Raw genomic sequence first — 57,302 nt, 5'->3', positions numbered from 1 at the left:
AAAGCCTTGGAACTCCGTCGGGGCACGCCAACAATTGAAGCTCATTAGCAGGTATCCGGCGTAAATGTTGGCGTCGGACTCCCCGCAAAGCCTTGGAACTCCGTCGGGGCACGCCAACAATTGAATCTCGTTAGCAGGTATCCGGCGCAAATGTTGGCGTGGGCATGCCCGCAAAGCCTTGGAGCTCCGTCGGGGCACGCCAACAACCGAATCTCATTAGCAGGTATCCGGCGCAAATGTTGGCGTGGGCATGCCCGCAAACCCTTGGTCCTCCGTCAGGGCACGCCAACATGCTCAGTATTTTTCCGGCCCGCCGGCGCCCAAGAATGAAAAAACCTGCATCCGGAAAGCAATCTCAGCTTGACGATGAGATTGCTTTCCGGATGCAGGTTTTAAAATTTACATATTGAAATAGAGCGGCGTATGCCCCATCATAGTTAATAGCAAACAAACCTAAGAAAGGAAACATACAACGCTCTATGTTTGACAGTATAACATTTAATTTCACAATTGGAAACTTCTTTTGCAATTCTTTTTTCACGAATGTGGATTCCGGTACCAGAATATTTGAACTCTACAGTAATCAAACTTCGGAATCTATCACCTGTCCTCATTGCGGTTCAAGAATGCATGTCTACGATAATGCTTCGGTTAACTTGCGTGAAATCCCTTTCAATTCCATGTATTACACTATCTTTAAGGTTCACGTTCACCGCTATAGATGCACTAAGTGTCGTGCCAGCACCACTGAAAATATTCCATTCAAGTATAAGGAAACCAGGATTACAGATAATGCTGCGGAATTTGTAAAGTCTCTCCTGATGCATCGCATGTCTGTCAAAGATGTTTCTCTTATGACTGGTATCAATTGGAATACAATTTCATCAATCCATAAAGAATTTATGAAGGGAGAACTTGAGCAAAGAAGAGAAGAACTTAGACGAAGCAATTACAAGCCTAGATATCTCGCGGTTGACGAGTTTTCGATTCACAAAGGTCATACTTACGCAACATGCGTTATGGATTTGGAACTCGGAGATGTAATATGGGTTGGAAAAGGTAGAGCAATCAAGGATTTCAAGAAATTTTTTGAAGCTTTTCCTTCGGAGTACTTTTCTGATGTAGAAGCAGTTGCTATGGATATGAACGCATCATACAACAGATTAGTGGAAGAAAATATGCCGCATGCCGACATCGTATACGACCGATATCATATGCAGGCACAGTTTGGTAAAGATGTTCTTGGAGTTGTAAGACTGGATGAAGCAAAAGCTCATAACGAACAATCCAAACGAATAAAGGAAAGCATTACCCCAGATAAGACCTTTGAGGAGAAACAGGAGCTTAAGGATGCTGCTAAGGTGGAAAGCGCTCAATATAAGAAGTTAAAAAATGCAAGATGGACTCTTCTGAGCAACAGCGAAAATCTCTCTGCAGTAAAGTCCGGTCATCTAAAGGAAATTCTTAATTCTCACATCAGTCTGGCTACTTGCTATGCAATGAAAGAAGAGATGTGCCGGCTTTATGAATGCGATGATATAGAAGAATCTGAAAGGGGTTGGAAAAACTGGTTCACAGCCGCAAAAGAAAGTGGAATACCGGCTTTAGTTCATTTTGCGGAAATTAAAGAAAAAAGACTGCCGGGACTTATCAATCATGCAAAACATCAGATAAGTACCGGCAAGCTTGAAGGATTCAACAATAAAATCAAAGTTGCTAAAAGAATTGGTTACGGTTACAGGAATGATGATCACTTTTTTACCCTGATTAAATTCCTGTCTATTCCCCGTGCAAAAAATCCATCCCCGAGGAAAAAGTGAAGACCCATTTTAAAGTTCCTTTGTATACCTTTGTATGCGTCTGTACGACGTGAATCTATATAAAAAAGGAAACCCGCAAAGCATTGCAATTGCTTGATTTCCTTGAAATTTCAATGAAAAAGAGACCTTGTTCAGGTCTCTTCGTTATGGCGGAGGACATGGGACTCGAACCCACGGGGCTGTTACACCTTACTTGATTTCCAATCAAGCTCCTTAGCCGCTCGGTCAATCCTCCAAAAGTATTTAGTCATTTCTGACGCTCACTTATATTACCATAGGAATAAGGTTAATGCAAGTATTTTTTGTATTTTTTTCGAATTATTCGGAATTAAGCGTGGAAGCCGGTCCGTAATGGCACCGGCTTCCTGCAAATTCCACAAATTCACTCGCCTTTCATAATATATCAGAACAGTTCAAAGATGGACACCTGTGCCGTATCCGGCACGCCCCGGAACATGCCTACCGCTTTCAAGTCGTCGATATTGCTCTGAGAGAGTTTAGTCTGCTGCCGCACATCGTCCAGAGAGGTGAACGGCGTTCCGTCGTAGGCATCCGCCAGGGACTCCGCCGCCGCTTTGCCCAGTCCGCTGATGGCCATATACGGAACCACCACGTCCCCACCTTCCACGATGAAGTCACACGGTTGGGAAACGCCCAGCTCCGGCATCCGGAACTGAAGTCCCCGAGAGAACATCTCGTACATCACTTCGTAGACGGTGAGATGATCTTTCTGCTTGGTGGTCATCTGGTTCCCCAGCTGCTCCAGGTTCTTCATCTCTCGCTCCACCGCCTGAATTCCGTCTCGGGCTGCCAGAACATCGAAATCATCGATTTTGGAAGAGAGCCATGCGGCATAGAATTCCGCCGGATAGTACACCTTGAACCAGGCCATTCGGATGGACATGAGCACGTAGGCCACCGCATGGGCCCGAGGGAACATGTACTTCAGAGTTTCGCAGGACCAAATATACCAGTCCGGAACCCCATGGCTCTTCATGGTTTCCAGCTCCTCTTCCGTCAGCGGCTTGTTCTTACGAACGTGTTCCATGATCCAGAACGCTTCCTCATTCGGGATTCCCTTCAGAATCAGGTAGTTCATAATATCGTCACGGCAGGAAATCAGCTCATCGATGGTGGCTTTTCCGTCTCGAAGGAGTTCCTGACCGTTATTGGTCCACACGTCGGTTCCGTGAGAGAAACCAGAAATCTTTACCAGCGCGGAGATGGTAGTCGGCTGAATGTCGTCTAGCATCTGCCGCGTGAAGTTAGTTCCGAACTCCGGAATGGCATAGGTTCCGTGAACGAATTTGTAGTCCGGATTCTGGATGTTCAAGGCCTCTGTGGAGGTGAACAGGCTGATGACCTTCTTATCCGCAACGTCGATGGTCATCGGATCCACACCGGTCATATTCTGAAGATGACGAATCATCTGCGGCACATCGTGGCCCAGAATATCCAGCTTCAGCAAGTTCTTATCGATTTTGTGATAATCGAAATGGGTGGTAATGATGTCCACCGGTTTGTTGGCCGGACGCTGCACCGGGCAGAACTCATAGATTTCATGATCGTCCGGCACGACGATGATTCCACCCGGATGCTGCCCGGTGGTTCTTTTTACTCCCGTACAGCCCTTGGTGAGATAATCGATGTCGTACTTGCTCAGCTTCTTCGGCGACTCATCGGCATAATGCTTTACGTAGCCGTAGGCGGTTTTATCCGCAACGGTGGCTACCGTACCCGCCTTGAAAATATTCTTCTCTCCGAAAATCACGCCAACGTATTTGTGGGCTGTAGCCTGATATTCGCCGGCGAAGTTCAAATCGATATCCGGTTCCTTATTACCGCTGAATCCCAAGAATGTCGCGAATGGAATACGGAAGCCGTTCTTCTCGTACGGGGTGCCGCATTTCGGACACACTTTGTCCGGCATATCGAATCCGCAGTCGTACTTTGCTTCATCTTCCTCCGCAAGCCATTCCAGGTTCTTGCACTTCGGACAGATATAATGCGGCTCCAAAGGGTTTACCTCGGTAATCCCCGCCATGGTAGCGGCGAAAGAAGATCCTACGGATCCTCGGCTGCCCACCAGGTAGCCGTCATCGTTGGATTTTTTTACCAGACGCATGGCTGCTACGTACATCACGGCATAACCGTTATTGATGATGGCGTTCAGCTCCGTGTCCAGCCGGGTTTGAATCACTTCCGGAATCGGATCGCCGTACATTGCCTTTGCATTCTCGTAACAGGTATCCCGCAGGAATTCCTCCGCGCCTTCAATCTTCGGCGGACACTTATCCGGCGGCACCGGCTCGAACACCTCGCACATATCCGCAATCCGGTTGGTATTGGTGATAACCACCTCTTCCGCCCGGTCTCCCAGGTAGGAAAATTCCGCCAGCATCTCGTCCGTAGTGCGCAGGTACAGGCTGTTGGCGTTGGTCTCGCTAAAGCCCATGCTGGACATGATGATGTTCCGATATATCGCCGACTCCTTCGTCGGGTAGTGGGAGTCTGTAGTGGCGACGGTCATCTTCCCCAGCTCGTCCGCCAGAGACAGAATCAGCAAGTTATTGTCCGCCAGCTCCTTCCGGGATGCCACCATCCCTTTGTCAATCATGAACTGGTTGTTGTCCAACGGCTGAATCTCCAGATAATCGTAGAAATCCGCAATCTGAAGCAGCTCCTCCCGGGAAGCCCCCCGGTTGATCGCCTGATACAGCTCTCCGGCCTCGCAGGCACTGCCCACGATAATGCCTTCTCTGTGCTGCTGCAGTACGGAACGGGGAAGTCTCGGTTTCTTGTAAAAATAATCTACGTGGGAATAAGAGACCATTTTATACAGATTCCGAAGTCCCGTCAGATTCTTGGCCAGCAGAATGATATGGTATGTCCGGTTTTTTTTGATATCGATGGTTCCATCCGAAAGCATGGCATCCTCATCGGGATACAAATATCCTTCCATGCCGTAAATGATTTTGATATCCTTCCCTTTGCCCCGAAGTTTTGCCGCTCGATTAGCCGCATCCGGGAAGGCCTGCACCACGCCGTGATCCGTAATCGCCACCGCCTTCTGACCCCAGGCCGCCGCCTGATCCACCAGTTCCGCGATTTCGTTGAAGCCGTCGTTGTCGCTCATCTTCGTGTGCACGTGAAGCTCCACCCGCTTTTCCCCCGGGTGCTCATCTTTTCGCTCCGGTTTTGATGACTGGTTGATGGAACGGGCCATGATGCCCACTTCGTTTTCAAAAGTATCGAATTCCACATTTCCGGAAATCTTCAGCCAGTCTCCCAGTGATACGTTTTCCTCCAGCAGTTCAAAATCCTCGGTCTTCATAAAGGCCTTGCAGCAGGTGGCCCGCTCCTTATCGGTGATTTCCATGGTCACCAGAAGTTTGCCGTTCTTTATGGCACGGGAATCCAGGCTGAACAGTTCTCCGCGAATGACCACCTGACCCCGCTCCCCCACCTTGCCGTAGATTTCCTCGATGGGAATGGGGTCTCCGGAGATATAGGTCCCGTACAGAACCCCGCCGGAAACGTTGGGCTTCTTGCTGCCTTTGCTTTTATCCGACGCCTTCTTCACTGCCGGTGCTTCGGAAGCTTGATAGGCGTACCGGAACCGCACGTCCTTCGCCTGTCGCACCTTCTTCAGAATCCGATCCCGCATGCGCTTCTCGTGAATACGAGGTATCACAAAATTGAGTTTGACACCGACTACCAGCGTCAAACTCTCTTTTTCCAGATATACCCTGGGTATTTCAATATTAATATCCTGTTCTTTCATCCCGGAAATGCGTTCCAGCTCTTCCGTTGTCAGAATATCTTGGGGTATTTTGATCATCCACTACTCTTCTTTCTCTATCATTTCAATGAGACGGTCTACCAGTTGGTTTTCCGGAACCTTTCCGATAATCTCCCCGTGGGAGAAGAGCAAGCCCTCGCCCTTTCCACCGGCAATACCGTAATCCGCTTCCCGGGATTCTCCCGGACCGTTCACCACGCAACCCATTACTGCGACCTTTAACGGTCTCAGGCCTTTCTCCTGACGTCTTTTCGCAACCGGAATCAAACGGTTCTCCGTTTCCTCTGCCAAGGAGATCAAATCCACTTCCGTTCGGCCGCAAGTCGGGCAGGAAACGATTTCAATACTCTTTTCCCGAAGCCCTACCGCTTCCAGAATGCGCTGTCCGAATAGAACTTCCTGAACCGGGTCATCCGTAAGGGACACCCGCAGGGTATCTCCGATTCCGCTGAGGAGCAGTCCGCCGATTCCGATGGCGGATTTCAGCTTTCCGTTGGACGGTGTTCCCGACTCGGTGATGCCGATGTGCATCGGTACGTCCGTTTCCTTGGCGGCCAGAGTATAGGCCGCATAAGTCATGGGAACGTTGGAGGATTTGATGGAAAGCACCAGATTATCGAAATCCAGATTTTCCATGTAGCGAACCGTATTCAGCGCGCTCTTCGCCAGCGCTTCCGCCGTTACGCCGCCATATTCCGCCAGAATTTCTTTTTCCAGGGAACCGGAGTTGACGCCGACCCGAATCGGGATGTGCCGCTCTTTGGCCGCCTGAACCACCTTCTGTACGTACTCCGCTTTTCCGATATTGCCCGGATTGATGCGCACCTTGTCCGCACCGGCTTCAATTGCACCGATGGCCAATCGATAGTCGAAATGGATATCCGCCACCAGTGGCACTTCCGTCTTCTTCCGCACTTGTGCAAAAGACTCACAAGCCTCCATATCCGGAATCGCCACTCGCACGATATCGCAGCCCGCTTCTTCCAGTTCCTGAATCTGACGCAGCAGCGCCTTCTCATCCCGGGTATCTACATTTGTCATGGATTGAATGGAAACCGGCGCCCCTCCGCCGATTTGAATTCTTCCGCACTGTACGCTTCTTGTCATACCATCCTCCTATCCGAACAACCGCATAATATCGTTCCAGGTAATAAACACAGCAAAAGTAATCAGCAGGAACATGCCCGCCAAATGCACTTTCCCCTCCATATCGTCGGAAATCATATTTCCCGTAATCTTTCGAATCATCACAAAGATAATTCTTCCGCCGTCCAGCGCCGGGAAAGGCAGCAGATTAACATAGGCCAGATTCAGGCAAATCAGGGCTGCCAGATACAGATACGGCACCGCGCCCGCCGTGGCCGTCTGATTCACCAGTGAAACCATTCCCACCGGACCCGCCAGGTCGTTTCGGGACATCTGCCCGGTAAAGAGCATCTTCAAGCTCTTCAGCATCAGTTTGTTCAAGTTCCAGGTGGCCGCCGCGCCATATCGTCCGCAGGTAAAAATATTATGGCTTTGTCTGCAGGCAATGCCCACCATCATTCGTTTCTCTTTCTTGGAGTATTCCGGCTGAACGGTGCAATCCTGTTTCTTGCCATCCCGGTCCACCGTAATCCGAATTTCTTTCCCGGACTTGTCTCGGTCGATTTCCTGTACCACTTCCATCCAACCGGATGTTTTGACCTCATTCACTGCCACAACACGGTCGCCCGCCCGAAGACCGGCTGCCTCTGCCGGTGAATTCTTCACCACAGAATCCAGCGTGTTGGTGGGAATGCCGGATACGGTTACCGCAATAATCATCACCAGCAGTGCGGTGATGACGTTCATCACGGCGCCTGCCAGGAGCACGGCAATCTTCTGCCACACCTTCTTGTTGTTAAAGGCTCTCGGGTTTCCGCTTTCCTCGTTCTCCCCTTCCATGGCGCAATATCCGCCGATGGGCAGGAGCCGTACGGAATACAAGGTCTCCCCCTTCTGTTTCTGGAAGAGAAGGGGACCCATTCCCATGGAGAACTCGTTCACTTGAACGCCTACCAATTTCGCTACCACAAAATGTCCCAGCTCATGGGGAATAATCATAATGCAGAAAAGTATGATTGTTAGAATTGCTGTCAGCAATAAAGTACCCTCGTTTCTTAACTCATTTATTTCCGTTCTTCACTCTCCGGTGAAGGTTTCGGAAGAGAACTACCCTTGTGCCAGTTCCCTTGCCATTCGCCGGGCTTCCCAATCGATCTCCAGAATTTCCGATACGCTCTTCGGATCCACCGGATTGTGGGCCTCCAGCACCTTCTCAATGGTGCGCTGAATATCCAGGAAACGAATTTCCTTGTTCAGGAACATGGCCACCAATTCCTCATTGGCGCCGTTTAATGCAATCGGGTAACTTCTTCCGTCTTCAATGGCCTGATACGCCAAGCTCAGACAGCGGAACACATCCATCCGAGGCTTCTCGAAATGAAGGTTGGCGCCCTCCGTGAAGAAGTCCAAGCTGTCCCCGGAATACTCCAGCCGCTTCGGGTATCCCAAAGCCAAACTGATCGGAATCCGCATATCCGGAAGTCCCATCTGAGCAATCACCGAAGTATCCGCAAATTCCACCATGGAATGAACGATACTCTCCGGGTGCACGTGCACATCGATTTTGGACGCCGGCACATCGAAGAGCCAGCGAGCCTCGATGACTTCCAGCCCCTTGTTCATCATGGTGGCGGAATCGATGGTAATCTTCCGGCCCATGGTCCACTTTGGATGATTCAGCGCCTGATCCAAAGTCACATCTTCCAGCTCTTCCGGAGAGTACTTCCGGAACGGTCCCCCGGATGCGGTCAGAAGAATTCGCCGAATTTCCCGTCCCTTGTTTCCTTCCAGGCATTGGAAAATGGCGCTGTGCTCGCTGTCTACCGGCAGGAGCTTCACGCCCTTTCTCGCCACGGCATCCATCACCAGAGCGCCTCCGGCCACCAGGGTTTCCTTGTTGGCCAACGCAATATCCTTCCCAAGCCGGATTCCGTGATAGGTCGGTGCCAAACCGCTGATTCCCATCAGGGAATTCACAATCATGTCTCCCTCGACTTCCGTCAGCTGAACCAAACCCTCGTCGCCATGGTACACGGTAAGATTCGGGAATCGTTCCTGCACTCGACGAGCATCCGCTTCGTTTCCCACGCAGATCCCAAGCGGCCGATATTTCTCGATCTGCTGAATCAGTTCATCCACCCGGCTTCTGCAGCTCAAAGCGGTAACGGTAAACAAATCCGGATTCTCATCCACAATGTCCAAGGTCTGCGTACCGATGGAGCCGGTGCTTCCCAGAATAATTATTTTCTTCATCCGATTAACCTTCTATCCTCTTCTTCTCTGTTCCGTTTATACCAGAACAAACAGAATGTAGTAGCACACTGCCGGTGCCACGAAAATCACACTGTCAAAACGGTCCATAATGCCGCCGTGACCCGGAATCAAATGTCCGTAATCCTTAATTCCCATTCCACGCTTGAACATGGATGCGGTCAGGTCGCCCGCTTCGGCCACCATTCCGCCCAGCACGCCGATAATCATGCAGTGCACCATCATGGTTGGGTAAAAGAAGTATCCGAAGATTCCGCAAAGAACCGCACTTCCCACAACTCCGCCGACAGCACCTTCGATGGTCTTCTTCGGGCTGAGGTTCGGTGCCATCTTGTGTTTTCCCAGGAAATATCCGGTGAAGTAGGCCATGATATCCGAACCGAAGGCCGCGATAACCACCAGCCAGGTCATCTTTGGATATGGGGTGTTGTCTATGATGACAATGTGGTAGGAGAACAGCACAATGTACACCAGCGCCGTCAGCGTGGCAACTGCATCGTACGGCTTTCTTTCCGTAATTTTCCATCCGTAGATCATGCTGACCATCATGGAAAGAATTACCCATGCCATCAGGAAGGTGTGGTTCACGCCCAGGAACAGGTGTCCAGCATACAGAATGGTAATCATAACGTACGCAATCGGCTTGGATGGGTGAACTCCCATGTTTTCAAAACCGTTATAGAACTCCGTTACGCCAACGTAGGCAATCAGTGCCGCTGCCGCCAGCAGCGGAATACCGCCGAAATAGATAATCAATAGCAATGGAACCATTACGATTCCGGAAATAATTCTTGTCTTCATTACTTGTCGTCCTTGTCCCTTCCTCCGAATCTTCTTTTGCGATGGGAAAATTGTTCACAGAGGTTCCCAAATTCCTCCGCCGTGAAATCCGGCCACAGGGTATCGGTGAACATCAACTCGCTGTACGCCGATTGCCATACCAGAAAATTGGACGTCCGCTCCTCGCCGCTGGTCCGAATGATCAAATCCGGATCCGGAATATCATCATGGAATCTTCCGGTATAGAGATGCGCACTGATGTCCTCCTCCGTGATTTCCGTCCGGCCCGGTTCCGCCAGCAGCTCGTTCACTGCTTTTACAATCTCTGCCCGGCCGCCGTAATTTACCGCGATGTTGAATACCAGACCTGTATTATCCTTGGTGGCATCCAGCAATTTATCGATTGCGGCCACAGAATCTGCCGGAAGCTCCCGGTATTCGCCGATGATGTTGATCCGCACGTTGTTCTCCACCAGCTCATTCAGTTCCAGCTGCACGTACTTCACGATGAGCCGGAAGATGCCGGAGACCTCTTCCACGCTGCGCTTCCAATTCTCCGTGGAGAACGCGTATACCGTCAGATACTTTATTCCCATATTGGAAGCCGCAATTACGATTTTTTTCATGGACTCCATGCCGGCATTGTGTCCCATCAAACGAGGAACCCCTTTCTTCTTTGCCCAGCGTCCGTTTCCGTCCATTATAACACCTACATGTGTAGGAAGTTTGTTCGGTTCTGTCATAATATACCTCTTAATACAAGCAAACGTGGCTAAAGAGCCACGTTATACTCACTCATTATTACACTGCCATCAGTTCTTCGTTCTTCTTGGCAATGATTTCGTCAACTTTCTTGATTGCCTTGTCGATGGTCTTCTGAACATCGTCCAGAGCATTCTTCATCTCGTCTTCGGTGATGTCTCCGGCTTTCTGCTGCTTCTTCAGATCGTCGTTCACATCACGGCGTACGTTTCGAATGGCAACCTTTGCATCTTCGCCCATCTTCTTAATCTGCTTTACCAGCTCTTTTCTTCTCTCCTCGGTCAGCTGAGGAATTCCCAAGCGGATGCACTTTCCGTCATTGGATGGGTTGATACCCAGGTTCGCTTCGTTGATTGCATGTTCGATGGTTCCCAGTGTGGATGGGTCGAACGGTGAAATCATTAATGTTCTGGCATCCGGTACGGATACGTTTGCCAGACTCTTCAGTGGAGTCGGAACACCATAATAGTCTACATTTACTCTGTCCAGAAGAGCCGGATTTGCTCTGCCGGCACGGACGGTGTTCAGATTTTCTCTCAGCACGTTTTCAGTTTTTTCAAGCTTTTCTTCCAGGGATTTCTTATGAGACATTTTTCTTCCTCCATTTGTGTCTTCTAATGAATCAGCGTTCCCACATTCTCACCGTTAATGACTTTCATCAAGTTTCCTTCTTCGGCCATCGCAAAAACGTACAGCTGAATGTCATTGTCCTTACAGAGAGTGGCAGCGGTGAGGTCCATCACTCTCAGTTCTTTCTCTACAATATCCATATAGGTCAGTTCTTCATAACGTTCCGCATCCGGATTCACGTTCGGATCTTCCGAATATACCGCATCGATGCTCTTTGCCAGTAAAATTACTTCCGCATTCATCTCCGCCGCCCGCAGAGCCGCTGTGGTGTCCGTGGAGAAGAATGGGCTTCCCGTTCCGCCTCCAAAGATTACGACTTTGTTGTCGTCCAGATAATCCAGCGCCTTCCGTCTGGAATATCCCTCTGCCATATCGCGAATTTCGATGGCGGTCATCACCTTCGCATCGCATCCAATGGAAAGCAAAGAATCCTGCAGTGCCAGGGCGTTCATTACCGTTGCCAGCATACCCATATAATCTGCGGTTGCACGGTCGATATTCTTTCCGGTACGACCCCGGAAGAAGTTTCCGCCACCCACAACGATGGCAATCTGCACCCCTTGATCGTGAATTTCCTTAACCTGCGCAGCCGTCTTTGCGGTCATCTCCGGATTCACGCCGAATTTATCCTCTCCGGCCAATGCTTCTCCACTGAGCTTAATTAAAACTCTCTTGTATTTGGTTGCCATATTTCACCTCTCCTACTTCTGTTGAAATAGTATCATATTACCACATCTTTGTAAATCGCATTCTACCGTTTCGGCTCGATGAGAACGGTTTCCGCAGAATCTACGGCCGCCTTTACCAGAGCGTCTACGTCCAGCGCTTCTTCCGATTTCTCAATGTTCTTCAGCTTCGGCTTCGTCACCGGATGCTTCGGCAGGAATACGGTACAGCAATCCTCATACGGCTGAATGGAGATATCGTAGGTTCCGATTTCCTGTGCCTTATCCATGATGTCCACCTTGTCCATAGCGATGAGCGGACGCATTACCGGCATCTTCACTACCGCATCGGTTACTACCAGGGCTTCCGCCGTCTGGCTGGCCACCTGGCCCAGGTCCTCTCCGGTAATCAGCATCATATCGTGCTTCTTGATCGCCATTTGCTCCGCAATTCGCATCATGAAACGACGGACTAAGATGGTGGTTTCATCCTCCGGACAGTTCTTTACGATTTCTTCCTGAATCGGCAGCAAGTTCACCACATACATTTTGATGGATCCCATATATCCCGCCAGCACACTGCACAGGTCTTCTACTTTCTTCTGAGCTCTCTGGCTGGTGTATGGATATGAATGGAAATGAATGGCTTCAATCCGCATTCCTCTCTTTGCCATCATGAATGCCGCAACCGGGCTGTCAATTCCGCCGGACATGAGAATCAGGCCCTTTCCGTTGGTACCCAGCGGCAAACCGCCAAAGCCCTTAATCTTATCCCGATAAATGTATGCTCCTTCGGACCGAACATCCACATAAAGCAGGACTTCCGGTTCATGCACATCCACGTGCAGCACCTTGCAGGTCTTGAGAATCGTCGCGCCCACCTGACGGCCGATTTCCGGAGACTGCACCGGAAACGTCTTGTCCACGCGCTTTGCTTTTACCTTGAAGGATTTAATTCCTTCCTTCTCAATCAATTCCATCATATATGCCGCTGCGGCTTTACCGATGGCATCCATATCCGGTACGCAGCAAGTTGCCGGACTCACGGTGGCCACGCCGAAAACCTTCGATGCCACCCGAACCACTTCTTCCCGAGGCACATCTGCCGGTACTCGAACCAACATCAGACCGCCAATCCAACGGGATTCCACATCGTTGAATACGGAAAGGGCACTGCGTACTCTTTCCAGAAGCACCCGCTCAAAGTACGGGCGGTTCATTCCCTTCAGTGCCACTTCTCCGCACCGAACAATGTATAAATTCTTTTCCATGTCTGTCTCCTATCTGTCTTCTACCGAAAGCTTCCCAGTCTCCGGAATCTCGTTACCGCATTTTTCAGGCGGTCGATGACGAAATCCATTTCTTCCATCGTGTTGAACTCCGAGAAACTGAACCGAATCGCGCATTCAATTTCTTTATGCCCCAAGGACATGGCCTGCAGCACGTGGCTGTCTCCCGTGTGATGGGATGCGCATGCCGAACCGGTAGATACAAAGATGCCGTCCTGCTCCAGCGTATGCAGAAGCACTTCGCCGCGAGTTCCCAGGAAGGAAAAATTAATAACGGACGGGCAACGGGTTCCGTAATGCTGGAGCTCCAATCCCTGTTCTTCGAACCCGTTCAGCTGCACATCCGGAATCTCGTCGATAACCGCTTTCCGAAAGTAATCGTTCACCTGTGCCATCTTCTGTTGTTTTTCGAAGATATTTTCCGTGGCCATCTGAGCCGCCAGTCCAAGCCCGGCGATTCCCGGTGTGTTCTCGGTTCCGGATCGGAATCCGTCTTCCTGTCCGCCGCCTAGAATAAACGGCGGAATGTGAACGCCCTTCCGAATGTAGAGGGCACCCACTCCCTTCGGCCCGTGGAACTTGTGTCCGCTGATGGAAATCAGGTCGAAGGGTGCGTCGTTAAATTCTACTTTTCCAAAGGCTTGTACTCCATCGGTATGGAACAGGATTTCCGTTCCGTGTTCCCGATTATATTCCTGAACGATACGGTAACACGGAAGCACCGGTTCTATGGTACCCACCTCGTTGTTCACCGCCATCATGGATACCAGCACGGTCTCCTCGTCTAATGCCGCTTTCAGAGCCTGCGGTTCCACGTATCCGTTCACATCGGAGGCGAGATAGACGATTTCATATCCATCCTCCTGAAGACGCTTCATGCATTCCAGCACCGCCGGATGCTCTAGCTGTGTGGTAATCACTTTTTTCCCACGGCGACGCATCTTACGGCAGGAGGAGAAAATCGCCATGTTATCGCTTTCCGTTCCGCCGGATGTAAAAACAATTCGGCCGTCTCTCGGGAATGTCCGGCTCAATGCTTCTCTCGCATCAAAGATATAGTTGCCGGCTTCAAAACCCATGGAATGAAGAGAGGAAGGATTCCCGAATTCCTCTCGCTGAAGCCGAATCATTAAATCCGTTACTTCATCATATTGCCTTGTAGTTGCGCTATTATCCAGATATATCATGTTATTCCTTCTATGTCTTCTTCTATGCTGTCTTTGTCATTGCGACTTGCTTTTGCGGTAAAAAAGCTCCCCGAATCGGGGAGCTTTGATTATTTCGCGTAATCGGTTGCTCTTGTCTCCCTGATAACATTAACCTTGATTTGTCCGGGATATTCAAGTTCGCCTTCAATTTTCTTTGCGATTTCACGAGCAAGCATCGGTACTTCGTCGTCCTTCACCTGGTTCGGTTTTACCGCAATCCGGATTTCTCTGCCGGCCTGAATTGCATAGGACTTGTCTACGCCCTTCGTGGTATTGGCAATCTCCTCCAGACTCTCCAAACGCTTGATGTAGGATTCCAGTGTCTCACGACGAGCTCCCGGCCGAGCTGCGGAAAGCGCATCTGCCGCCGCTACCAGCACCGCTTCCATGGTGGTCGGCTCCGCATCACCGTGATGTGCCTGAACGGCGTTGACCACCTTCCAGGATTCTTTATACTTCTTGCAGATGTTCGCACCGATTTCCACGTGCGTTCCTTCCACCTCGTGGTCGATGGATTTGCCGATATCGTGAAGCAGTCCGGCTCTCTTTGCCAGTCTTGGATCGTAACCCAGTTCCGAAGCCATCAGTCCCGCCAGCAGGGAGACTTCGATGGAGTGCTTCAATACATTCTGTCCGTAAGAAGTACGATACTTCAGACGTCCCAGCAGTTTCACCATCTCTGGGTGCAGGTTGTGCACGCCGGTCTCGAAGCAAGCCTGTTCGCCCTCTTCTTTGATGATGTTGTTCACTTCCTTGGTGGCCTTCTGCACCATTTCTTCAATGCGAGCCGGGTGAATACGGCCATCCGTAATCAATTTCTCCAGTGCAATCCGAGCGATTTCCCGGCGAATCGGATCGAATCCGGAAAGAATTACCGCTTCCGGTGTATCGTCGATAATCAAATCCACGCCGGTAAGGGTCTCGATGGCACGAATATTTCTTCCTTCTCGGCCGATAATTCGGCCCTTCATATCGTCACTCGGAAGAGGAACCACCGACACGGTAGTCTCCGCCACCTGATCTGCCGCACAGCGCTGAATCGCCATGGTGACGATTTCTCTTGCCCGCTTGTCCGCCTCGTCCTTCGCTTCCGTTTCCACCTGGGTAATCATGGCAGAAGCATCCTTTCGGATATCCTTCTCCACTTCATCCAGCAGAATCTGTTTCGCTTCTTCCTGGGTGTAGCCGGAAATCTTCTCCAGCTCTTCCATCTGCTTTGCCAGATACTCGTCGATTTTCTGATGTTTCTCGTTCATAGAACGCTCTCTCTTCGAAAGACCGTCCTCTCGACGTTCGATGTTCTCCAGCTTCTTCTCAATGTTCTCTTCTCTCTGAAGAATTCTTCTTTCGGATTTCTCTACTTCCTTCCGGCGATCTCGAATCTCGTTTTCCAAATCCGACTTCAGTCTGTGTGTTTCTTCCTTTGCCTCCAAGATTTTCTCTTTCTTGATATTTTCTGCGGCATTTTCCGCATCCAAAATCAAGTTCTGAGCCTTCTGTTCCGCACTTCCGATTTTGCTTTCGCCCACGTTCTTGCGCAGAAGGTAACCAATCAACAGTCCAACAATCAGAAACACAACAGAACTAACCACTCCAACAACGGTAGCATTCACTGTTATGTCCTCCTTTAAATATAAATGTAAAAATTTGTGTATTTCCGTACGAATCAACTGCCTGTTCCAGTCAGCAGAATTTCATAATCATACAAAATAATTATAATCCGAATTGTAAAAATAGTCAATATATACAACTCTATTTAAAGGAACACCCCCATGTATAGTTATCGTTTCCAAAAGAATTTTTTCGCTTAGAATACTTTTATTTGTGAAGCAGTCGTTCGGCGATATTTCGGAAGTTTCCGAATACATAGGATTCTTTTTTCAGAACGGCAGGAATTCCCGCATCGGAAGACACCCGAAAAATATCGTCCTCGAGAATCATTCCCAGCATTTCGCACTTGAACTGCATATTGATTTCCTGGGGTTCCGATTCCAGCCCCTGCTCGGTCAAAGACGGATATATGCGGTTCAGCACGTATCGCCGCTGCAGCACTCGCTTTCGAATCAGCCGATCCTCCAGCATGTCCGCATTCCGGAGAGACGTCTGCTCCGGGGTCACCACAATCAGCGTTTCCTCTGCCGCCGCCGCACAGGTGGTGACGAAATCATCCGCACCCGGTGCCCCATCGATTACGATGCAATCGAAATTCTCCTTTGCATCGTCAATCAAAGCCTGCCATTTCTCCCGGTCCAAACGATCACGGTCTTCCATAAGGCCGCCCGGGAGAAGATACAGGCTGGTCGGTTTTTCCATCCGAACCACCGCCTGCTCCAACATACAGACGCCATCCATCACATCAAACACATGGTAGATTGCTTCATTTTCCGCATCCAGCATGAGATCCAATGTGCGCATCCCCGGATTCATATCCACCAGCAGTGTGTTTCTCCCCATCATGCCCAGGGTTGCGGCCAGATTCACGGCAAAAACGGATTTGCCGGTCCCTCCTCTTCCCGATGCAATATAGAATACCTGATTCATCGCTTTACTCCATATAACCTTCATTTCTGAGACTGATGTATCGGCCGTCACCGATAATCAGATGATCTAACAGACGAATTCCCACCAACTTGGAAACTTCCATAATGCGTTTCGTGGATTGAATATCATCCTGGCTGGGGGTGGGATCCCCACTGGGGTGATTATGGGCCAAAATAATTCCCGCGGCCCCTTTTCGAATGGCCGGGCGAAAGACTTCTCTCGGATGCACCACCGTGGATGTCAGTTCTCCGATGGAAACGGTGATTCGTGACTCGATTTCGCATTTCGCATTCAACAGCAAGGCCACCAAATGCTCTTGCTTCAACTCTCGCATATCCTCCATCAGAAGGTTGGCCACGGATTCCGGATTCTTCATGGAAATCCTTGACTCATCCGATTCCCTTCCCAGCAAGCGTCGCGCCAACTCCAGGCTGGCCACGATGGAGCAAGCTTTGGTGGATCCGATTCCGTCGATTTCCGTCAGCTCCTGTACATCCGCTTCTCGCAAGCTGCCCAGTTCCTTAGCGGAATAGGCCAGTACATCTTCCGCCAGCTGAACCGCGGACTTGTTGGAATTGCCGGTCCGGATGATCAATGCCAGCAGTTCCGATGTGCTGAGGCTTTCCGCTCCGGCATACATTAGCTTCTCCTTGGGACGCTCCTCCTGAGGAATATCCTTAATTCGCATATGCTCCTCCTTATGTTCGAAGCACATCCGGGTATTTCTGTCTTTCTGTTTCACTTCATTTCTACGTGAGAAATATTATAGCAAAAGAAGTTCCGGTCATCAATCCTCCGGAACTTCTCGTTAAGCGCAAAATTAAACGGTTTTCTGCGTTTTTTAAACTCTTCATTTTTCTAGATATAGTTTCTCTGAAGAATAGTGATATTCTGCAGAGCCAGCACCACCAGCGTAACACCACCCACGCTGAGCAGCATATTGACAATTCCGCTGTCGAATTTTACATGGTTGATAATTGCCAGGGTAATCATAAAGAACTGTAATAATACGCAGAACCTTGCACGGCTGGCATACATGTTAGCATAATCCTTCTCCCGGCCGCTGAGGAAAATTTCCACGGTGGTCATATACTTCACGATATGCATGGAACCCACAATGGCCTGCGCACCGATCATCAGCATGATGGCATACAGAATCTGTGTTTCCTTTGCACCGAAGAGATGTGCAATCGGTGCATAGAACATCATGAGAATGTCAAACACGAAAGTGAGATATACAAAGAAGCGGCATTTCTGCAGTGCTCCCAGACCTTCCCGATTCAGCTGTCTGTTTTTTCTCGCATTGTTGTTTCTGTTTTTCTTGAACTTCTTGCTACTCATTTTTCCCCTCTGCCATCTTCATGATTTCATCCAAGACCTGATTGATTGTCATATCGGATGTATCCAACAGTACCGCATCCTCCGCCTGCTGCAGCGGATTCAGTTTCCGATGGGTGTCCTGATAATCCCGTTCTTTAATATCTTCAAAAATGAAGTCCAGGTCCGCCTCTTTCCCGCTTTCCAGAAGCTGATCGTATCTTCTCTTCGCTCGAACCATCGGATCCGCCGTCAGAAAAATCTTCACCTCCGCATTCGGAAGCACATTGGTGCCGATATCCCTTCCGTCCATCACCACGCTCTTTCCTTCCGCGATTTCCCGCTGCAGCGCAACCAGCTTGCTGCGAACCTCCGGCAGCTTGGAGCAGACAGATGCCGCTTTGGAGATTTCCGGCGTACGAATTTCTCCGCTGATATCCTCGCCGTTCAGAAAAATCTTTCCGTTATCGAAATCAATGACCGTGCGTTCCAGAACATCCTGCACCTCCGCAGAATCTTCTGTGTTCACTTTGTTTTTCGCAAACATCCAGCCGATGGCACGATACATGGCGCCGGTATCGATGTATTCCATGTTCATCTTCTCTGCCACCATCTTGGCAATCGTACTCTTCCCGGCACCTCCCGGTCCGTCTATTGCAATCCGTATCATTTTTTTATTCCCTCTCTATACCTATCTGAATTCTACCTGTCAATCCGCTATTTCTCTTCGTTCCGCTCTTCCGGGCGAACCCGATCTTTCTCCTGAAGGCGATTCACCTCCTGAACAAAGGTGTTCACGTCCGTGAATTTGTGGTACACCGACGCGAAACGTACGTAAGCTACCTGATCCAGGTTCCGAAGTTCATCCATAATCAACGCCCCAATCATCTTGCTCTCGATTTCCTTTTCCATGGTGTTGTTCAGAGCGCGCTCGATTCGTTCCGCAATCTTTTCCACGTCCTCATAGGTAATCTTTGTCTTCTCACACGCCTTCAGGAGTCCGTTAATCAGCTTATTCCGGTCAAAACTCTCCCGTCGGCCGTCGTTTTTCACCACCACCAACAGGGAATTTTCGATCTTCTCAAAGGTGGTAAACCGCTTCTTGCACTTCTCGCACTCCCGGCGCCGGCGAATGGCCAGCCCGTCCTCTACCGGTCTGGAATCGATTACCTTCGTATCCGAATTGTTGCAATATGGGCACTTCATAATGCTACCTCCACATTGATTCTGCTATTCTGCCTTGCTCAATTTCATTACCTGCTTCATGATTTTCTCATAAAGCAAACCTTCATACATGTTGTTCTGCTGCGCATACTCCTTCAGGGAAGTTCCGCTCTGTTCTTCGAAGGAATCCTCGGTCATGCCGTTCTGCTTCAAAAGTTCCTGAAGGTATTCATTGTATTCCTCGTCCGTCACGGTGACATCCAATTCCTTGGCCAGCTGCCGCATTACCAGCTGCTGCTTCACGGAATTCTTTGCATACGCATCCACCTGCTTATTGAAGGACTTCTCATCCATTTTCATGTACTGTTTCAGGAAATCTTCGTACTCCAGATTGTACTGCTTTGCCAAATTCTTATAGGTCTCCTTCATGGATTCCTTTGACGCATCCAGTTCCTTTTCCGGATACTTCTTCACTTCGCTGTCCTTCAGAATCTTCGCAAAAACTTCCGAATACGCATCCTTCTCCGCGGTCGCTTCGTTTTCCTTCTCCAGTTTCGTGCGAATCGACTTTTCGTATTCTGCCGTATTCTTGTATTTCGTATTTTTCTCTACAAAAGCATCGTTGTATTCCGGCGTGTTCGTCTTCACGATGGCCTTCACCTTGATGGTAAATACCACATTCTTTCCCGCCACGTCCTTATTGGAATAATCCTTCGGGAACTTCAGTTTCAGGTCGAACTTATCGCCCACCTTATGACCCACAATTCCTTCACTGAAACCGTCAATCATGCTGTCGTTGGCGATGTCCAAGGTGTACTCTTCGGCAGATCCGCCGTCAAATTTCTTTCCGTTAATCTTACCGGTAAAATCAATTTTCACCTTACTCTCGCTGCCGACCGTGCCGCTTTTCACGTCCTTCGTGGTACTGGCTTTCTTGATTGCCTTCTTCACTTCCGACTGCACATCACTGTCGGATACCTTCTTCACCTTCTTCGTGTATCGGATGCCCTTGTAGTTTCCAAGAGTGACGTATTCCGTTAAATCGTCATATTTGTAGGTGTCCGGTACGGTAATCCGATCCTTCTGGAAGAAGTACCAGAAGCCCAAAATCAATATGGCCGCCAGAACCACAACACCGGTTATAATTTTCTTCTTCTTGCTGAGCATATATTCACCTCATATCATCGTAATTGTATTTTGGCACATATTAAATATTAGCATAATGGGGGGTTGTTTTCAACATCTCATATGTCACCGAAATCCGCACAGCAAAAAGGACACCGCAATGCGGTGTCCGAAAGTCATTATTTTCCGTTCACTTCCGAATCGGCTTTCTGTTGGGCTTCCTTTTTCTTACGAACCTCTTCTGCTCTGGCCAGCGCCCGCTCCCGCTTCAGTCTTGTATTCTTATCCATGGAATACCACCACAGGAATGCACAGAAGGAAACGAAGAAGGCTGCCCCTATCAGAATCCAGAAATGACTGACGAAATATTCCATGACTAGTTAGCTTTCTTTGCAGTCTCGCACAGTACTGCAAAGCCTGCCGGATCGTAGATTGCCATCTCGGACAGCATCTTTCTGTTCATCTCGATTCCGGACTTCTTCAGACCGTTCATGAACTTGCTGTAGCTGATGCCGTTTGCTCTTGCTGCAGCGTTGATTCTTGCAATCCACAGTCTTCTGTATTCTCTCTTCTTGTTCTTTCTTCCTACATAAGCAGAACGGAGCGCTCTCATTACAGCCGGATTTGCTGCCTTAAAGTTTCTGCTCTTCTGGCCATAGAAACCCTTTGCCTGCTTGATAACCTTCTTATGTCTCTTGCGTGCTGTTACACCTTTTTTTACTCTTGCCATGTTCTTCTACCTCCCTGATTACTTCGCCAACGATCTCAGCATACGCTTTGTATCTGCACCTGTCAGAATGGAAGACTTTCTCAGTCCTCTCTTTCTCTTAGCCGTCTTCTTCGTCAGGATGTGGCTCTTGTATGCCTTGTTTCTCTTAAGCTTTCCAGATCCGGTGAGCTTCATTCTCTTGCTTGCGCCTCTGTGAGACTTCATTTTGTTCTTTGCCATTACGCTTTCCTCCTAAATAATACTTACTTGTTGCTCTTTGGTCCAAGGAACATCGTCAGACTTCTGCCTTCGAACTTCGGCTTCTTCTCAACTACACCGAACTCGGAAACTTCCTCTGCGAAACGGTTCATCACGTCAAAACCCTTCGCCGTGTAATCCCGTTCTCTTCCCCGGAAACGAAGACTAACCTTGAGCTTATCTCCGTTTTTCAAGAATTTCTTAGCTGTATTCGCTTTGACCTGTATGTCATGCTCTTCGATGAAAGTGCTGAGACGAACCTCTTTGACCTGAGTCACCTTCTGGTTCTTCTTCGACTGCTTCTCTTTCTTCTGAAGTTCATAACGATACTTACCATAATCCAGAATCTTGCATACCGGCGGTTCCGCATTCGGTGATACGTTTACCAGATCCAGGTTGCTTTCTTCGGCCAATGCCAGGGCTTCCTTAATGCTCAGAACTCCTCGCATCTCCCCTTCTGCATCAATAACGCGAACTTCTTTAGCGCGGATCTCTTCATTGATCTGCCTGCTGTCTTTGTCTCTGTGATCTCTACTAATCGCTCTTACCTCCATACATTAAAAAAAGCGGATACAGAAGTATCCGCAACAAAAAACAAGATAAAAGCTTGCATATAGTTACCTTATGCACCTGCGTGATAAGGTGAGAAGCGGACAACTTCTTCTTCGACCGTAATATAATACCGTACATTCCCTGCCGTGTCAAGTGTTTTTCTGTGTTTTTTCTTCTGCTATAATGAAAACATCTCGACAGAAAGGATACTCTCATTATATTATGAAAATTCAAGAAATACAACCGGTTATTCTGGCCTCTCAATCTCCGAGAAGGCGAGATATCCTTCAGCAGCACGGGGTCTCCATCGTACTCCGGCCCACCCACACCGACGAACATCTTCTGGACGGGATTTCCCCGGAAGATACGGTATGCCTTCTTTCCCGGGAAAAAGCCGAAGCCTGCTATCGGGAAATTTGCCCCGAGGAATTCCGCAAAGGCCTGATTATCGCAGCGGATACCATCGTGTACAAGGATGAAATCCTCGGCAAACCAAAGGATGAAGCGGATGCGTTCCGCATGCTTTCCTCTTACCGAAACACCGTTCACCAGGTGATGACCGGCGTAACGCTCATCGATGTCCAAAGCGGCGCCGTTCATTCCTTCTGCGAAACCACCCATATCCGGTGCAAGGACTATACCGACGAGGATATTTGGACTTACATCCGGGAGTGCCGGCCCTTCGATAAAGCCGGTGCCTACGGAATCCAGGAGGATTTCTCGAAGTACATCGACCGCTGCGACGGCGATTATGAGAACGTAGTAGGGCTTCCATTTTCCCGTCTGGAACGGGAAACCGATGAATTTACAGAAAAAATCCGGTAGCGCACAAGCACTGCCGGATTTTTTTACATCTTGATTACGTATATGGAAATCAGAATCATCACAGCAAATAATGCCACGATAACCTGAATCACATCTCCGATTAAGCGATCCTCATTCTCAAAGGACATGGATTTGATTTTCAGATTGCCGGATTTTTCCGTCCAGAGATACGGATTGCCCAGACCGGTACCGAAGAACTGCACCCCGTGAAGCACATGACGATCGAACCATCCGAACACACGGTACAGCCCCTTGGACAGCGCTTCGATTATTTTTACCAGCGGTCTCCGATAGAACCAGTCGAAATCCATGCTAATTTCATCGTGCGGCTTCATGATGCTGAGCATGAAGAAGAACGGAATGGCGCCGCCGGCGATGATTGCTACATACTCCATAATGTGCGGAATCGAGAACGGATCCACCATGGTTTTGTAGGTAAGCTGCTGATACAGAAGCTCCGGTTTCATGCCGATGACGATGGACATGATGGTACCGATTACCACCGCTGTTGTCATGGAGTTTGTGGCATTCTGCACCTTTACCTGCCGATCGCATTTTCCGAAAAACACGAAATAGTTAATCTTCAGGGTAATGGACAGCAGAGTTCCCACGCCGGCAATGGTAATCATAATCGCCGGGAAACCCTCCCCATATTCGTGAAGACTTTCCATTATCAATGCCTTGCTGGCAAAACCGCTGAGGAACGGGAATCCCGCAATGGCCATGGAAGAAATCAAGAAGCAGAATGCGGTAATCGGCATTTTCTTCCGAAGACCGCCCAGCTCTGTGATTTTGCAGGTTCCGGTGGCTTTCATAATGGATCCGGCACACATCAGCAGCACGCCTTTAAAGAATATATTGGTTACCGCATGAGCGGATGCACCGTCCACGCCGATTTCACTTCCAACGCCCAACGATGCCACCATCATACCCAGCTGACTGACGATATGGTAAGATAAGAGCCGGCGAATATCGTTCTCCAGAAGCGCCATGCAAGCCGCAAAGATAGCCATAAAAGCACCGACGTAAATCAGCATATGGGTTCCGGAGAAGAAAGTAATCAGCGCATAAATCGCCGCCTTGGTGGTATAGGATCCCAGATATACCGTACCCGGAATGGTCGCCTCCGGGTAGGCATCCGCAATCCATCCGTTAAACGGCGGAATAGCCGCATTGACGCCGACGCCGATGAGAATCAGCCAGAACGCCGCTCCGTGCATATTTCCGGACAGATTGGCCAGACCGATTCCGTTATGGAAAATCTGTACCAGAATTCCGGCCAGCAGCATGTTTCCTCCGAAGGCATGCACCAGAACGTATCGGAACGCCGCCCTGGAAGAACGCCGGCAGTGCCGGGCGTATATGATGTATGTAGATGTGAAGGCCGATATCTCCCAGAATACAATGAAGCTAATCAGATCCCCGGCGAGTACGATGCCCATATTACTCCCCGCATAGATGCAGGTGATTCCCGCTTCCCATTTGTTCTGAAGATCCACGGCATAGATGGCATTGATCACGCCGATGGACACGAAGACCATCAGGAATACCATGGACACACCGTTGGTATCGATCAGTTGGAGTGTCAGATTATCGGTGACCTTAAAGGGCAGCGTGCTGTGACTGTCCAACATCCAAAATACACAAAAGGCACACACTGATCCGGCAAGCGTAAGGTATTTCCGGCATTTTTCCGGAAGCGCCAGAATGATGATTCCAAAGAGAATCATCACTAAACCGGGATGAAGATTGTTCCAGCTCATTTTCTTCCTCCCTTTCTGTCTCGCTTGTCATTTTTCTTTTTACTCAGATTCGCTTTTCGAAGCATCTGCAGCTCCTCTTCTTTTTCCGTGGTTTCGTAATAATTGACATCTCTCCGAAGGGGCTTGTTCATCACTACTTTGGAAAGAAAAATCAGCACAATCGATCCCACAAAAGAGATTATACAATAATATAAGAACTCATTCATCTTACACTCCTACAGGGATAATCCAAAAATCGCATTGCCCGCCATGGCTGCCAAGCCGTAGAGATGCAGCCCGAAATTCGGCATTACGCCCAATATCAGAGAACAAGCCGCCGTAATCATGATCGGAATCAACATCGGCAGGTTGGCCTCTTTTTTTACCGGGAACTGACTGTTGTAAAAATCCCGCTTAAACGCCAGCAGTACCACCGGCATCAAATAGGTCAATGCCAACAGCGCGCTGACAATCAGGGTCGCTACAAAAAACGGCTGTCCCATGGAAATGGCGCCCATGATGATGTTCGCCTTACTGGTGAATCCCACAAAGAACGGGAATCCCGCTACTGCCAGTGAAGCCAGAGTGAAGCAAGTCATGGTCACCGGCATCTGTCGGCCGATTCCGATCATCTCGCTGATGTTTTTTCGGTGAGTGGTCACGAAAATCGCACCGGCACACATAAACAATGTAATTTTCATAAAAGCATGGGCAACGATATGATACAGTGCTCCGGTTGCCGCAAACGGTGACAGAATGGCAATTCCCAAGATGATGTAGGAAAGCTGTCCCACCGTAGAGAAGGCCAATCGCGCCTTGAGATTATCCTTGCGGATTGCAATCAGGGACGAAATCAGAATCGTCGCCACCGCCATCCAAGCCAAGATTTCCGAACCGTGGCAGAAGCGTGCCGCTTCCGGTCCGAACACGTACAACACCACCCGAAGTGTGCAGAACGCCCCGGCTTTCACCACGGCTACCGCGTGCAGCAGTGCGCTGACCGGTGTCGGCGCCACCATGGCCGCCGGCAGCCAGCTGTGAAGCGGCATTACACCGGCTTTCACAATGCCCGCACCAATCATCAGAATAAATACCGCCAGCATCCAAGGCATCGGGATATCGCCGGTGTTCACGAATCCGCCCGGAACAAAATCCATCCTTCCGGTAAAGGAATACAGAATGACGATTCCCGCAAAGAACAGCTGTCCGCTGATCAAGGTATACGCTAAATATTTCCGTCCGGAACGAGTTCCTTCCTCATCCCGATAGTGCACTACCAACGGATAGGTCGCTACCGTCAGCACTTCAAAGAAGATGAAGAAAGTCAGCAGGTTCGCGGAGAAACAGAGTCCCATGGTGGCCGTCAGGCACATGGCGAAAGCGGAATAGTATCCGGTCTGGTTCTTCTCCCCGTGCCCCCGCATGTATCCGATGGAATAGCAGGATGTGACAATCCACAGGGTGGAGGCTACACAGGCGAAAATCATCCCCGCGGCATCCACGGAAAATTGAAGCGGAACCCCCTTCACAATTTCCAACAGAGTGAACCCAATCTCTTTTCCCGCCAAAGCAGCCGGAATCATGGAATACACCAATGCTGCCATCGGAAAAGCCGCCGCAAAGGTAATCGCCTCCCGATAATTCGGAAGAATATGTTCTCCCAATACGTAGATTAAACAGGACGCAATCAGCGGCAGGAGGACAATGATGCCGGGTCTGTAATCCAGAGCAGTCAGAATCATAATGCCACTCCTTTCAGCGAAATCAGCAGAATATCAATTACTTTAACGTTAAATACGCCCAGCAGCAGAATCATAAGAATGCAGGTGACAACCGGAATCATGATGGTAATCGGTGCCTCCGTCACGCCCTTCCCCTCCGGATGCAGCGGCTTTCTGTTTTTATCCGCCTGAACGAATACTTTCTCAATCACCTTGAAGAAATAGACAGCATTCAGCAGTGAACTCAGCACCAGCACAAAGATGTACACATACTCATGGGTCTGTGCCGCTCCGCAAGCCAGATACCATTTGCTGAAGAAACCCACCGTCGGCGGAATGCCGATCATGGACAGTGCCCCCACCGTCAACAGTCCGGCAGTGAATGGCATCCTCTTATATATTCTTCCAAAGTCATTTAAATCAAAGGTTCCGTACTTCCAACTGATGGCGCCCGCCGCAAAGAACAGACCGCCTTTCATAAAAGCATGTCCCAGCATGTGCAGAAAAGCGCCGGCCAGGGCCAACGGGCTTCCGATGGCAAAACCCAGACTGATGTATCCGATCTGAGCCACGCTGGAATACGCCAAAACTTTACGGATATCCTTCTGTGCCATGGCACGAACAGATCCGTAAATCATTCCGCACACGGAAATCACACCGATAATGAGAAGGACGTACCGGAAATATTTAAAGTCCTTCCCGTAGATGCAGTACAGATACCGAAACATGGCGTATGCCGGAATCTTTCCCATGGCTCCCGCAATCAGTGGACGCGCACCGGTATGAGCGTGAGTGTACGCCGACGGCTGCCATCCATGAAACGGAAACAGCGCCATCTTGATGCCGAAAGCTGAAATCAGGAACATCATGGCCATCAACATCGCCGAATCGTTGTTTCCCTGCTTCAAGCAGGCGGCCATATCCGACATGTTCAGGGTACCCGTCACGGAATACAGAATTCCCACCCCCAGCAGGTAGAAGGTCGCCGCAACGGTTCCCACCAGTAAGTACCGGAATGCGGACACAATACCTCGGCTTCCGCCCATGGCAATCAGGCAGTAAGCTGTCAGGGAAGTGATTTCCAGAAACACGTACAGGTTGAACACGTCTCCGGTCATGGTCATGCCCACCATCCCCAGCACCAAAAGTGCATGCATGGTATACGCACCCCCCACCTGAAGCGCATCGCCATTTTTGTCAAAATTGAAGGCAAACATGCAGGAAAGGACCCCCAGCATGCACACCATAATAACGATGACGGCGTTGATGGTGTCCACGGAGAACTCGATTCCATATGGAATCTTGTATCCGCCGAATATGTAATGGATCGGTCCGTTCTGAATCACCCGCACCAGTTGAACAACGGACAGAACCAGGGATCCGACCAGAGCACCGAACACCACGTCCCGCCCCAAATGTTTATGAATCTTCGACAGCGCTAATGACAGCAACGCCGAACACAATGGTAATAATACAATATATGCAGGCAGATTCTTCATCGGAACTGTTTCTCTCCTTCTATAATATCTTTCTCTTCAATGCTTCCATACTTTTCCTTAATCCGAGTCAGCAAAGCTAATCCTACACCGGTGGTTCCCAGGCTGACAACGATGGCTGTGAGCATCAGACCGTGGGGCAGCGGATTAATGTACTCTACCGCATGAACGATGTGTTTCATCGCCACCGGAATGGTTCCGGAATTCTTCTGAGCAAAGCAAAGGAAGAAAAAGATTACCGCCACCTGCATGATATTCATGCAGATTAGCTTTTTCATGTAGTTACGGCTGACGATGATTCCGTATAATCCCAGTGTCAGCAACAGCAGCGTGAGAAAATAAATTCCCTTCCCTGCCAGAATTGTCTCAATCTGTGTCATCATCAAAATGCACCCTTTCCATAATCCCGTTGAGAATGGTAATAATCGTCGCCATTACGCAGATAGCCACGCCCACTTCCACCAAAAGCATTCCGGTGGAGTGTTTCTCCAGTGCATGCATCGGAATCGGCAATTTCTCATATTCCAGAAAAACACCGCCGCCCGCCATGCACAGGATTCCGGTCAGCACGTAGATGAAGGTTCCGATTCCGCCCAGTGCGGTGGATTTATCCTTCGGCAGCCGGATGAGGCTGTCCCGTTCCGGGATGACCATCACATCCAGAATGTATGTCATTCCCAGAAGGGCCCCCGCCTGGAAACCGCCGCCCAGACTGATTTCACCATGGAACAGCACGTAGATAGCGTACAGCATAATCATCGGCTCAATCAACGGAATCACTACTTCCTTATTGATGGTGCGGTACACCGGCTTTCCATCCCGGGATTCCTTCTTCCGAACCTTTCGGAACCGAATTCGATTCTTTCGCTCCGGATGGCTGGCCAGAATAAGAACCACCGCCACCCCGGCAATGAACATTACCGTCGTTTCATACATCGTATCAAACGCTCTGTAGTCCACGATGACCGCCGTTACCATGTTCGCCGCATTGGTCTCCGTCGTCGCGTGTTCAATGTAATAATCCGTCGTATGGGTATTCGGCTTGGAGGACGGATCGCCGATTTCCGGCAGGAAATCCAATGTCACAAAAGATGCACCCAGGCAAATCACAATTAATATCAATGGTAGCACTTTCCGCATCACTTGCACCGCCGATCTATATTTCTGAGGGTCATAATGAAATAAATGGTGGAGATGACACCGATTACCGCTTCTGTAAAGGCCACATCCGGCGCCCCCATCACAATGTACAAAAACATGGTGATAAAACTGAATGCACAGTAGGTCACCACTACCACCATCAAGTCCTTATTAAAAATCACGACCAGCGTGATGGCAATCAATGCCAGCAAAAGCACCGCTTCAAGCATCAGCATCGACATCTCGGTCATCTCCCTTCTCTTTCTTAATTCTCTTTCCGTTATATCCCTGATAATCCCGGGCATGCACCGCCTCCAGAATAATCAGGTTGGTTCCCAGCGGATTGGTGATGAGATAGATTACATATACCAGGAAAACCTTCAGGGACAACAGCGTCAATCCCGTTTTCACCATGATTCCAACGGTCAGAAGGAGTGCCCCCAGGGTATCTCCGATTCCGGCCGCGTGAAGCCGCGAGAAGAAATCCGGGAACCGAACCACACCGATTGCCGCCGTCCAAAGGAATATCGCACCGACCAGAATCAGCGCGGCCGAAATAATTGTCCGTATATCCATTATCTTCTTCCTCCGATAAACTTCGCCAGAATCACCGTCGTCACAAATCCCAGAATGGAATAGCTCAGCGCGATGTCGATGTACATATCGATTCGCCCATCAATTAAGCCCCGCACCAGAATCAGAAATACGATATTCGTGTTCATCACGAACATGGCATTTAACTTGTCATAGACTCCGTTCTTCCGAATCATAAAGAACAGCATCAGAAGCACCACCCCTGTAATTGCCAGCAGAATCGCCGTATAAAAAATCGTCATATGCGCTTCAATCCTTTCTTTGCGGTAACAGTAGTTTCGATCAGGCGAGCCGTCTTCCGGTTCTCCTCTGCTTCCTCCACATCCAATACGCGAAAATCAATCGTCTCACCGAACAGCCGTGCCACCTTTCCCTGCATGGTTCCATCCAGAAGACCTGCCTTCGCTCCTTCCGTCAATGCGTGCACGGAATACGTTCCATCCTCCTGAATGTCCACGGTAACGGTTCCCGGTGTCAGGGTAATGGAATTGGCCAGCAGTGCCCTTGCTGCCGGATTGTCATAATTCGCCTGAAACCACACAATCTGCGGATGCAGCGATTTCTTTCCCCGATACACATTCCAGGTAACACTAAAGGAACTCTTGACGATTTCCTTCAAGAGCCAAAGAAAATAAATAAGCAATCGGATGGGATTGATGTGAATGAGAAAATAATATCGATCCGAATGAACGCCTTTCATATAGAAAGATCTAAAACATAAAAGAGAAATGATGCCTGCGGTCATCACGCCGTAGATAATAAACTTCAATTCAAAGATGCCGGACAAAATGAGCCAGCCGGCTAAAAGGATTACAAACAACTCAACCCAATTACAGAGCGAGGGGTTCTGCCGCTTTTCTTTTTCAACATTGTTCTTCATAGCTTCTCCTAAAATATACCTTTTACAATTATACATAATCTTTTGTGTTTTTACCAGTACAATTCTTGTAAATTTACGGTAACATTACACTTCGTAGTATTGACACATTATAAACATGCGTTTACAAATTCTTTTAAAGCATGCTATAATAAAACATAAAAAAGAGCTTTTTAAGGGGTATCATGAATATTATGAAGAAAATTAAAGAAGGACCAACCGTCACCATGTTCGTACCGTATGACTGCAACAACAGCTGTCCATTCTGTGTGAACAAGGAAGAATATCGAAATTCCTCCAGCTTTGATTTGGATCGCTGCTATCGTTCCTTGGATTTGCTGGACCGGATTTTCCCGCACAACGACGTTGTTTTTACCGGCGGAGAACCTCTGGCAGAGCTGGAAGCGTTGGAAGATATCATCGCCCATGTCGGTGAGACCCATAACCTTTACATCAACACCACCCTGCCGACCAGCGAGAATCAGGATATCCACCGCATTGCGGAAGTCCTGAACCGCCATCAGGATATGATTTCCTGCGTGAACGTATCCCGCCACCTGAAGCATTACGTTAAGGAATGCTCTGACGAGATTTTCGATCTTCTGAAGGTTCGTCACCGCATCAACTGCGTTATTTTTGAAGATGCGAAGGAACCGTCTACGAAGGAGAAACTGATTAACTTCCTGGACCGCTTTAACGGTCACGAAGTTCAGATTCGGGCCAACTACTCCAATCTGACGCTGGAGAACGTTTTTGAGACGGAGGGAGATGACCTGTTCGATCTTCTCTGCGATATTGCGGAATATCAGTATCCGCTGGAGAAAGAACTCTTCCGAACCGGCTTTGTCTTCCATTACAAGGACAGCCTGGTAACCTATCACAAGACCCTGCCGTTCAGCAAGATTGACGGTAAAGTGGGCGACATCATCATCCGCCAGAGCGGACTGATTTATGACGACTGGAACAACTACGGCAGCCCGATGGATATTAACGAACTGACACTGATTTAATGCCAGGAGGTACTGATGAAAAAGTGTGAGGAAAGACAGGAAAAAATCCTGCAGTACATGAAGGATACCATACGGGAGCGCTGTTTTCCTCCAACTGTTCGGGAAATCTGTGCCGCATTGGATATCAAATCCACCTCTACGGTTTTTAAAGATCTGAAAGTACTGGAGGAAAAAGGCTTGATTCGAAAGGATCCCAGCAAACCCAGGGCTTTGGTTGTGGTGGATCGGAATCCGCCGGAACCGCATAACGACATCCCGACATCCATTGACGACACCAATACGACCCTGATTCCGATTATCGGGCGGGTTGCTGCCGGCACTCCGATTCTGTCGGAGCAGAATATCGATGAATACGTTCCCTTCCCTGCACGATTCCTGGGAAAAGGCAACAATTTCATCCTTTCCGTTCACGGCAACAGCATGATTAACAGCGGAATCAATGACGGGGATTATATCATCGTCAAGGAAGAACACGAAGCTCGAAACGGGGATATCGTGGTGGCTATGATTGAAGGGGAATTCGAGGCAGAAGCCACGGTAAAAAGATTCTATCGAGAAGACGGGCACATCCGGCTCCAGCCGGAGAACGACGAGATGGAACCCATCATTGTGCCGGACTGCACCATCATCGGAAAGGTGGAAGGCGTATTCCGTTACCTGAGCTAAACCGGAATGCACGCATTGCCGGAAATTGCAGAAATATTAAAAATGGACTTTTGAAACATCAAAAGTCCATTTTTTTATTCTTTTTTAACCATTCTTTATTCGTAATCGTTGGTCAATTTGAACCGATCCAGAACGTAGAACGTCAGTCCCAGAGCCATTCCAACCAGAGCGGCCAGGCTCATGCCCTGCAGCGTGGCGGAACCGATTTTGATATACGCGCCGGAAAGTCCGGTGACGAAAATGACCGAGGTCATAGCAAGATTCCGAGCTTTGGAATAATCCACTTTGGCATCCACCATCAACCGAATGCCGGACGCACCGATCATTCCGTACAGCAGGAAGCTGACGCCGCCCATTACCGGTGCCGGAATGGTTTCAATCAAACCGGAAGCCTTTCCGATAAACGAAAGGAAAATGGAGAATACCGCCGCACCGCCGATGACCCATACGCTGTATACCTTTGTGATGGCCATGACGCCGATATTCTCACCGTAAGTGGTGGTCGGCACAGAACCGCAGAAACCGGAAAGCGTGGTGGATAAACCGTCCGCAAAGAGAGAACGGTGCAGTCCCGGATCCTTCAAAAGGTCTTTGTCGATGATTTCCGAGGTTACCACCTGATGGCCGATGTGTTCCGAAATCACCACCAGCGATGCGGGGATGATAACCAGGATCGCCTGCAGACTGAATTTCGGTGCGGTGAAATTCGGCATAGCTATCCAGGACTGGGTTTGAAGCGGAGTGAAATCCACAATACCCAAAAGCAGCGCCACGATATAGCCGATGATGATGGCAATCAAAATAGCGATTGCCGATGCGAATCCTCGATACAGCACCTGGCCGATAACGGCAAAAGCCAGCGTCACCAGGAATACGATGACCAGATGAGGATCGATGCGATCGTATCCTTCGGATTTGACAATTCCGCCGTTGGACGCCGCATTGCTCGCCAGTTCCAGTCCGATCAGCGCCACTACCGGTCCCATCGCCGCCGGCGGCAGGATGACATCAATCCAATCCACACCCACATACTTGATGAGAATGGCTACTGCCATGAAAATAATGCCGGTGACGATGAATCCGCCCAATGCGTATTCGTATCCCATCTTATTGATAACAATCAGTGCCGGGGAGATGAAGGCAAAACTGGATCCCAGATATGCCGGCGCCTTCCCCTTAGTAATCAGAATAAACAGCAAAGTACCGATGCCGTTCATGAGAAGCGCAATGGCCGGACTGATTCCCAGGATATACGGAACCAGAACCGATGCACTGAACATGGCAAAGGTGTGCTGAATACTTAACGGAATTCCCATCCGAAGCGGGACCTTCTCGTTCACTTGAATAATTCTTCTGTCGCTCATCGTTTCTCCAATCAAACAATCTATAACAATATATTTCCGCTACTTATTATACATGTACCGGAACGAATTTCCTACAATAAAATCCGGTCATCCAATATATAATTGCATTGGGTAATTGTGATGATATTTTCACCTTGAGACGGTCCTGAAACCATTGAAGAATAAGGAAAAACACGGTATAATAACGGTGTGTTTTTGTGTGCAGAAGCTGCGAACTCCGCGGTAGAATAGAGGTAGATTATGAAAGAAAAGAAGGAAAAGGAATCCGCCAAATCCGTCATCATCAATTCGGTGGATCGAAGCATTGACATCTTGGAATATCTCTTTCGTCAGGGAAACGACACATCCATTTCCCAGATCAGCAAAGATTTAGACATATATAAAAGTACCGTATTTCGCACTTTGGCTACATTGGAGAATCGAGGATACGTGGTTCAAAATAAGAATTCCGATCAGTATTCCATCGGACCGAAGCTGTATGCCTACAGCACCCTTCCCCACAACGATATCATCACCGAGAGCGTGCGGCCGCTGCTGCAGGAAATCAGCGATGCCTATGGAGAATGCGTTACATACGGAATTCTGGAGCAGGAATGGGACGGAATGTACGCGAACGTTCCCCTTATCACCATTGAATCCACCCACAATCTAGGACTTTCACGGAAAATCTCCAATCAAACAGAGTGCTATTGTGCGTCTCTCGGGAAGTGCCTTCTGGCATTCTCCGAAAATGTGAACCTGGATGTATATAAGAATGCGGAATTCACCCCGTTTACGGAACATACCATCACCAACTACGAGGATTTGATGAAAGAATTGGAGCTGGTTCGGTACCAGGGATATGCGGTGGATGCGGAAGAACGAGAAATCGGACTGTACTGCCTGGGGGTTCCGGTGCTGAACGGTCACGGAAATGCCGTTGCGGCCATCAGTATTTCCGGTCCGAAATCCAGAGTCAAGGGAGAGCATTTCGAAGAAAAAATTACTTTGATGAAGGAAGTCAGTGCCCGGATTACCCGGGAGGTTTATCTGTAATTCAGCGACGCTGCGGGAAGCCGCGGCGCCGTTTTCTTTTGTACAAAAAGCACGATAATAGGGTAGGAATCTCGAGGACTCCTACCCTATTACCGTTAAAACACTATTTCAAAACACTCCAGTGAAGCATTCCGTTAAGCATTCTTTCCGGCAGCCAGCATTTTCTTGTTGCCTTCGTTAAACTTGCCCTTTCCATGGGATTCAAAGTACTTGCACATGGACGCTTCGAACTCGTCATAAGTGAACAGGCCGGATTCGGAAGCCAGTTTACCCAGAAGAACCAGGTTGGCATTTCCGCCTCTTCCCTGCTCCGTTGCGATATCCGTTGCCGGAATCTCAACGACACGAACGTCTTCACGACGCTTTACGTCCTGATCCAGAGCGTTCTTATTGATGTACATTACGCCATCCTTCGGCATTGCTGCTTCGTATCTTTCTACAGAAGCCTCTACCACCGGACCGTCGTTCTTCATCAGGAATACGATATCCGGATGATCCGCATATGGAGAAGCAATCTTCTCATCACTGATAATTACGTTGCATTCGGAATATCCGCCACGCATTTCATTTCCGTATTTGCAGGTCCAAGTGCACTGCAGGTTCTTGTCTACAGCTGCTTCCATAAGGAGTTTACCAACTGTCAGGACACCCTGTCCGCCCAGTCCTACGCAGATAATACGTCTAACCATCTTTTGTTCCCCCTTCTTATCTGTCAATTACTTCGCCAAGTTCATATACCTTAGAAACCACTTCATCGATGTGCTTCATGGAATCTACCGGTGACATGTGCCAGTTTGTCGGGCATGGTACCAGTACTTCTACCAAGGAGAAACCTTTTCCGGCCTGCTGTTTCTCAATTGCTTTCCGTACCGCCTTTTTGGTACGGTTGATGTTTGCCGGGCTGGTCACGGATGTACGAGCCAGATAAGCGATATCCATGCCCTTCATCAGTTTGAATACATCGGTATTCTCACCGTTATCAACGAAGTTTCTTCCTGCCGGTGTGGATGCCGTCTTCTGACCAATCATTGTGGTCGGAGCCAGCTGTCCGCCGGTCATGCCGAATACGGTGTTGTTCATTACGAACATGGTCACGTTCTCGTTTCTCAGCGCTGCGGATGTAGTCTCTCCCAGACCGATCGCATACGCACCGCCATCTCCGGCGATGGTGAGGATGTTTTTGTCCGGACGAACTCTCTTCATTGCGGTGAGTGCCGCACCCATCTTTCCGTGTGGCGGAACGATGGCATCCACGTTCATCCAGAACTGGAACTGGTGGTTACAACCGATATCGGAGCAAATGATGGTGTCGCTTACGATGTCCATCTCCTCCAGAACTTCTGCAAGAATTCTGTTGAAGATTCCGTGGCCGCATCCGCCGCAGAAACGGCTCTCATCATAAAATAACTCAGGTGCTTTCTTTGTAGCCATTAGTATACCTCCTCTTCGTCCTTGCCTTCGAAGACTTCTTTCGCAAACGCCATAACCTCGTCTACGGTATGGATTCTCGGTTCGTCTACTGTCATGGCATATGTATTGAACTTTCCTTTAGTATGAATAATTACGTCCTCACGCATCTGTCCCATCATGTTCACTTCGACCGTTACGATACCCTTGCAGGTTTCCGGAATTGCGTCGAATGCCTTGCTTGGGAACGGCCACAGAGTAATCGGACGAATCAGACCCAGCTTGAAGCCTTCTTCTCTCGCTCTGGTAACTGCTTCCTGTGCCACTCTGGAGGAAATACCGTATGCAACCAGTACAACGTCGGCATCCTCAACCTGGAAGCTTTCCCATCTCTGCTCTTCTTCCGAGATCTTTCTCATCTTTGCCAGGTATTTGTGGTTCCATTCCTGAACCGGCTCGAAGTAGGTTACGTCGGTTGCAACCTTGTGGTCTTCGCCCGGTTTAACACCACTGATGGTCCAATCCAGGTCGTCCAGACCGTATTCCTTCATTTCCGGAAGAACCACCGGCTCCATCATCTGTCCGATAGTTCCGTCAGACAGCAGACATACCGGGTGACGATACTTCTCTGCCAACTCAAATGCCTCATAAGCCATATCACAAGATTCCTGAACGGAGTTCGGTGCCAGTACGATCAGGTGGTAGTCACCGTTTCCACCGCACTTTACTGCCTGCCAATAGTTATCCTGACCTGCAGAAATAAAACCATCACCAATTCCAAAACGCTGAACGCATGCTACTACGCATGGGATTTCAGCGGATACCCAGTAAGCGATTCCTTCCTGATACAGGGAGAATCCCGGACCGGATGTGGAAGTGAACGCACGGGAGCCCAGGCAGCGAGCGGCGAAGGTCATATTAACACTTTCGATTTCGGAAGCACCCTGAATGAATACTCCGCCTACTTCCTTCTGTCTCCAAGACATCCACTGCAGAATTTCAGACTGTGGAGTAATCGGATATCCCGCATAAAAACGACAACCACCACGGATGGCACCTTCTGCCATCGCCTCGTTGCCCTTCATGATTCTTTTTTCCATAATGTCGTATCCTCCTTACAACCTATAAAATTTCGAAAACCAGATCCGGGCACATGGTGTAGCAACATCCACACTGTACGCACTTCTCCGAATCCACCTGCGGTACCAGATAACCCTTTGCGTTCACCTCCGATGATACGCTCAAAGCGCCAGGCTTGCAGTTGGCAATGCAAAGATAGCAACCTTTGCAATGTTCAACGTTCAACTTGATTTTCTCCATGATCAGAACCGTCCTTTCCAACAATTTTCGCGTTCTTAAAGAAATATCTTTTTTAATCTGTTCCACTCTATAGAACGATGTTCTATAATTTACCATATTATAGCATCTCCACCAAGTTCGCGTCAACCGGTAGCACGATTTTTCCTATTTTTCTTTTATCCTCTATTTCATCGCCCCCATGAATCCGCCTACTGAAAAAGGACAGATGCCCTGCGCCATTAAAGCAAGAACACCTGTCCTCATTTATGATGTGCCGATCAGTCCACAATGTCTTCCGGAGACACCTGACTTCTCTTCCGAATGGTAAAGCCCGTAAAAGCAAATACGATGGCCACCAGCGGGTTTACGAGATTCAGGAAGCTGTACGGCAGGTAGTCCAGTGTCGGCACGTTCAAATACGTACTCATGGCCACCGCGCAGGTCGTCCACGGAATCAGCGGGGACGTCATCGTTCCGAAATCCTCCAGCGTTCGGGACAGGTTCTGTGGGGCCAAATCTCTTTCTTCATATTCGTCCTTATACATTCTTCCGGTCAGCAGAATGGACAGGTACTGCTCTCCGCATACCAGGTTCACGAACACTGCCGTAATTCCCGTTGCGGTAATCAGTCCTCCGGTTCCCTTCGCCACCTTCAGGATGTGGTTCGCGATGCATGCCAGCATACCGGAGCTGTGCATGATGCCTCCGAAGGTCAGGGAACACAGAATCAGCGAAACGGTCCACATCATGTTCTGCAGTCCGCCCTTGGACAAAAGCTCGTCCAACGCCTTGTTTCCGGTCTCACAGGAGTATCCGTAGCTCAGTACGGTACCGATTTCCTCTATGCCCTGTCCCTGCACCAAAAGGGCGCAGATTACGCCCAGCAGCATGCTGGCTACCAGTCCCGGAATAGCCGGAATTTTGAAACAAATCATGAGAATCAGCAGCAGCAGCGGAAGCACCAGCAGCGGTGAAATCACGAACTGTTCTTTGAGGGATACCAGCACGGCGGAAATATCCGACTCCGAAGAAACTTCTCCGGAGAATCGGGTATTCAGAACCGTGTAGCCGATAATTGCAAGAGCATAGCTGGTTCCCGCGGTGTATACCATGTGCCGGATGTGGGCAAACAGCGTGGTTCCCGATACCGCCGGAGCCAGGTTCGTAGTATCCGAGAACGGAGACATCTTATCCCCAAAGTACGCTGCGGATACCACCGCACCGGCCGTCACCGCCGGCGGAATTCCCATTCCGGAACCGATGCCCACCATGGCAACGCCCAAGGTTCCCGCGGTGGTCCAGGCGCTTCCCGTTGCCACCGCCACGATGGAACATACCAGCAGGCAGGTGACCAAGAAAAACTTCGGCGACAGAATTTTCAGTCCGTAGTAAATCAATGACGGTACGATGCCCCCGGCAATCCAGGATCCGATAATCATTCCGATAAAACACGCAATCAGAATTGCCTGCATGGCGTTCTGAATGGAATCGATAATGCCCTTCTCGATGGTATCCCATTTATTCTTCAGGATTACCACGGCGATAAATGCGGCGATGATGGACGCAAAAATCAGCGGAATCTGTACATCCAAATGGAATATTCTCAACGACCCATAGAGCAATACAAATATCGCAACGATTGGAATCAATGATATTCCCAAATTTGGCGTATGTGGATTTCCGTCTGCAGTCCGATTCTTCTTTTCCATTGTTCTCTCCTCCTCCTAATTACACCGTGGGAGAGTCCTCCATTCTCGCCACGCGAAAATAGAATGCTGTTCTATTTTGTGACCAAATTATAGCATAGCAATGGCAAGTTCCAAACACATGTTATTAATTTCACTTTTCCAATCCGAGGTGGATTTTGCTGTACCCCTTGCAAATTATGGGTTTAATTTATTTCAAATTTTGATTTAAAAGTTTTTATAGCATCGGATTTTGTACCATTTTCATAAAAACAAAAGAAAAATGCGATCTTCCGCAGAAGACCGCACTTTTCCGTGTCGTTATAGGGCTTGCTTAATTCATCATTTAACGCTTATTTCCCGTTATATTCCACATCCTTGCCCTCTGCAAGACGCGCCTGATTCCGCTTGTGCAGACGGATAATCAGAATTGCATCCAGCAATCCAAGGATTACAACTACCAGCTGGAATGTAAACATTTTGGTGTACGCATCAATTGCCGGCAGAGTATCCAGCCAGTGGCTGAACAAGGTGAACTGGAAGATGTCCGGAGAGAATCCCAGAATCGCCGCTACACCGGTGGTGGTTGCGGTAACCGATGCAGGAATTCCGCATTCCTCAATAACCGCATAGTATCCTCTGCCGCCGTAGCAAACGAAGGAAAGTCCAATTACCACGAATATAACGAATGGAACGGAGGAATTCTCGTTTGCACCGAACAGCATGTACAGCAATCCGATAATTGCCAATACATACACGATAATCAGATTCTTGGACTGAGATTTCAATCTGGTTGCAATCTCTCCGCCTACCGGTGCTCCAAGCATCTGGCAGCCGTACTGTCTGAAGATTGCCGCCCATCCGGCGATAACAACCGGAATACCCAGTACGTCTGAGAAGTACGGGGTGAAATATGTCAGTGTCGTCATGAAGGAATACACTGCAAAGATACAGAATGCGAACATCCAGGTTTCCTTATGAGCAAATACCGACAGTACTTCCTTTACCGCATTGTGGTTCTCCTTATCCTTCTTGCTGGCAGCCGCTTCTGCTCTGCTTGCCTCCAGCATTTCCTTGGTCGGATTCGGAATAACAAAGTACAGTGCCACGAAAATGACAACGGACATTGCGATGTTGGCAATAACGGTTGCCTTAATTCCCATGTCCCCTTCTCCTGCATACTGGAATGCCACCATCATCAGAGAAGACTCGATGACATTGAAGATGCCGATGCAGGTTTCGTTAAAACCGTATGCTCTTCCCTGTTCATTTTCCGGCCACATCATACGAATAATCTTAATCTGTGTCGGGAAGTTGAACATCAGAGACGCCACAGCGAAACCAATCCACATTGCAATGCACCACACGTAGGAATGCGGATTCAGTAGGAAGCCTACCGCAAATACCACGTTCAGCACGATGGAAATCAAGTAAATCGTCTTATAGTTGAAGCGGTCTGCGAACCATCCCCCAATCGGTGCCAGGAATACGTTTCCCAGTCCGTAAATGGAAAGCAGAAAACTCATCTTTGTTCCGGAAATATCCAAGAATTCGCGGAACGGTTCGTACCAGGTGTACTGAAGATACGGCACCAGGTAAACGATAGCCCAGCCGGCACCCAGCGCCAGCATAGCGATAGTAAGACGCAGCTTACTCATCTTAATGTAATTAGTATTCTCCATAGTTTTTCTCCCTTCTATGTCGCGCAATCGCTTTTATCCGATGTGCTTCCGGAATACATCCCCCAGAATCCGGATACCGTCGCGAATCTGATCGTCCTTCACCATTGTGAAGTTCATACGGATGGTGTTCTTCACTCCATCGAAGGAGAAGAAAGACTCACCCGGAATGTATGCAATTCCCGCAGCCAATGCATCATCCAGAATCGCATCGCTGTCCAGACCTTCCGGCAGTTCCAACCACAGGAACATTCCGCCTTCCGGATCGGTGTACTTAATTTCTGCCGGGAAGTATTTCTGAATCATCTCTACCATCAGCTCGCAGCGTTCTTTGTATACTACCTGAATCTCCTCAATGTGCTTTTCCAGATCGAACATCTTCAGATAATAGTATGTCAGCATCTGTGTCAGTTCCGGGCTCTGTAGGTCGTTGGTTTCTTTCAGAGATTCAAATGCGGTAGCCACTTCCTTGGAAGCGCATGTCCAAGCAACTCTCATGCCCGGGCTCAGAATCTTGGAGAAAGATCCCAGATAGATGACCTGACCCTTTTTGTCCAGTGCACGCAGGTGCGGCAGCGGCTCGCCCTTGAATCTCAGGTCGCCGTAAGGGTTGTCTTCTACAACAGCAACATCGTACTTTGCAACCACTTCCATGAAGCGTTCTCTTCTCTCCAGCGTCCAAGCCTTGCCGGTTGGGTTCTGGAAGTTCGGAATCACGTAGATCATTTTTGTTTTTGGATTTTCTTCCAGAGCTCTCTCCAGGTCTTCGATTACGATACCATCATCATCGGTATCAACACCGACAAATTCTGCACCATATGGACGGAATGCGTTGATGGCACCCAGGTAGCTCGGGTTCTCTGTGATTACCACATCTCCTTCGTCCAGGAAGGTCATTGCTGCCAGCCCCAGACCCTGCTGAGATCCGGACAGAATGCAGATGTTTTCCTTTGTGCATTCTACGTGCTCTCTGTTGTTCATACGATCTGTCAGGTAGTCCAGCAGAGGGCCGTAACCCTTTGTCAGGCCGTATGCGAAGGCAGTAGCACCTTCTTTTTCCAGCATGGTGTCTGCGGCTTTTCTCAGATCTTCCAGCGGGTACAGTGCCGGATCCGGCAGACCTGCTGCGAAAGAGATCATATCCGACTTTCCGGCAATTCTCTTCTGCACTGCGCGGATACCGGACGGTTTAATGCGGCTCATTCTCTTCGAAAAACTCATGTCTTCATCCTCCTACTACAACTTATAATGGTTAATTTAATTATGGGTAATTATAAATGGTCTATTTTTTGGTTAATCTATTATGGGTATTATGGTTTATCTAATTCACGGTTATTTCTACTTGTACTCTCTTGCCGGCTCTTCTCCGCTCATTACACGAAGTGCGCCCAGTGCCAGAGCAATCATCTCATACTCACCCGCAACGACTTCCATCGGTGCAACGTTCTGGGTCATACGCTGAAGTTCCGATGTCACCTTCTTGGAGTGAGCAATTCCTCCGGTAACGATGATCCGGTCCACCGGTTCGTCAAATGCCGGAATGTAGGAGCAGATTTCCTTTGCAGTCTCATAGATGAATGCATCATATACCAGAGCTGCCTTTCCGTCTCCTTCTTCAATGCGCTTCTCAATCTCTCTGGAATCTTTCGTTCCCAGGAAATCATACATGCCGGCGAATTTGCTGATTTTGTCTACCATTTCGGATTCCGTGTACTTACCGGAATAACAGAGCTGAACCAGCGGATAGGTCGGCAGAGAACCGCAGCGCTCCGGGGAGAACGGACCGTTGGTGCGGCCGCCGGAACCATCCACCATCTTTCCCTTCTTGTGGGCACAGATGGAAATTCCGGATCCCAGGTGGGCAACGATGAAGTTGCAGTCCTCGTACTTCTTTCCAATCTTACCGGCAATGGATCTGGCAACTGCCTTATGGTTCAGTGCATGGAACCAAGCCGGACGCTCCAGTTCCGCAAGACCGGTGATTCTTGCCTTATCCATCATTTCATCCACTGCCACTGGGTCGACAATGAATGAAGGTACGCCGATTTCGTCGCCGATGGACTTCGCGATTACCGCACCGAGGTTCGATGCATGCTCACCGCATACCGCATTTCTGAAGTCTTCAATCATGCGATCGTTTACCGCATAGGTACCACCCTCTACCGGCCGGCAGAGACCGCCTCTTCCGGCAACACAACCAAAGTCTGAAATCGAATATCCGGCTTCTTCCACGGTCTTTACAATCAGGTTCTTCCGGTACTCAAATTCGTCAAAAACATGTGTGTACGGTTTCAGCTCCTCGGCAGTGTGGTCGATTGACGCTTTGAAGAGTTCTTGATCATCTTCAAATACTGCAATCTTGGTGCTGGTGCCACCCGGATTAATAATCAGTATTTTCATTCGCATCCTCCTTGTGAATGACGTATGGTTTTACGAACTTTATGTTCTATTGAATGGAACAGTATTCTGTTTTCGCAATAATTATAATATTTCCACCCCTTGATGTCAATTCAGAAGAATGTCTATTATTTCACCATCATAAAAAAAGAATAAATTCTTCTTCGATAACGTTCAAAAATGTTAATTGCGTCTCAACAAATGCCGAATTATTGCGGTTTTGCTCCATCTCGGCTATAATGATGTTAATACACAGAAAAAAGGAGGCTCCCATGCCATCGCATTACGCCCATTATTATTTTGGAAAAGAAGTCATTCGGGTAATGCCGGGTGATGCGAAAGATATCATCAATTCCAATGCAACCAGCATCGACGCCTACATGATAGGCCTTCACGGTCCGGATTTTCTGGCATTCTATCGCCCTTGGCACAGCAATCGCTTGAGCCGGGAAGGCCGTCAGATTCACCACTCTGCCGGGAGGGATTTCTTTGAACGCGCGACCGGAATCCTCCGAAAGAACCCATCACCCGAAACGTACAGTTACGTGTTGGGATGCGTCACTCATTTTATTCTGGACGCCGCATGCCACCCTCTGATATCGGAATTCATGAAAGAAACCGGCCAGACCCATGCGAAGATTGAACGGGACTTCGACAGCTATATCCTTGGAATCTGCCGCAAATCCCCTCGAAAGGTGAACCTGGACCGAGTTTTCCCCCACTCTAAGAAAATCGACGAGCTGATATCCGGATTCTACGAGAGCACGAACCGCCGAAATACTCAGGAAGCCCTTGAGACCATGAATCGGGTACTGACCCTGTTCAGCCACCCCAATACCGCTACAAGAAATGCCACCTATCGGATTCTTTCTGCCGTTCCCAGCAGGGCCATTCAGAGCCGCCGAGATATGATCTACCGAGACGGAGACGAAAGACGGACCTCCGTCAGCAGTGTGAAGCTCTTCGACGCCCTGAACAAATCCGTTATGCCGGCCTCCGCAGAAATGGATTCCTTTATGAATCACGTCCTGCTGGATACACCGCTGGACGAAACATTTGATTTGAATTATTTAGGGGTACTTCCTGAATAAAATGCTCCACGCAAAAAGCACTGCCTCTGCGGCAGTGCTTTTCATATTGTTTTCTGTTTTCAAATCCTAAGCAATCATCTTCACGCCGAAAGTCAGCCAGGATACGATCAATCCGGCAATTACAACTCCCAGAACCACCGCCGGGAAGGCCTTCTTGAAATCCAGCTCCATCATGGCCGCCACCAAACAGCCCGTCCAGGCACCGGTTCCCGGCAACGGTATCGCCACCAACAGCATCAATCCGAAAAACTCGTATTTCTCCACGGTTTCCTTCTTGGATTCCGCCTTCGCTTCCATCTTGCACACAAAAGCGTTCAAGCCCTCACTCTTGGTTCGCAGCCACGCGAACACTCTCTTGGTAAAAATAATCAACGCCGGAACCGGAATCAGGTTTCCGATAATCGAAAGAATCAACGCTTGACTCACGCTGAGACCTTCCACTACGCCATATGGAATAGCCCCTCGAAGCTCTATGACCGGCACCATCGCCATTAATAATGTTGTAAGTGCAACTCTCAAAATTATCCTCCTTATACAATAACAAGAGAAATCTTATCACAGGAAAATGACCGTTTCAAGTTGTTTTGATGAAAAAAGGGAACCGCTTTCGCAGTTCCCTTTCCCTTAATTCTTTTATGAAAATCCAATTCGCTTCACCGGATTCTAGAAGTCCTTGTTCACCTTTCTCTCCACATACTTGGTGTGCAGAATATGGTGTGCCTTCTCGCTTCCCGGTTCACCGAAGTAGGATTTGTACAGTTCGATGATTTCCGGATTCTCGTGAGATTTACGCAGCGGCTTGTTCTTGTCCAGCTCGTACAGTCCCTTTGCACGAAGTGCGCGAACGTCTACGAAGTTTCTGACAGAGGAATCCACGATTGGCTGTCCGCCACCGTTGACGCATCCGCCCGGACATGCCATGATTTCCACGAATGTGTAATTCTTCTCGCCGGAACGGATTGCATCCAGAACCTTCTTCGCATTGGCCAGACCGCTGGCTACTGCCACGTTCACTTCCAGGCCGCCAACGTTGTAGGATGCTTCCTTCACACCTTCTACGCCACGAACATCGGTAAATTCTACGCATTCCAGCTCTTCGCCGGTAATGGTCTCCACTGCCGTTCTCAGTGCCGCTTCCATAACGCCACCGGTTGCACCGAAGATGACTCCCGCACCGGTGTAGTCGCCCAGAGGGCTGTCGTACGGCATTTCCGGCAGGTTGACAAAGTCGATGCCGGCTTCGTTAATCAGGCTGCCCAGTTCTCTGGTGGTCAGGGAGTAATCCACATCCTGTACGCCTGCCGCATCCTGATCCGGTCTGTCGCACTCGAATTTCTTAGCGGTACATGGCATTACGGATACCGATACAATCTTGTCTACCGGAATTCCCATGGTTTCCGCGTAGTATGTTTTTACTACCGCACCGAACATCTGCTGCGGAGATTTGCAGCTGGATACGTTCGGGAGCAGGTCCGGATAGTAGTGTTCGCAATACTTAATCCAACCCGGCGAGCAGGAGGTAATCAGAGGCAGTGCTCCGCCGTTCTGAACACGATCAATCAGTTCGTGAGCCTCTTCCAGGATAGTCAGATCTGCCGAGAAGTTGGTATCGAATACGCGATCGAATCCCAGACGGTGCAGTGCAGCGGACATCTGTCCTTCTACAACGGTTCCGATCGGAAGTCCAAAGCATTCGCCCAGACCCACACGAACGGACGGTGCTGCCTGAACGACAACGAACTTATCCGGATCTTCCAGTGCAGCCTTAACCTCAGCGGTAGAATCCTTCTCATAGAGGGCACCTACCGGGCAAGCTGCCACGCACTGTCCGCAGTTTACGCAACTGGTCTCTGCAAGCGGAAGGTCAAAGGTACTTCCGATGTATGTATCGAATCCACGGTTGTTTGCGCCGATTACGCCGATTCCCTGAAGGTTTTCGCAGGCTCCCACGCATCTTCTGCAAAGAATACATTTGTTATTGTCTCTGACGATGGATTTGGAGCTGGCATCTACGCTAAAAGAATTCTTCTTTCCGGCATAGTAATCCGTGTCTGTCACGCCGTAGCGCTTGCACAGCTTCTGCAGCTCGCAGTTGTTGTTTCTTACGCATGCCAGACAGTCCATGTTGTGATCGGAAACGATCAGCTGCAGGGTCTTTCTTCTGGATTCTCTCAGTCTTTCGGTATTAGTGTGTGCCACCATTCCGTCACTTACCGGGAATGCACAAGCGGTTACCAGACCTCTGGCACCCTCCACTTCACACAGGCACATTCTGCAGGCGCCAATTTCGTTGACGTCTCTCAGAAAGCACAGAGTCGGAATGTCAATTCCGGCTGCATGTGCAGCATCCAGAAGAGTGGAGCCTTCCGGAACTGTGACTTCAATATTATCGATTGTTAATTTGATATCTCCCATTTCTGTAACCTCCACTACTTGAATACCACTGCGCCGAAACGGCAGTTATCCATACATGCTCCACACTTGATGCACTTCTCCGGATCGATGTGATGCGGTTCTTTCACGGAACCGGTAATCGCATCCGCCGGGCAGTTTCTTGCGCACAGTGTGCATCCTTTACACTTCTCCGGATCGATTTCGTATGTGCACAGAGCCTTACATACGCCGGCCGGACACTTCTTGTCCTGAATATGCGCTACATACTCGTCCCGGAAGAATCTCAAAGTGGACAGAACCGGGTTCGGTGCAGTCTGACCCAGACCGCACAGAGAGTTCGCCTGGATGTACTTTGCCAGCTCTTCCAGCTTGTTCAGATCTTCCATCTCACCTTTGCCTTCGGTAATCCGTGTCAGAATTTCCAGCATACGTCTTGTACCGATACGGCATGGAGTACATTTTCCGCAGGATTCACTTACGGTGAATTCCAGGAAGAATTTCGCAATATCCACCATGCAGTTATCTTCGTCCATTACGATCATTCCGCCGGAACCCATCATGCATCCGATGCTCTTCAGGGTTTCGTAATCGATTGGAATGTCATAATACTTTTCCGGGATACATCCGCCGGAAGGACCGCCGGTCTGTGCGGCCTTGAACTTCTTGCCCTTTGGCACGCCGCCGCCGATTTCTTCAATAACTTCTCTCAGTGTAGTTCCCATCGGAACTTCTACCAGACCGGTGTTGTTTACCTTACCGCCCAGAGCGAATACCTTGGTGCCCGTTGAGCCTTCGGTACCCATGGACCGGAACCAATCCACACCCTTTACGATGATTTCCGGAATATTTGCATATGTCTCTACGTTGTTCAAAACAGTTGGCGACTGGAACAGACCCTTTACTGCCGGGAACGGCGGACGGGTATGAGGCTCTCCACGGTTTCCTTCGATGGAGGTCATCAGTGCGGTTTCTTCACCGCAAACGAATGCGCCGGCACCCAGTCTCAGGTCGATATCGAAATTGAAATCCGTACCGAAAAGGTTCTTGCCCAGCAGTCCGTATTCTCTTGCCTGACGAATTGCAATGCGGAGACGATCTACGGCGATTGGATACTCTGCACGAACGTAGATGTAACCCTGATCTGCGCCGATTGCGTATCCGGCAATGGCCATTGCTTCCAGCACGCTGTGCGGGTCACCTTCCAGAATGGAACGGTCCATGAACGCACCCGGGTCTCCTTCGTCGGCGTTACAGCATACGTACTTCTGAACCTGTCCTCTGTTGCCGCAAGCAAATTTCCACTTCTTTCCGGTTGGGAATCCGGCACCGCCACGGCCTCTCAGTCCGCTGTCCAGTACTACCTGAATGACATCGTCCGGAGACATCTGAGTCAGAGAACGTCCCAGCGCTTCATATCCGCCTCTTCCGATATATTCATCGATATTCTCCGGATCGATTATTCCGCAGTTCCGAAGTGCGATACGGGTCTGTCTGTTGTAGAACTTGAAATCTTCATCATTCGTACCGTCGGCATTTTCTTCCCGAAGCAGGTACTTAGATGCAACATTTCCGCCTTCCACGTGTTCCCGGAAAATGACTTCTGCCTTGTCCGGATTCACTTCTTCATAGAATACGGCACCCGGGTGGATTACTACGATCGGGCCCTTTGCGCAGAGACCCTGACATCCGGTCTGAATTACCTTGTATTCCTTTTCCTTGCCGGCTACCTTAATCAGTTTCTCAAAACGATCCATAACTTCCTGGCTGTGGCCGGAATGACATCCGGTACCGCCGCAAACCATAATAAATTTCTCAGGACCGTCACCTTCTACATGTTCCGGAGCTGTTTCTCCCACTCCGCATCTTGGACCGATCTGACTCTGCATCCGGTCACGAATGACTTTGAGTTCTTCTAATGATTTCATTATCTTCCTCCATTGCAGTCTTCAATTACTGGTTTATGCATACTTCTTCAAGATATCGGCAACCTGATCCGGAGTAATCTTTCCGTATACATCGCCACCTACAATCATAACCGGAGCCAGTCCGCAGGCTCCCACACAACGGCAGGTATCCAGAGAGAACTTTCCATCCGATGTGCATTCACCGTCATCGATTCCCAGTTCTTTCTTAACCTCTTCCAGAACCTCGCCGGCACCCTTAACGTAGCATGCGGTTCCAAGACAGACAGATACTTCGTACTGTCCCTTTGGAGACATGGAGAACTGTGCGTAGAATGTAGCCACGCCGTAAATCTTCTCCATTGGGATTCCGGTCTCATCTGAAATAATTTTCTGCACTTGATATGGTAAATATCCGTAAATCTCCTGTGCTGCCTGCATGATTGGCATCAGAGAACCTTTTTCACCTTTGTGCTCTGCAATTCTTCTGCGGAGTTCAGTTTCCTGTTCCGCTGTGCCTTTGAAAGGAACATTTGAAACTTTCATCAGAATTATACCTCCTTGTTTTGACATACAAATACACCTTGTATAATTTATTATACGATTATATAATGAGTTTGCAAGAATTGTTATAACTCTAACTAAATTTATTTCATTTAGTCATACATGAACAGAAATTTAGTTAAATATAATTAAATAAATTAAATTGTCAGTTAAAAATATTTTATCAATAGTGCTATAAACGCAAGGAGGAAGCTATGGTTTTAAAAGAAGTGGTAAACCTGCTGGATGCCGAAGTATTAACGGGAAACAGCGATCCGGAGCTGGAATTGAACAGTGCATTTTCGTCGGATATGATGAGTCATATGTTAGCCTATTCTAATGACAAGTCTATCTTAATCACAGCTTTATATAATCCACAAGTTCTACGTACAGCAGACTTAATGGGCATTTCCTGTGTAATTTTTATCGGACGAAGCGAGCCGGATCCGGCCTTGATTAAGCTGGCAGAATCCTTAGGTGTAACCGTCGTACAGTCCCCTTATTCCATGTACGTCACCTGTGGCATTCTTTTCTCCAACGGATTGCAAGGCGCATTCCAGAACGAACAGGAGAGATAATAAAATGATTTATCCAAAGTTTCTCCGCCACGGCGACACCATCGGCATCTGTGCACCCAGTGCCGGCGTAGGTCACAAAATTGAATCCTTTGAACAATCGCTTTCCGTACTCAAAGGAGAAGGCTACCATATTCGCGAAACCGCAGGAGTGCGCACCGATTCCGAGCGTTCCGCCTCCGGTGCCGTGCGCGGCAAAGAATTACAGGAATTAGTCGAGGATAAAAACGTTTCCGCCATTCTCTCCGCTTCCGGCGGGGACTACGCACCGGAAATGCTTCCTTTCGTGGATTGGGAACGAATCCGAGAAAATCCGAAATGGATCATCGGTGCCAGTGACCCCACCAATCTTCTTTTTCCCGTCACCACCAATTTGGATATTGCCACTATGTACGGATTCAATGCGGGTACCTTTGACTGGCAGCCCCTGCACCCGTTTCAGGAACGGATGCTTCGGGTTCTGAAAGGAGACATTGGAATACAGGAGTCCTTTCAATACTATGATGACAAAAGGGATTTCAGCGACAATCCGATTCTGGAAGGTGAAGTGTACTGGGACAGCCGAATGGACGGCGAGAAGGCGCCGGTATCTTTCGAAGGAAGGTTAATCGGAGGATGCATCGACTGCATCGGAAAGCTGATCGGTACGCCTTACGACGGCACCCATCAATTCTTGGACCGCTACGCATCGGAGGGCATTATATGGTACTTCGATCCTTTTGCTATGAATGCGGAAACCCTGTACCTCACCATGCTTCAAATGAAGGCCTGCGGCTATTTCCGAGGTGCAACCGGAATTCTCTTTGGCCGGGTGATGTTCGACGGCGGTTCATCGGACGAGGATTATCTGGATCTGCTCACTCGATGCTTCGACGTTCCAATCATCCTGAACTGCGATATCGGTCACGTGAAGCCGTGTATGACGCTGATAAACGGTTCGTTCGCAACGGTTCAATGCGGAGATGGAATCGGTACAATAGAAATGAGACTGGAATAATCCAGTCTCATTTTGTTTTGCATCTATTTCTTGGATTGTTACTCCAAATGTTTTTTGAAGTTGCCCACAACCCGTTCGCCATCGTTCAGCATGATGAAGGCGTGGGGATCTTTTTCCAGCACCAGAGTTTGCAGGTGATAGACTTCGTACTTTGTGATGGCAACCACCATAATGTGCACATTTTCCTCGGTAAAGGATCCGGTTCCTTCCCATTTGGTAACACCGCGTCCCATATCCGTGGTAATGAGCTTATCGATTCCATCTATTTTCGTAAAAATCAGCACCTCAGTATTGATGTTCTGAGTATGCATCCGATCCATGAAACTGGAGCGAATAGTGGTATAGATAAAGGAATAGATGGCAATCTGAATATTGAACACCAACAGACAAATTCCGTATACCGCCACGTTGAACAGCACGTTGATTTTTCCCACACTGGTATTCGGGTGGGTCTTGGACATGCATACACCGATGATATCCGAACCGCCGGTAGAGCTTCCGCCTCTTAGAATCATTCCGGAACCCACGCCGCCAATGACGCCTGCCACTACACACGCAGACAGGTAATCGTTAAACAGCGGCTTAGCCGGTACCGGAACCAGTGTCAGACAGAGGGACGACATTCCGATGGAAATCAGAGATTTAATCGAGAACTTAATTCCCACCGCCCGATACGCGTAGTAGAACAGCGGAACGTTCATAAGAAAGTAGATAATACCGGTGAGGTCCATTCCCGGAGGTCCGGAGAAATGCAGGACCTTAACGAAAAACAGACGAAGCAGCTGTGCCATTCCCAGGAATCCGCCGTTATACAGGCTCATCGGGGTAATCAGCACGTTGATGCTCACCGCATAGATAATATTTCCTAATATGATGTAACAGATATTTGCGAAGGCAGAAAACTTGTCTTCAAATTGATCTAACCAATTCATAACATCAGCATAGGGTGAAACAGTATTTCTGTTTCACCCTACCCTTAACTCTCCTTTTTTTAACTCTTAGTTTTATTTGTTACGGATGGCAGCCTGTGCCGCAGCCAAACGAGCAATCGGCACCCGGAATGGCGAGCAGGATACGTAATTCAATCCCAGTCTGTGGCAGAAATCGATGGTCTTCGGGTTTCCGCCATGCTCACCGCAAATTCCCAGCTTGATGTTCGGACGGGTCTTCCGGCCTTCTTCTGCAGCCATCTTTACCAGCTTTCCAACGCCGCGCTGATCCAGAACCTGGAACGGATCTTCTTCCAGAACACCCTTCTCCACGTACTCGCGAATAATCTTTCCGGTATCGTCTCTGGAGAAGCCGAATCCCATCTGAGTCATGTCGTTGGTACCGAAGGAGAAGAATTCTGCATCTTCTGCGATTTCATCGGCAACTAGAGCGGCTCTCGGAATCTCAATCATGGTTCCCACCATGTAGTTCAGTCTCTCACCGGCCTGCTCGAAGCATCTTTCTGCAGTCTCGTCGATGGTCTTCTTTACATTCTTCAACTCGTTCGGAATGCCTACCAGAGGTACCATGATTTCCGGTTTGATATCGATGCCGGTTTCCTTCTTCACTTCCAGTGCAGCGGTAATGATTGCCTCTGTCTGCATCTCAGCAATTTCCGGATAGGTTACTGCCAGACGGCAGCCTCTGTGTCCCAGCATCGGGTTAAACTCGTGCAGTTCGATGGTCTTGGTCTTAATTTTCTCCAGCGGAATGCCAAACTGCTCAGACAGTTCCTTCATATCCTCTTCGTTCTTTGGGAGGAATTCGTGCAGCGGCGGATCCAGGAGACGGATGGTGACCGGCTTTCCTGCCATGGTTTCATACAGGCCTTTGAAGTCGCCCTTCTGATACGGAAGGAGACCTGCCAGTGCCTCTCTTCTCTCTTCCTCGGTATCTGCCAAAATCATACGGCGAATCTTTGGAATTCTCTCTTCTTCAAAGAACATGTGCTCGGTTCTGCAAAGGCCGATTCCCTCTGCACCGAACTGAACCGCCTGCTTTGCATCTCTCGGATTGTCCGCATTGGTACGAACGCCGATGGTGCGGATTTCATCCGCCCACTTCATGATGGTTCCGAAGTTGCCGGACAGTTCCGGTGCCTTGGTTGCGATTTCTGCCGCATATACGCTGCCGTCGGTACCGTTGATGGAAATCATATCGCCTTCGTGGTACTTCACGCCGTGGATTTCCATGTACTTCTCTTCTTCGTATACCGTGATGTCGTGGCATCCGGCTACGCAGCACTTACCCATACCACGGGCAACTACTGCTGCGTGGGAAGTCATGCCGCCTCTTGCGGTGAGGATACCTTCCGCTGCAACCATACCAGCCAAGTCTTCCGGAGAAGTCTCTTCACGAACCAGAACAACCTTCTTGCCGGCTTCCTTTGCAACGGCTGCATCATCGGCACTGAATACGATCTCGCCGCATGCCGCACCCGGAGATGCCGGAAGACCTTTTCCAATCGGGGTGTGCTTCTTCAGTTCCTCTGCATCAAATGCCGGGTGGAGAAGCTGGTCAATCTGCTCCGGTGCAATTCTCATGATTGCGGTCTCTTTATCGATTTTCTCTTCGTTCACCATATCTACGGCAACCTTTACCGCAGCTTCTGCCGTTCTCTTACCGTTTCTGGTCTGCAGCATGAAGAGCTTGCCCTCTTCAACCGTGAACTCCATATCCTGCATATCCTTATAGTGGTCTTCCAGGATTCTGGCAATGTCCTCGAATTTTCCGTATACATCCGGGAAAGATTCCTTCATCTGATCGATTGGCTGCGGTGTACGGATACCCGCTACAACGTCTTCACCCTGTGCGTTTACCAAGAACTCACCGAAGATCTTGTTTTCACCGTTCACCGGGCTTCTTGTAAAGGCAACACCGGTGCCGGAATTCTCACCGGTATTTCCGAATACCATGGACTGGACGTTTACTGCCGTTCCCAGGGATGCGGAAATGTTATTCAGCTTTCTGTACAGAATTGCTCTTTCGTTGTTCCAGGAACGGAATACCGCCTGAATCGCCTCCATCAGCTGATCCTTCGGATTCTGTGGGAACTCTCTGCCCAGTTCTGCTTTTACCAGTTCCTTGTATCCTTCAATGATGACTTTCAAATCCTCTGTCTTCAAATCAACGTCATACTCAGCGCCCACTTCCTTCTTGCGGCCGTCAAAGATCTGATCGAATTTGGACTTCGGGATTTCCATTACAACGTCACCGAACATCTGAATGAAACGTCTGTAGCTGTCGTAAGCAAAACGCTCGTTGCCGGTCTTGGCAGCCAGGCCCTTTACGGAATCGTCATTCAGTCCCAGGTTCAGAATCGTGTCCATCATTCCCGGCATGGAAACCGGTGCGCCGGAACGAACGGAAACTAGAAGCGGATTCTCGATGTCTCCGAACTTCTTTCCCATTACCTGCTCCAGTTCATCCAGGTGTTCATACACTTCCCGAACGATTTCATCGTCCAGCATGCCGCCCTTGTTCAGATAATCCTTGCAGGCATCGGTAGAAATAGTAAATCCGAAAGGTACCGGCAGACCGATTTTTGTCATCTCTGCCAGATTGGCACCTTTACCTCCCAGAAGGTCTCTCATGTCCTTGGAGCCTTCATTGAATGAATACACAAACTTGCCCATAAGCTTTCTCCTTGTTTAAAAATTTCGCCTAGAATTCTAGCTTGCTATTAATATATTCACGTACGTCGGACAATGGCAGACGAATCTGTTCCATCGTGTCTCTGTCCCGTATGGTGACACAGTGATCTTCTGCCGTGTCAAAATCAACACAGACGCAGAACGGAGTACCGATCTCATCCTGACGGCGGTATCTCTTACCGATGGAGCCGGAGGTATCATAATCGGTGCTAAAATATTTGCTCAATTCTTCGTAAATCGGCTCTGCCTGCTCCTTGAGCTTGTTGGACAGAGGCAGAACGGCAACCTTATACGGTGCCAGTGCCGGATGAAGTCTCAGGACGATACGGGTATCTTCCTTGCCCTTCGCATCCGTCAGGGTTTCTTCGTCATATGCATCAATCAGGAATGCCAGTGCCACACGATCGGCACCCAGAGACGGCTCGATGCAGTACGGCACGTATTTCTCATGGGTTTCCGGATCCATATAGCTCATATCCTGTCCGGAGTGGTTCTGGTGCTGCATCAAATCGAAATCCGTACGATCTGCAATTCCCCACAGCTCACCCCAGCCGAATGGGAACAGGTATTCCAGATCGGAAGTGGCGTTGCTGTAGTGAGACAGTTCTTCCTTCTCGTGATCGCGAATGCGGATGTTCTCCATGTTCATACCCAAGTTCTTCAGGAAATCCTGTGCATACTGCTTCCAGTACTCGAACCATTCCATATCCGTTCCCGGCTTGCAGAAGAATTCCAGCTCCATCTGCTCAAATTCACGGGTACGGAAGGTAAAGTTGCCCGGAGTAATCTCATTCCGGAAGGATTTACCAATCTGCGCAATACCGAATGGCACTTTCTTTCTGGCGCTGCGCTGAACATTCTTAAAGTTTACGAAGATGCCCTGTGCCGTTTCCGGACGCAGGAAGATTTCCGATTTGGAATCTTCGGTAACGCCCTGGAAGGTCTTGAACATCAGGTTAAACTTCCGAATCGGCGTGAAATCCGTCTTTCCGCATTCCGGACAAGGTACCCGGTTCTCCTGAATGAAGGATTCCAGCTGCTCATTGCTCCAGCCGTCACAAGCGAAGGTTTCGCCCTTTGCCCGCATGTACTCTTCCACCAGCTGGTCCGCTCTGTGTCTGGATTTGCAGTTCTTGCAGTCAATCAGCGGGTCCGAGAATCCACCCACGTGTCCGCTGGCTACCCATGTTTCCGGGTTCATCAGAATCGCCGCATCCAGTCCCACGTTGTACTTGGATTCCTGCACGAACTTCTTCCACCATGCCTGCTTCACGTTGTTCTTGAACAACACGCCCAGAGGACCGTAATCCCATGTGTTTGCCAGGCCGCCGTAAATATCGGAACCCGGGAAAATAAATCCTCTGTTGCTGCATAGAGCTTTGATTTTTTCCATTGTTGCTTTGTTGTTATCTGCCATTCTTTCTCTACTCCAAACTTTTAAATTATTTTTTAGTTTTCCGGATGGATGCCGCTTTCCTGCGCCACTTCCTCCAGAATCTTTGTCAGATCTTCTTTGGTCTCTTCACCAATCGGTGCTTCCGCTTCTGCCGGAGCCGCTTCTTCTACGGATGCTGCGTCCTCTGTCGCATCGTCTGCATCCACTACCACCGGCTCGTCGTCGACATCCAAATCAAACTCTTCAAAGAAATCGTCGTCCTCATCCTCTGTCTTCTTCCGGAAGATGTCCGATCCCTTCCGCTTCAGCTCTTCTAATCCTTCCCGAACGCGGTCGGAATCGATGCCCTCCGCCGTCTTCTCCCGGAAGTCTTCCAGCACATCCTGGCCCCGATCCCGAAGCTCGTTGTACATATCCACTCCCTTTTCTTTCAGGTCTTCGTAGAATTCGCTGTCCTTGATCTTATCCACCTTCTCCATACCCTTGTCGTAGTAAATCTGACCCTGGGCTCTGGCCTTCCGGTACTGGCTCTTCACCTTGCCGTTAATGTCGGTAATCTGTCCCTGATCATTTACAAACTCAATCTTGCAATTAAATCCGGCGGCACTGATAACACCGAAAATAACGCCCCAAGGAGCCACCACGGCACCCAGCAATCCTGCTGTCAGCGGCAGATTCAAGAGAATGGTATCGCCTTTTCGAACGATAATCCGAGACATATTTCCCTTGGCAATGGTCTTCTTCAGCTGACGCTTCAGAATGCCCTCTTTTCTCTCTTCATCCTCTTCATGAGCATTGATATAATCCATGGACTCCTCAATATTGATGATGGCATCCACCACGCTTCCGTTGGCTTCTTCCAACGCTTCCTTTGCTTCCCGATAGCTGACACCGGTACGATCCTTGACTAATTCGATTTTTTCCAATGTAATTTCCATATCTTCCTCCTTGCCGGGACTTCGCTTATGCGTCGAAATCCCCTTTCAAAAGATCAGTATTCAGGTAGTATTCCAAATATTCTGACAGAATTTTTTTCAATTCCCGCTGAATTTCCGGCTTCAACTGAATTCTGGAAAAAGTGGCAAGAGAATGTCTTACCATGTATTTCAATACCTCCACTATATCAAAATGAGGCTTGAAAATCAATGTATCCCCGTCGCTTTTCTCTCTCTCCATACAATCTCCACACAGGATTCCGCCCCCGGAAATCGAGAAATACGCCGGCATTTCGAAGTCCTCTCGCTTCTTTCCGCAATCCACGCACTGATTCAGCTCCGGCATAACCCCCTGCATTCCAAGATTTTTTACCAAATACGCATAGAGCATGGTCTCATAATTTCCCTTTGCTTGGGTAATGGCCTCCATGAACTCGATGGTCAATTCGAAGGTTCGCGGCTGCGGCTTTCCCTCCTCCAGCGTCTCGTTCAAGTATTCAATCACTCGGGATGCCACCAGGAATCGATCGATATCTTCGCCGATGGAATAGAAGCTGCGCTTAATTCCCGCTCCGTTGATGTTGTAATAGTCCCGATTTTTGAAGATTTCGTATTCCGAGTAGGTAAAAGGACGCAGCGCCAAGGCCGAACGATTCCGGCCTCGCTCCGACAGTCCGGTGCCCGCGGAAATCTTTCCATAATCCTTCGTGAACACCACAATCATCCGCCGGTTGTTGGCGATTTTATTCTGTTTCAGTACGATTCCTTCTGTTGTAATCAGCATTCTTTACTCGTCTTTATAACCAAAATTGCGAATGGTACGATCCGAATCCCGCCAATTCTCTTTCACCTTCACCCAAAGGGACAGGAACACCTTGGTACCCAACAGGGCTTCGATTTCCATCCGGGC

Annotated in this window: 58 protein-coding genes, 1 tRNA gene and 1 other annotated feature (1 of these 60 cut by a window edge); of the genes, 8 read left to right on the top strand and 51 right to left on the bottom strand. The window is 49.1% G+C overall.

What is annotated here, in order from left to right:
- Positions 1-479: 479 nt before the first annotated feature.
- Positions 480-1,820 carry an ISL3 family transposase gene (locus FYJ65_RS01130; protein WP_154553505.1) on the top strand — a complete coding sequence of 447 codons (1,341 nt, stop codon included), beginning with the start codon at positions 480-482 and terminating at the stop codon, positions 1,818-1,820.
- Between the two features lie 147 nt (positions 1,821-1,967).
- Here FYJ65_RS01130 and FYJ65_RS01125 read toward each other — a convergent pair.
- The 22 genes from FYJ65_RS01125 to infC form a co-directional block, all read right to left on the bottom strand.
- Positions 1,968-2,055: transfer RNA gene (locus FYJ65_RS01125), tRNA-Ser, on the bottom strand.
- A 168-nt stretch (positions 2,056-2,223) separates the two neighbouring features.
- Positions 2,224-5,661 (bottom strand): PolC-type DNA polymerase III, encoded by a 3,438-nt coding sequence (locus tag FYJ65_RS01120; RefSeq protein ID WP_154553504.1) that lies wholly within the window; start codon positions 5,659-5,661, stop codon positions 2,224-2,226.
- A 3-nt stretch (positions 5,662-5,664) separates the two neighbouring features.
- Entirely contained in the window at positions 5,665-6,729 is a 1,065-nt protein-coding gene (gene ispG / locus FYJ65_RS01115; protein ID WP_154553503.1) for a flavodoxin-dependent (E)-4-hydroxy-3-methylbut-2-enyl-diphosphate synthase, read from the bottom strand.
- 9 nt (positions 6,730-6,738) lie between these two features.
- Entirely contained in the window at positions 6,739-7,746 is a 1,008-nt protein-coding gene (gene rseP / locus FYJ65_RS01110; RefSeq protein ID WP_268890071.1) for an RIP metalloprotease RseP, read from the bottom strand.
- Between the two features lie 69 nt (positions 7,747-7,815).
- Positions 7,816-8,961: a 1-deoxy-D-xylulose-5-phosphate reductoisomerase gene (locus FYJ65_RS01105; RefSeq protein WP_154553501.1), complete on the bottom strand. Its 1,146-nt coding sequence runs from the start codon at positions 8,959-8,961 to the stop codon at positions 7,816-7,818.
- 36 nt (positions 8,962-8,997) lie between these two features.
- A complete protein-coding gene (locus tag FYJ65_RS01100) occupies positions 8,998-9,780 on the bottom strand; it encodes a phosphatidate cytidylyltransferase (RefSeq protein ID WP_154553500.1) in 783 nt (260 codons plus the stop codon).
- Positions 9,780-10,502, bottom strand: a complete 723-nt coding sequence (locus FYJ65_RS01095) for an isoprenyl transferase (RefSeq protein WP_154553499.1) — start codon at positions 10,500-10,502, stop codon at positions 9,780-9,782. The genes FYJ65_RS01100 and FYJ65_RS01095 overlap by 1 nt, the downstream gene beginning before the upstream one ends.
- Positions 10,503-10,560: 58 nt before the next feature.
- On the bottom strand, positions 10,561-11,112 hold the full coding sequence (gene frr, locus FYJ65_RS01090; protein WP_154553498.1) for a ribosome recycling factor: 552 nt from the start codon (positions 11,110-11,112) through the stop codon (positions 10,561-10,563).
- Positions 11,113-11,135: 23 nt separating this feature from the next.
- On the bottom strand, positions 11,136-11,840 hold the full coding sequence (gene pyrH, locus FYJ65_RS01085) for a UMP kinase (protein WP_154553497.1): 705 nt from the start codon (positions 11,838-11,840) through the stop codon (positions 11,136-11,138).
- A gap of 62 nt (positions 11,841-11,902) precedes the next feature.
- Positions 11,903-13,087 carry a tRNA uracil 4-sulfurtransferase ThiI gene (gene thiI, locus FYJ65_RS01080; protein ID WP_154553496.1) on the bottom strand — a complete coding sequence of 395 codons (1,185 nt, stop codon included), beginning with the start codon at positions 13,085-13,087 and terminating at the stop codon, positions 11,903-11,905.
- A 20-nt stretch (positions 13,088-13,107) separates the two neighbouring features.
- Positions 13,108-14,292, bottom strand: coding sequence for a cysteine desulfurase family protein (locus tag FYJ65_RS01075; RefSeq protein ID WP_154553495.1), 1,185 nt, complete (start codon positions 14,290-14,292; stop codon positions 13,108-13,110).
- 89 nt (positions 14,293-14,381) lie between these two features.
- Positions 14,382-15,926 (bottom strand): ribonuclease Y, encoded by a 1,545-nt coding sequence (rny, locus tag FYJ65_RS01070; protein WP_328603025.1) that lies wholly within the window; start codon positions 15,924-15,926, stop codon positions 14,382-14,384.
- Between the two features lie 205 nt (positions 15,927-16,131).
- A complete protein-coding gene (locus FYJ65_RS01065; protein ID WP_206157246.1) occupies positions 16,132-16,854 on the bottom strand; it encodes an AAA family ATPase in 723 nt (240 codons plus the stop codon).
- 4 nt (positions 16,855-16,858) lie between these two features.
- Positions 16,859-17,542, bottom strand: coding sequence for a RadC family protein (radC, locus tag FYJ65_RS01060; RefSeq protein WP_154553492.1), 684 nt, complete (start codon positions 17,540-17,542; stop codon positions 16,859-16,861).
- 170 nt (positions 17,543-17,712) lie between these two features.
- Positions 17,713-18,195, bottom strand: a complete 483-nt coding sequence (locus FYJ65_RS01055; protein ID WP_154553491.1) for a hypothetical protein — start codon at positions 18,193-18,195, stop codon at positions 17,713-17,715.
- Positions 18,188-18,841, bottom strand: coding sequence for a (d)CMP kinase (gene cmk, locus FYJ65_RS01050; protein ID WP_154553490.1), 654 nt, complete (start codon positions 18,839-18,841; stop codon positions 18,188-18,190). The genes FYJ65_RS01055 and cmk overlap by 8 nt, the downstream gene beginning before the upstream one ends.
- A gap of 47 nt (positions 18,842-18,888) precedes the next feature.
- Positions 18,889-19,377, bottom strand: coding sequence for a transcriptional regulator NrdR (gene nrdR, locus FYJ65_RS01045; RefSeq protein ID WP_154553489.1), 489 nt, complete (start codon positions 19,375-19,377; stop codon positions 18,889-18,891).
- Between the two features lie 24 nt (positions 19,378-19,401).
- Positions 19,402-20,502, bottom strand: coding sequence for a trigger factor (gene tig, locus FYJ65_RS01040; protein ID WP_154553488.1), 1,101 nt, complete (start codon positions 20,500-20,502; stop codon positions 19,402-19,404).
- A gap of 137 nt (positions 20,503-20,639) precedes the next feature.
- Complete coding sequence (locus tag FYJ65_RS01035; protein ID WP_154553487.1) at positions 20,640-20,834, bottom strand: hypothetical protein; 195 nt, start codon at positions 20,832-20,834, stop codon at positions 20,640-20,642.
- A gap of 2 nt (positions 20,835-20,836) precedes the next feature.
- Positions 20,837-21,190, bottom strand: a complete 354-nt coding sequence (gene rplT, locus FYJ65_RS01030) for a 50S ribosomal protein L20 (RefSeq protein ID WP_154553486.1) — start codon at positions 21,188-21,190, stop codon at positions 20,837-20,839.
- Between the two features lie 18 nt (positions 21,191-21,208).
- Positions 21,209-21,409 (bottom strand): 50S ribosomal protein L35, encoded by a 201-nt coding sequence (rpmI, locus tag FYJ65_RS01025; RefSeq protein ID WP_154553485.1) that lies wholly within the window; start codon positions 21,407-21,409, stop codon positions 21,209-21,211.
- 23 nt (positions 21,410-21,432) lie between these two features.
- Positions 21,433-21,981 carry a translation initiation factor IF-3 gene (gene infC / locus FYJ65_RS01020; RefSeq protein WP_154553484.1) on the bottom strand — a complete coding sequence of 183 codons (549 nt, stop codon included), beginning with the start codon at positions 21,979-21,981 and terminating at the stop codon, positions 21,433-21,435.
- Positions 21,980-22,099: a sequence feature (ribosomal protein L20 leader region), on the bottom strand. Its footprint overlaps the gene before it by 2 nt.
- 102 nt (positions 22,100-22,201) lie before the next feature.
- Between infC and FYJ65_RS01015 the strand changes: the two genes are divergently transcribed.
- The gene (locus FYJ65_RS01015; protein ID WP_206157242.1) at positions 22,202-22,804 is read left to right on the top strand and encodes a Maf family protein; all 603 of its coding nucleotides are present in this window, start codon (positions 22,202-22,204) and stop codon (positions 22,802-22,804) included.
- A gap of 23 nt (positions 22,805-22,827) precedes the next feature.
- Here FYJ65_RS01015 and FYJ65_RS01010 read toward each other — a convergent pair whose 3' ends face one another.
- From FYJ65_RS01010 to FYJ65_RS00965, 10 genes are read right to left on the bottom strand one after another with little or no spacing between them, the layout of a single operon-like run.
- Positions 22,828-24,567 carry a proton-conducting transporter transmembrane domain-containing protein gene (locus FYJ65_RS01010; RefSeq protein WP_154553482.1) on the bottom strand — a complete coding sequence of 580 codons (1,740 nt, stop codon included), beginning with the start codon at positions 24,565-24,567 and terminating at the stop codon, positions 22,828-22,830.
- A complete protein-coding gene (locus FYJ65_RS01005; RefSeq protein ID WP_154553481.1) occupies positions 24,564-24,773 on the bottom strand; it encodes a hypothetical protein in 210 nt (69 codons plus the stop codon). The genes FYJ65_RS01010 and FYJ65_RS01005 overlap by 4 nt, the downstream gene beginning before the upstream one ends.
- Positions 24,774-24,782: 9 nt before the next feature.
- Positions 24,783-26,288 (bottom strand): monovalent cation/H+ antiporter subunit D family protein, encoded by a 1,506-nt coding sequence (locus FYJ65_RS01000; RefSeq protein WP_154553480.1) that lies wholly within the window; start codon positions 26,286-26,288, stop codon positions 24,783-24,785.
- Entirely contained in the window at positions 26,285-27,766 is a 1,482-nt protein-coding gene (locus tag FYJ65_RS00995; RefSeq protein WP_154553479.1) for a complex I subunit 5 family protein, read from the bottom strand. Before FYJ65_RS00995 ends, FYJ65_RS01000 begins: the two co-directional genes overlap by 4 nt.
- Positions 27,763-28,146: a sodium:proton antiporter gene (locus FYJ65_RS00990; RefSeq protein WP_154553478.1), complete on the bottom strand. Its 384-nt coding sequence runs from the start codon at positions 28,144-28,146 to the stop codon at positions 27,763-27,765. The genes FYJ65_RS00995 and FYJ65_RS00990 overlap by 4 nt, the downstream gene beginning before the upstream one ends.
- Entirely contained in the window at positions 28,130-28,885 is a 756-nt protein-coding gene (gene mbhE / locus FYJ65_RS00985; RefSeq protein ID WP_206157240.1) for a hydrogen gas-evolving membrane-bound hydrogenase subunit E, read from the bottom strand. The genes FYJ65_RS00990 and mbhE overlap by 17 nt, the downstream gene beginning before the upstream one ends.
- Positions 28,886-28,902: 17 nt before the next feature.
- Positions 28,903-29,154 carry a Na(+)/H(+) antiporter subunit B gene (locus FYJ65_RS00980; protein ID WP_235898145.1) on the bottom strand — a complete coding sequence of 84 codons (252 nt, stop codon included), beginning with the start codon at positions 29,152-29,154 and terminating at the stop codon, positions 28,903-28,905.
- The gene (gene mnhG, locus FYJ65_RS00975; protein WP_154553476.1) at positions 29,126-29,479 is read right to left on the bottom strand and encodes a monovalent cation/H(+) antiporter subunit G; all 354 of its coding nucleotides are present in this window, start codon (positions 29,477-29,479) and stop codon (positions 29,126-29,128) included. The genes FYJ65_RS00980 and mnhG overlap by 29 nt, the downstream gene beginning before the upstream one ends.
- Positions 29,479-29,739: an MrpF/PhaF family protein gene (locus FYJ65_RS00970; protein ID WP_154553475.1), complete on the bottom strand. Its 261-nt coding sequence runs from the start codon at positions 29,737-29,739 to the stop codon at positions 29,479-29,481. The genes mnhG and FYJ65_RS00970 overlap by 1 nt, the downstream gene beginning before the upstream one ends.
- Positions 29,736-30,377, bottom strand: coding sequence for a Na+/H+ antiporter subunit E (locus tag FYJ65_RS00965; RefSeq protein ID WP_206157238.1), 642 nt, complete (start codon positions 30,375-30,377; stop codon positions 29,736-29,738). Before FYJ65_RS00965 ends, FYJ65_RS00970 begins: the two co-directional genes overlap by 4 nt.
- A 191-nt stretch (positions 30,378-30,568) precedes the next feature.
- Here FYJ65_RS00965 and FYJ65_RS00960 point away from each other — a divergent pair, with 191 nt between their 5' ends.
- Complete coding sequence (locus FYJ65_RS00960) at positions 30,569-31,384, top strand: radical SAM protein (protein WP_206157236.1); 816 nt, start codon at positions 30,569-30,571, stop codon at positions 31,382-31,384.
- A gap of 15 nt (positions 31,385-31,399) precedes the next feature.
- Positions 31,400-32,050, top strand: coding sequence for a transcriptional repressor LexA (gene lexA / locus FYJ65_RS00955; protein ID WP_154553472.1), 651 nt, complete (start codon positions 31,400-31,402; stop codon positions 32,048-32,050).
- A 95-nt stretch (positions 32,051-32,145) separates the two neighbouring features.
- Here the strand turns inward: lexA and uraA are convergent, their stop codons facing one another.
- Positions 32,146-33,414 (bottom strand): uracil permease, encoded by a 1,269-nt coding sequence (uraA, locus tag FYJ65_RS00950; RefSeq protein WP_154553471.1) that lies wholly within the window; start codon positions 33,412-33,414, stop codon positions 32,146-32,148.
- A gap of 240 nt (positions 33,415-33,654) precedes the next feature.
- Here uraA and FYJ65_RS00945 point away from each other — a divergent pair, with 240 nt between their 5' ends.
- Positions 33,655-34,449: an IclR family transcriptional regulator gene (locus FYJ65_RS00945; RefSeq protein ID WP_154553470.1), complete on the top strand. Its 795-nt coding sequence runs from the start codon at positions 33,655-33,657 to the stop codon at positions 34,447-34,449.
- A 134-nt stretch (positions 34,450-34,583) separates the two neighbouring features.
- Here the strand turns inward: FYJ65_RS00945 and FYJ65_RS00940 are convergent, their stop codons facing one another.
- The 8 genes from FYJ65_RS00940 to buk all read right to left on the bottom strand — a co-directional run bounded on the left by FYJ65_RS00940 (position 34,584) and on the right by buk (position 42,919).
- Positions 34,584-35,138, bottom strand: coding sequence for a 2-oxoacid:acceptor oxidoreductase family protein (locus FYJ65_RS00940; RefSeq protein WP_154553469.1), 555 nt, complete (start codon positions 35,136-35,138; stop codon positions 34,584-34,586).
- Positions 35,139-35,154: 16 nt separating this feature from the next.
- Positions 35,155-35,880 (bottom strand): thiamine pyrophosphate-dependent enzyme, encoded by a 726-nt coding sequence (locus tag FYJ65_RS00935; protein ID WP_154553468.1) that lies wholly within the window; start codon positions 35,878-35,880, stop codon positions 35,155-35,157.
- Entirely contained in the window at positions 35,880-36,956 is a 1,077-nt protein-coding gene (gene vorB, locus FYJ65_RS00930; protein ID WP_154553467.1) for a 3-methyl-2-oxobutanoate dehydrogenase subunit VorB, read from the bottom strand. The genes FYJ65_RS00935 and vorB overlap by 1 nt, the downstream gene beginning before the upstream one ends.
- 22 nt (positions 36,957-36,978) lie before the next feature.
- Positions 36,979-37,176 carry a 4Fe-4S dicluster domain-containing protein gene (locus tag FYJ65_RS00925; protein WP_154553466.1) on the bottom strand — a complete coding sequence of 66 codons (198 nt, stop codon included), beginning with the start codon at positions 37,174-37,176 and terminating at the stop codon, positions 36,979-36,981.
- Positions 37,177-37,433: 257 nt separating this feature from the next.
- Positions 37,434-38,864, bottom strand: a complete 1,431-nt coding sequence (nhaC, locus tag FYJ65_RS00920) for a Na+/H+ antiporter NhaC (protein WP_154553465.1) — start codon at positions 38,862-38,864, stop codon at positions 37,434-37,436.
- 329 nt (positions 38,865-39,193) lie between these two features.
- Positions 39,194-40,522: an MFS transporter gene (locus FYJ65_RS00915; RefSeq protein WP_154553464.1), complete on the bottom strand. Its 1,329-nt coding sequence runs from the start codon at positions 40,520-40,522 to the stop codon at positions 39,194-39,196.
- Positions 40,523-40,555: 33 nt separating this feature from the next.
- Positions 40,556-41,740: an aminotransferase-like domain-containing protein gene (locus tag FYJ65_RS00910; RefSeq protein WP_154553463.1), complete on the bottom strand. Its 1,185-nt coding sequence runs from the start codon at positions 41,738-41,740 to the stop codon at positions 40,556-40,558.
- A 117-nt stretch (positions 41,741-41,857) separates the two neighbouring features.
- Positions 41,858-42,919, bottom strand: coding sequence for a butyrate kinase (buk, locus tag FYJ65_RS00905; RefSeq protein WP_154553462.1), 1,062 nt, complete (start codon positions 42,917-42,919; stop codon positions 41,858-41,860).
- A gap of 269 nt (positions 42,920-43,188) precedes the next feature.
- Between buk and FYJ65_RS00900 the strand changes: the two genes are divergently transcribed.
- Positions 43,189-44,007: a zinc dependent phospholipase C family protein gene (locus tag FYJ65_RS00900; RefSeq protein ID WP_206157234.1), complete on the top strand. Its 819-nt coding sequence runs from the start codon at positions 43,189-43,191 to the stop codon at positions 44,005-44,007.
- Positions 44,008-44,073: 66 nt separating this feature from the next.
- Here the strand turns inward: FYJ65_RS00900 and FYJ65_RS00895 are convergent, their stop codons facing one another.
- The 4 genes from FYJ65_RS00895 to FYJ65_RS00880 form a co-directional block, all read right to left on the bottom strand.
- Positions 44,074-44,526, bottom strand: coding sequence for a COG2426 family protein (locus FYJ65_RS00895; protein WP_235898144.1), 453 nt, complete (start codon positions 44,524-44,526; stop codon positions 44,074-44,076).
- A gap of 144 nt (positions 44,527-44,670) precedes the next feature.
- Positions 44,671-46,422, bottom strand: a complete 1,752-nt coding sequence (locus tag FYJ65_RS00890) for an NADH-dependent [FeFe] hydrogenase, group A6 (protein ID WP_154553460.1) — start codon at positions 46,420-46,422, stop codon at positions 44,671-44,673.
- 14 nt (positions 46,423-46,436) lie between these two features.
- Positions 46,437-48,326 (bottom strand): NADH-quinone oxidoreductase subunit NuoF, encoded by a 1,890-nt coding sequence (nuoF, locus tag FYJ65_RS00885; protein ID WP_154553459.1) that lies wholly within the window; start codon positions 48,324-48,326, stop codon positions 46,437-46,439.
- Between the two features lie 33 nt (positions 48,327-48,359).
- Positions 48,360-48,848 (bottom strand): NADH-quinone oxidoreductase subunit NuoE family protein, encoded by a 489-nt coding sequence (locus FYJ65_RS00880; protein ID WP_154553458.1) that lies wholly within the window; start codon positions 48,846-48,848, stop codon positions 48,360-48,362.
- 212 nt (positions 48,849-49,060) lie between these two features.
- Here FYJ65_RS00880 and FYJ65_RS00875 point away from each other — a divergent pair, with 212 nt between their 5' ends.
- Positions 49,061-49,423 carry a DRTGG domain-containing protein gene (locus FYJ65_RS00875; RefSeq protein WP_154553457.1) on the top strand — a complete coding sequence of 121 codons (363 nt, stop codon included), beginning with the start codon at positions 49,061-49,063 and terminating at the stop codon, positions 49,421-49,423.
- Positions 49,424-49,427: 4 nt separating this feature from the next.
- Positions 49,428-50,417, top strand: coding sequence for a S66 family peptidase (locus FYJ65_RS00870; RefSeq protein WP_154553456.1), 990 nt, complete (start codon positions 49,428-49,430; stop codon positions 50,415-50,417).
- Positions 50,418-50,455: 38 nt separating this feature from the next.
- Here FYJ65_RS00870 and FYJ65_RS00865 read toward each other — a convergent pair whose 3' ends face one another.
- From FYJ65_RS00865 to era, 6 genes are all read right to left on the bottom strand, one after another.
- Complete coding sequence (locus FYJ65_RS00865; protein ID WP_154553455.1) at positions 50,456-51,349, bottom strand: YitT family protein; 894 nt, start codon at positions 51,347-51,349, stop codon at positions 50,456-50,458.
- A gap of 72 nt (positions 51,350-51,421) precedes the next feature.
- Positions 51,422-54,043, bottom strand: a complete 2,622-nt coding sequence (gene ppdK / locus FYJ65_RS00860; protein WP_154553454.1) for a pyruvate, phosphate dikinase — start codon at positions 54,041-54,043, stop codon at positions 51,422-51,424.
- Positions 54,044-54,071: 28 nt separating this feature from the next.
- Complete coding sequence (locus FYJ65_RS00855; protein WP_331469427.1) at positions 54,072-55,454, bottom strand: glycine--tRNA ligase; 1,383 nt, start codon at positions 55,452-55,454, stop codon at positions 54,072-54,074.
- A gap of 56 nt (positions 55,455-55,510) precedes the next feature.
- Positions 55,511-56,395, bottom strand: a complete 885-nt coding sequence (locus FYJ65_RS00850; RefSeq protein ID WP_154553452.1) for a DUF4342 domain-containing protein — start codon at positions 56,393-56,395, stop codon at positions 55,511-55,513.
- Positions 56,396-56,420: 25 nt separating this feature from the next.
- Entirely contained in the window at positions 56,421-57,176 is a 756-nt protein-coding gene (gene recO / locus FYJ65_RS00845; RefSeq protein WP_154553451.1) for a DNA repair protein RecO, read from the bottom strand.
- A gap of 3 nt (positions 57,177-57,179) precedes the next feature.
- A protein-coding gene (gene era, locus FYJ65_RS00840; RefSeq protein ID WP_154553450.1) for a GTPase Era crosses the window boundary here: on the bottom strand, positions 57,180-57,302 show its end. The gene runs 777 nt beyond the window's last position; only the last 123 of its 900 coding nucleotides appear in the window; the start codon falls outside the window, past its right edge; the stop codon is at positions 57,180-57,182.

Source organism: Mogibacterium kristiansenii (genome assembly GCF_009695905.1).
In the GTDB taxonomy this organism is placed as follows: Bacteria; Bacillota; Clostridia; order Peptostreptococcales; family Anaerovoracaceae; genus Mogibacterium_A; species Mogibacterium_A kristiansenii.
The sequence above is the reverse complement of the archived record's forward strand: the minus strand, read 5'-3'. Positions and strand labels throughout refer to the sequence as shown.

What these genes read in the sequence shown, in the direction of transcription:
- FYJ65_RS01000 (WP_154553480.1), bottom strand. Translation starts at nt 26,288, where the DNA reads ATGATTCTGACTGCTCTGGATTACAGACCCGGCATCATTGTCCTCCTG.
- FYJ65_RS00850 (WP_154553452.1), bottom strand. Translation starts at nt 56,395, where the DNA reads ATGGAAATTACATTGGAAAAAATCGAATTAGTCAAGGATCGTACCGGT.
- FYJ65_RS00965 (WP_206157238.1), bottom strand. Translation starts at nt 30,377, where the DNA reads ATGAAGAACAATGTTGAAAAAGAAAAGCGGCAGAACCCCTCGCTCTGT.
- FYJ65_RS01130 (WP_154553505.1), top strand. Translation starts at nt 480, where the DNA reads ATGTTTGACAGTATAACATTTAATTTCACAATTGGAAACTTCTTTTGC.
- lexA (WP_154553472.1), top strand. Translation starts at nt 31,400, where the DNA reads ATGAAAAAGTGTGAGGAAAGACAGGAAAAAATCCTGCAGTACATGAAG.
- nhaC (WP_154553465.1), bottom strand. Translation starts at nt 38,864, where the DNA reads ATGGAAAAGAAGAATCGGACTGCAGACGGAAATCCACATACGCCAAAT.
- vorB (WP_154553467.1), bottom strand. Translation starts at nt 36,956, where the DNA reads ATGGAAAAAAGAATCATGAAGGGCAACGAGGCGATGGCAGAAGGTGCC.
- FYJ65_RS01105 (WP_154553501.1), bottom strand. Translation starts at nt 8,961, where the DNA reads ATGAAGAAAATAATTATTCTGGGAAGCACCGGCTCCATCGGTACGCAG.
- FYJ65_RS00945 (WP_154553470.1), top strand. Translation starts at nt 33,655, where the DNA reads ATGAAAGAAAAGAAGGAAAAGGAATCCGCCAAATCCGTCATCATCAAT.
- pyrH (WP_154553497.1), bottom strand. Translation starts at nt 11,840, where the DNA reads ATGGCAACCAAATACAAGAGAGTTTTAATTAAGCTCAGTGGAGAAGCA.
- FYJ65_RS01015 (WP_206157242.1), top strand. Translation starts at nt 22,202, where the DNA reads ATGAAAATTCAAGAAATACAACCGGTTATTCTGGCCTCTCAATCTCCG.
- FYJ65_RS00960 (WP_206157236.1), top strand. Translation starts at nt 30,569, where the DNA reads ATGAAGAAAATTAAAGAAGGACCAACCGTCACCATGTTCGTACCGTAT.
- FYJ65_RS00870 (WP_154553456.1), top strand. Translation starts at nt 49,428, where the DNA reads ATGATTTATCCAAAGTTTCTCCGCCACGGCGACACCATCGGCATCTGT.
- FYJ65_RS01095 (WP_154553499.1), bottom strand. Translation starts at nt 10,502, where the DNA reads ATGACAGAACCGAACAAACTTCCTACACATGTAGGTGTTATAATGGAC.
- FYJ65_RS00925 (WP_154553466.1), bottom strand. Translation starts at nt 37,176, where the DNA reads ATGGAGAAAATCAAGTTGAACGTTGAACATTGCAAAGGTTGCTATCTT.
- FYJ65_RS01075 (WP_154553495.1), bottom strand. Translation starts at nt 14,292, where the DNA reads ATGATATATCTGGATAATAGCGCAACTACAAGGCAATATGATGAAGTA.
- rpmI (WP_154553485.1), bottom strand. Translation starts at nt 21,409, where the DNA reads ATGGCAAAGAACAAAATGAAGTCTCACAGAGGCGCAAGCAAGAGAATG.
- FYJ65_RS01010 (WP_154553482.1), bottom strand. Translation starts at nt 24,567, where the DNA reads ATGAGCTGGAACAATCTTCATCCCGGTTTAGTGATGATTCTCTTTGGA.
- mnhG (WP_154553476.1), bottom strand. Translation starts at nt 29,479, where the DNA reads ATGGATATACGGACAATTATTTCGGCCGCGCTGATTCTGGTCGGTGCG.
- FYJ65_RS00990 (WP_154553478.1), bottom strand. Translation starts at nt 28,146, where the DNA reads ATGATGACACAGATTGAGACAATTCTGGCAGGGAAGGGAATTTATTTT.
- FYJ65_RS01005 (WP_154553481.1), bottom strand. Translation starts at nt 24,773, where the DNA reads ATGAATGAGTTCTTATATTATTGTATAATCTCTTTTGTGGGATCGATT.
- uraA (WP_154553471.1), bottom strand. Translation starts at nt 33,414, where the DNA reads ATGAGCGACAGAAGAATTATTCAAGTGAACGAGAAGGTCCCGCTTCGG.
- FYJ65_RS00855 (WP_331469427.1), bottom strand. Translation starts at nt 55,454, where the DNA reads ATGGAAAAAATCAAAGCTCTATGCAGCAACAGAGGATTTATTTTCCCG.
- FYJ65_RS00915 (WP_154553464.1), bottom strand. Translation starts at nt 40,522, where the DNA reads ATGGAGAATACTAATTACATTAAGATGAGTAAGCTGCGTCTTACTATC.
- recO (WP_154553451.1), bottom strand. Translation starts at nt 57,176, where the DNA reads ATGCTGATTACAACAGAAGGAATCGTACTGAAACAGAATAAAATCGCC.
- FYJ65_RS01120 (WP_154553504.1), bottom strand. Translation starts at nt 5,661, where the DNA reads ATGATCAAAATACCCCAAGATATTCTGACAACGGAAGAGCTGGAACGC.
- FYJ65_RS01100 (WP_154553500.1), bottom strand. Translation starts at nt 9,780, where the DNA reads ATGAAGACAAGAATTATTTCCGGAATCGTAATGGTTCCATTGCTATTG.
- FYJ65_RS00970 (WP_154553475.1), bottom strand. Translation starts at nt 29,739, where the DNA reads ATGACGATTTTTTATACGGCGATTCTGCTGGCAATTACAGGGGTGGTG.
- infC (WP_154553484.1), bottom strand. Translation starts at nt 21,981, where the DNA reads ATGGAGGTAAGAGCGATTAGTAGAGATCACAGAGACAAAGACAGCAGG.
- nrdR (WP_154553489.1), bottom strand. Translation starts at nt 19,377, where the DNA reads ATGAAGTGCCCATATTGCAACAATTCGGATACGAAGGTAATCGATTCC.
- FYJ65_RS00880 (WP_154553458.1), bottom strand. Translation starts at nt 48,848, where the DNA reads ATGAAAGTTTCAAATGTTCCTTTCAAAGGCACAGCGGAACAGGAAACT.
- FYJ65_RS00910 (WP_154553463.1), bottom strand. Translation starts at nt 41,740, where the DNA reads ATGAGTTTTTCGAAGAGAATGAGCCGCATTAAACCGTCCGGTATCCGC.
- thiI (WP_154553496.1), bottom strand. Translation starts at nt 13,087, where the DNA reads ATGGAAAAGAATTTATACATTGTTCGGTGCGGAGAAGTGGCACTGAAG.
- FYJ65_RS00935 (WP_154553468.1), bottom strand. Translation starts at nt 35,880, where the DNA reads ATGGCTACAAAGAAAGCACCTGAGTTATTTTATGATGAGAGCCGTTTC.
- FYJ65_RS01055 (WP_154553491.1), bottom strand. Translation starts at nt 18,195, where the DNA reads ATGAGTAGCAAGAAGTTCAAGAAAAACAGAAACAACAATGCGAGAAAA.
- FYJ65_RS00865 (WP_154553455.1), bottom strand. Translation starts at nt 51,349, where the DNA reads ATGAATTGGTTAGATCAATTTGAAGACAAGTTTTCTGCCTTCGCAAAT.
- radC (WP_154553492.1), bottom strand. Translation starts at nt 17,542, where the DNA reads ATGCGAATTAAGGATATTCCTCAGGAGGAGCGTCCCAAGGAGAAGCTA.
- FYJ65_RS00980 (WP_235898145.1), bottom strand. Translation starts at nt 29,154, where the DNA reads ATGACCGAGATGTCGATGCTGATGCTTGAAGCGGTGCTTTTGCTGGCA.
- FYJ65_RS00875 (WP_154553457.1), top strand. Translation starts at nt 49,061, where the DNA reads ATGGTTTTAAAAGAAGTGGTAAACCTGCTGGATGCCGAAGTATTAACG.
- ispG (WP_154553503.1), bottom strand. Translation starts at nt 6,729, where the DNA reads ATGACAAGAAGCGTACAGTGCGGAAGAATTCAAATCGGCGGAGGGGCG.
- FYJ65_RS01035 (WP_154553487.1), bottom strand. Translation starts at nt 20,834, where the DNA reads ATGGAATATTTCGTCAGTCATTTCTGGATTCTGATAGGGGCAGCCTTC.
- tig (WP_154553488.1), bottom strand. Translation starts at nt 20,502, where the DNA reads ATGCTCAGCAAGAAGAAGAAAATTATAACCGGTGTTGTGGTTCTGGCG.
- cmk (WP_154553490.1), bottom strand. Translation starts at nt 18,841, where the DNA reads ATGATACGGATTGCAATAGACGGACCGGGAGGTGCCGGGAAGAGTACG.
- FYJ65_RS00900 (WP_206157234.1), top strand. Translation starts at nt 43,189, where the DNA reads ATGCCATCGCATTACGCCCATTATTATTTTGGAAAAGAAGTCATTCGG.
- FYJ65_RS01065 (WP_206157246.1), bottom strand. Translation starts at nt 16,854, where the DNA reads ATGAATCAGGTATTCTATATTGCATCGGGAAGAGGAGGGACCGGCAAA.
- buk (WP_154553462.1), bottom strand. Translation starts at nt 42,919, where the DNA reads ATGAAAATACTGATTATTAATCCGGGTGGCACCAGCACCAAGATTGCA.
- nuoF (WP_154553459.1), bottom strand. Translation starts at nt 48,326, where the DNA reads ATGAAATCATTAGAAGAACTCAAAGTCATTCGTGACCGGATGCAGAGT.
- ppdK (WP_154553454.1), bottom strand. Translation starts at nt 54,043, where the DNA reads ATGGGCAAGTTTGTGTATTCATTCAATGAAGGCTCCAAGGACATGAGA.
- FYJ65_RS00995 (WP_154553479.1), bottom strand. Translation starts at nt 27,766, where the DNA reads ATGAAGAATCTGCCTGCATATATTGTATTATTACCATTGTGTTCGGCG.
- frr (WP_154553498.1), bottom strand. Translation starts at nt 11,112, where the DNA reads ATGTCTCATAAGAAATCCCTGGAAGAAAAGCTTGAAAAAACTGAAAAC.
- FYJ65_RS00890 (WP_154553460.1), bottom strand. Translation starts at nt 46,422, where the DNA reads ATGGGAGATATCAAATTAACAATCGATAATATTGAAGTCACAGTTCCG.
- FYJ65_RS00940 (WP_154553469.1), bottom strand. Translation starts at nt 35,138, where the DNA reads ATGGTTAGACGTATTATCTGCGTAGGACTGGGCGGACAGGGTGTCCTG.
- rplT (WP_154553486.1), bottom strand. Translation starts at nt 21,190, where the DNA reads ATGGCAAGAGTAAAAAAAGGTGTAACAGCACGCAAGAGACATAAGAAG.